51 protein-coding genes are annotated in these 42,726 nt (G+C 65.5%); 29 read left to right on the forward strand and 22 right to left on the reverse strand.

Annotated features, from left to right (window positions below; genetic code table 11):
- From moaC to E2I15_RS06075, 4 genes are all read right to left on the reverse strand, one after another.
- Positions 1 to 464: cyclic pyranopterin monophosphate synthase MoaC (gene moaC / locus E2I15_RS06060; RefSeq protein ID WP_155262238.1), on the reverse strand; the 464-nt coding region annotated here is incomplete at its 3' end.
- 4 nt (positions 465 to 468) lie between these two features.
- A complete protein-coding gene (gene trpC / locus E2I15_RS06065) occupies positions 469 to 1,290 on the reverse strand; it encodes an indole-3-glycerol phosphate synthase TrpC (RefSeq protein ID WP_137482055.1) in 822 nt (273 codons plus the stop codon).
- A 65-nt stretch (positions 1,291 to 1,355) separates the two neighbouring features.
- Positions 1,356 to 2,369 (reverse strand): anthranilate phosphoribosyltransferase, encoded by a 1,014-nt coding sequence (trpD, locus tag E2I15_RS06070; RefSeq protein WP_137482053.1) that lies wholly within the window; start codon positions 2,367 to 2,369, stop codon positions 1,356 to 1,358.
- Between the two features lie 70 nt (positions 2,370 to 2,439).
- On the reverse strand, positions 2,440 to 4,341 hold the full coding sequence (locus E2I15_RS06075; protein WP_170991688.1) for a peptidylprolyl isomerase: 1,902 nt from the start codon (positions 4,339 to 4,341) through the stop codon (positions 2,440 to 2,442).
- Positions 4,342 to 4,582: 241 nt separating this feature from the next.
- Between E2I15_RS06075 and tpiA the strand changes: the two genes are divergently transcribed.
- On the forward strand, positions 4,583 to 5,335 hold the full coding sequence (gene tpiA / locus E2I15_RS06080) for a triose-phosphate isomerase (protein WP_137482050.1): 753 nt from the start codon (positions 4,583 to 4,585) through the stop codon (positions 5,333 to 5,335).
- A gap of 253 nt (positions 5,336 to 5,588) precedes the next feature.
- Here the strand turns inward: tpiA and E2I15_RS06085 are convergent, their stop codons facing one another.
- Entirely contained in the window at positions 5,589 to 6,116 is a 528-nt protein-coding gene (locus tag E2I15_RS06085) for a GNAT family N-acetyltransferase (RefSeq protein ID WP_137482048.1), read from the reverse strand.
- 3 nt (positions 6,117 to 6,119) lie between these two features.
- Positions 6,120 to 6,686 (reverse strand): helix-turn-helix domain-containing protein, encoded by a 567-nt coding sequence (locus E2I15_RS06090; RefSeq protein ID WP_137482046.1) that lies wholly within the window; start codon positions 6,684 to 6,686, stop codon positions 6,120 to 6,122.
- Positions 6,687 to 6,890: 204 nt separating this feature from the next.
- Between E2I15_RS06090 and secG the strand changes: the two genes are divergently transcribed.
- Positions 6,891 to 7,280, forward strand: a complete 390-nt coding sequence (gene secG / locus E2I15_RS06095; RefSeq protein WP_026192805.1) for a preprotein translocase subunit SecG — start codon at positions 6,891 to 6,893, stop codon at positions 7,278 to 7,280.
- Positions 7,281 to 7,447: 167 nt separating this feature from the next.
- Positions 7,448 to 9,079, forward strand: coding sequence for a CTP synthase (gene pyrG / locus E2I15_RS06100; protein WP_018271822.1), 1,632 nt, complete (start codon positions 7,448 to 7,450; stop codon positions 9,077 to 9,079).
- 24 nt (positions 9,080 to 9,103) lie between these two features.
- Here pyrG and E2I15_RS06105 read toward each other — a convergent pair whose 3' ends face one another.
- The 3 genes from E2I15_RS06105 to E2I15_RS06115 form a co-directional block, all read right to left on the reverse strand.
- A complete protein-coding gene (locus E2I15_RS06105) occupies positions 9,104 to 9,766 on the reverse strand; it encodes a class I SAM-dependent methyltransferase (protein WP_137482045.1) in 663 nt (220 codons plus the stop codon).
- Between the two features lie 211 nt (positions 9,767 to 9,977).
- Positions 9,978 to 11,357 carry a sensor histidine kinase gene (locus tag E2I15_RS06110; protein ID WP_137482043.1) on the reverse strand — a complete coding sequence of 460 codons (1,380 nt, stop codon included), beginning with the start codon at positions 11,355 to 11,357 and terminating at the stop codon, positions 9,978 to 9,980.
- Complete coding sequence (locus tag E2I15_RS06115) at positions 11,354 to 12,028, reverse strand: response regulator (RefSeq protein WP_137482041.1); 675 nt, start codon at positions 12,026 to 12,028, stop codon at positions 11,354 to 11,356. Before E2I15_RS06115 ends, E2I15_RS06110 begins: the two co-directional genes overlap by 4 nt.
- Positions 12,029 to 12,195: 167 nt before the next feature.
- Between E2I15_RS06115 and E2I15_RS06120 the strand changes: the two genes are divergently transcribed.
- Positions 12,196 to 12,522: an NIPSNAP family protein gene (locus tag E2I15_RS06120; protein WP_018271819.1), complete on the forward strand. Its 327-nt coding sequence runs from the start codon at positions 12,196 to 12,198 to the stop codon at positions 12,520 to 12,522.
- Between the two features lie 58 nt (positions 12,523 to 12,580).
- Here E2I15_RS06120 and E2I15_RS06125 read toward each other — a convergent pair whose 3' ends face one another.
- The gene (locus E2I15_RS06125) at positions 12,581 to 12,916 is read right to left on the reverse strand and encodes a PAAR domain-containing protein (protein ID WP_137482039.1); all 336 of its coding nucleotides are present in this window, start codon (positions 12,914 to 12,916) and stop codon (positions 12,581 to 12,583) included.
- 165 nt (positions 12,917 to 13,081) lie between these two features.
- Between E2I15_RS06125 and kdsA the strand changes: the two genes are divergently transcribed.
- Positions 13,082 to 13,939, forward strand: a complete 858-nt coding sequence (gene kdsA / locus E2I15_RS06130; protein ID WP_137482037.1) for a 3-deoxy-8-phosphooctulonate synthase — start codon at positions 13,082 to 13,084, stop codon at positions 13,937 to 13,939.
- A 15-nt stretch (positions 13,940 to 13,954) separates the two neighbouring features.
- Positions 13,955 to 15,163 carry an MFS transporter gene (locus E2I15_RS06135; RefSeq protein WP_137482035.1) on the forward strand — a complete coding sequence of 403 codons (1,209 nt, stop codon included), beginning with the start codon at positions 13,955 to 13,957 and terminating at the stop codon, positions 15,161 to 15,163.
- Position 15,164: 1 nt separating this feature from the next.
- Here the strand turns inward: E2I15_RS06135 and E2I15_RS06140 are convergent, their stop codons facing one another.
- Positions 15,165 to 15,959, reverse strand: a complete 795-nt coding sequence (locus E2I15_RS06140) for a hypothetical protein (RefSeq protein ID WP_137482033.1) — start codon at positions 15,957 to 15,959, stop codon at positions 15,165 to 15,167.
- A gap of 51 nt (positions 15,960 to 16,010) precedes the next feature.
- The gene (queF, locus tag E2I15_RS06145) at positions 16,011 to 16,487 is read right to left on the reverse strand and encodes a preQ(1) synthase (RefSeq protein ID WP_137482031.1); all 477 of its coding nucleotides are present in this window, start codon (positions 16,485 to 16,487) and stop codon (positions 16,011 to 16,013) included.
- Positions 16,488 to 16,608: 121 nt separating this feature from the next.
- Here queF and eno point away from each other — a divergent pair, with 121 nt between their 5' ends.
- The 13 genes from eno (at position 16,609) to E2I15_RS06205 (ending at position 28,893) form a co-directional block, all read left to right on the forward strand.
- Positions 16,609 to 17,892, forward strand: coding sequence for a phosphopyruvate hydratase (gene eno / locus E2I15_RS06150; RefSeq protein WP_137482029.1), 1,284 nt, complete (start codon positions 16,609 to 16,611; stop codon positions 17,890 to 17,892).
- Between the two features lie 47 nt (positions 17,893 to 17,939).
- The gene (locus tag E2I15_RS06155; protein ID WP_137482027.1) at positions 17,940 to 19,076 is read left to right on the forward strand and encodes a zinc-binding dehydrogenase; all 1,137 of its coding nucleotides are present in this window, start codon (positions 17,940 to 17,942) and stop codon (positions 19,074 to 19,076) included.
- Positions 19,077 to 19,246: 170 nt separating this feature from the next.
- Positions 19,247 to 19,798 carry an NADPH-dependent FMN reductase gene (locus E2I15_RS06160; protein ID WP_137482026.1) on the forward strand — a complete coding sequence of 184 codons (552 nt, stop codon included), beginning with the start codon at positions 19,247 to 19,249 and terminating at the stop codon, positions 19,796 to 19,798.
- A gap of 163 nt (positions 19,799 to 19,961) precedes the next feature.
- Entirely contained in the window at positions 19,962 to 20,276 is a 315-nt protein-coding gene (locus tag E2I15_RS06165) for an FtsB family cell division protein (protein ID WP_028339710.1), read from the forward strand.
- A 159-nt stretch (positions 20,277 to 20,435) separates the two neighbouring features.
- Positions 20,436 to 21,455, forward strand: coding sequence for a pyruvate dehydrogenase (acetyl-transferring) E1 component subunit alpha (gene pdhA / locus E2I15_RS06170; protein WP_137482024.1), 1,020 nt, complete (start codon positions 20,436 to 20,438; stop codon positions 21,453 to 21,455).
- 44 nt (positions 21,456 to 21,499) lie between these two features.
- Complete coding sequence (locus tag E2I15_RS06175) at positions 21,500 to 22,906, forward strand: pyruvate dehydrogenase complex E1 component subunit beta (RefSeq protein ID WP_137482022.1); 1,407 nt, start codon at positions 21,500 to 21,502, stop codon at positions 22,904 to 22,906.
- A gap of 5 nt (positions 22,907 to 22,911) precedes the next feature.
- Positions 22,912 to 23,217, forward strand: a complete 306-nt coding sequence (locus E2I15_RS06180) for a DUF5076 domain-containing protein (RefSeq protein WP_018271806.1) — start codon at positions 22,912 to 22,914, stop codon at positions 23,215 to 23,217.
- 2 nt (positions 23,218 to 23,219) lie between these two features.
- Positions 23,220 to 24,587 carry a pyruvate dehydrogenase complex dihydrolipoamide acetyltransferase gene (locus tag E2I15_RS06185; protein WP_137482021.1) on the forward strand — a complete coding sequence of 456 codons (1,368 nt, stop codon included), beginning with the start codon at positions 23,220 to 23,222 and terminating at the stop codon, positions 24,585 to 24,587.
- Between the two features lie 12 nt (positions 24,588 to 24,599).
- Entirely contained in the window at positions 24,600 to 24,776 is a 177-nt protein-coding gene (locus tag E2I15_RS38645) for a hypothetical protein (protein ID WP_162832423.1), read from the forward strand.
- Positions 24,777 to 25,019 (forward strand): hypothetical protein, encoded by a 243-nt coding sequence (locus E2I15_RS06190; RefSeq protein ID WP_137482019.1) that lies wholly within the window; start codon positions 24,777 to 24,779, stop codon positions 25,017 to 25,019.
- A 17-nt stretch (positions 25,020 to 25,036) separates the two neighbouring features.
- Positions 25,037 to 26,458: a dihydrolipoyl dehydrogenase gene (gene lpdA, locus E2I15_RS06195; protein WP_137482017.1), complete on the forward strand. Its 1,422-nt coding sequence runs from the start codon at positions 25,037 to 25,039 to the stop codon at positions 26,456 to 26,458.
- Positions 26,459 to 26,603: 145 nt separating this feature from the next.
- Positions 26,604 to 27,845: a threonine synthase gene (locus E2I15_RS06200; protein ID WP_137482015.1), complete on the forward strand. Its 1,242-nt coding sequence runs from the start codon at positions 26,604 to 26,606 to the stop codon at positions 27,843 to 27,845.
- A 79-nt stretch (positions 27,846 to 27,924) separates the two neighbouring features.
- Positions 27,925 to 28,893, forward strand: a complete 969-nt coding sequence (locus E2I15_RS06205) for a tripartite tricarboxylate transporter substrate binding protein BugD (RefSeq protein ID WP_137482013.1) — start codon at positions 27,925 to 27,927, stop codon at positions 28,891 to 28,893.
- A gap of 93 nt (positions 28,894 to 28,986) precedes the next feature.
- On the opposite strand, the gene E2I15_RS06210 is transcribed toward E2I15_RS06205, so the two are convergent.
- On the reverse strand, positions 28,987 to 31,191 hold the full coding sequence (locus E2I15_RS06210) for a lytic transglycosylase domain-containing protein (RefSeq protein WP_137482011.1): 2,205 nt from the start codon (positions 31,189 to 31,191) through the stop codon (positions 28,987 to 28,989).
- A gap of 300 nt (positions 31,192 to 31,491) precedes the next feature.
- On the opposite strand from E2I15_RS06210, the gene E2I15_RS06215 reads away from it, so the two are divergent.
- Positions 31,492 to 32,340, forward strand: a complete 849-nt coding sequence (locus E2I15_RS06215; protein ID WP_137482009.1) for an SMP-30/gluconolactonase/LRE family protein — start codon at positions 31,492 to 31,494, stop codon at positions 32,338 to 32,340.
- A gap of 20 nt (positions 32,341 to 32,360) precedes the next feature.
- On the opposite strand, the gene E2I15_RS06220 is transcribed toward E2I15_RS06215, so the two are convergent.
- The gene (locus E2I15_RS06220; RefSeq protein ID WP_155262239.1) at positions 32,361 to 32,522 is read right to left on the reverse strand and encodes a hypothetical protein; all 162 of its coding nucleotides are present in this window, start codon (positions 32,520 to 32,522) and stop codon (positions 32,361 to 32,363) included.
- 123 nt (positions 32,523 to 32,645) lie between these two features.
- Here E2I15_RS06220 and E2I15_RS06225 point away from each other — a divergent pair, with 123 nt between their 5' ends.
- Positions 32,646 to 32,783, forward strand: a complete 138-nt coding sequence (locus tag E2I15_RS06225; RefSeq protein ID WP_155262240.1) for a hypothetical protein — start codon at positions 32,646 to 32,648, stop codon at positions 32,781 to 32,783.
- 39 nt (positions 32,784 to 32,822) lie between these two features.
- Here E2I15_RS06225 and E2I15_RS06230 read toward each other — a convergent pair whose 3' ends face one another.
- Genes E2I15_RS06230 through dctP form a run of 3 tightly spaced genes read right to left on the reverse strand, consistent with a single transcriptional unit; the run spans position 32,823 to position 35,751 of the window.
- A complete protein-coding gene (locus E2I15_RS06230; RefSeq protein ID WP_137482007.1) occupies positions 32,823 to 34,181 on the reverse strand; it encodes a TRAP transporter large permease in 1,359 nt (452 codons plus the stop codon).
- The gene (locus E2I15_RS06235; protein WP_016842495.1) at positions 34,178 to 34,732 is read right to left on the reverse strand and encodes a TRAP transporter small permease; all 555 of its coding nucleotides are present in this window, start codon (positions 34,730 to 34,732) and stop codon (positions 34,178 to 34,180) included. Before E2I15_RS06235 ends, E2I15_RS06230 begins: the two co-directional genes overlap by 4 nt.
- Entirely contained in the window at positions 34,729 to 35,751 is a 1,023-nt protein-coding gene (gene dctP, locus E2I15_RS06240; protein WP_026192802.1) for a TRAP transporter substrate-binding protein DctP, read from the reverse strand. The genes E2I15_RS06235 and dctP overlap by 4 nt, the downstream gene beginning before the upstream one ends.
- A gap of 375 nt (positions 35,752 to 36,126) precedes the next feature.
- On the opposite strand from dctP, the gene E2I15_RS06245 reads away from it, so the two are divergent.
- Positions 36,127 to 36,360, forward strand: a complete 234-nt coding sequence (locus tag E2I15_RS06245; RefSeq protein WP_016842498.1) for a pentapeptide MXKDX repeat protein — start codon at positions 36,127 to 36,129, stop codon at positions 36,358 to 36,360.
- A gap of 56 nt (positions 36,361 to 36,416) precedes the next feature.
- Here E2I15_RS06245 and E2I15_RS06250 read toward each other — a convergent pair whose 3' ends face one another.
- Both E2I15_RS06250 and E2I15_RS06255 read right to left on the reverse strand, forming a co-directional pair.
- Positions 36,417 to 36,773 carry a DUF6481 family protein gene (locus E2I15_RS06250; protein WP_137482005.1) on the reverse strand — a complete coding sequence of 119 codons (357 nt, stop codon included), beginning with the start codon at positions 36,771 to 36,773 and terminating at the stop codon, positions 36,417 to 36,419.
- 189 nt (positions 36,774 to 36,962) lie between these two features.
- Positions 36,963 to 37,187 carry a hypothetical protein gene (locus E2I15_RS06255; RefSeq protein ID WP_137482003.1) on the reverse strand — a complete coding sequence of 75 codons (225 nt, stop codon included), beginning with the start codon at positions 37,185 to 37,187 and terminating at the stop codon, positions 36,963 to 36,965.
- Positions 37,188 to 37,375: 188 nt separating this feature from the next.
- Here E2I15_RS06255 and E2I15_RS38650 point away from each other — a divergent pair, with 188 nt between their 5' ends.
- Positions 37,376 to 37,552, forward strand: a complete 177-nt coding sequence (locus E2I15_RS38650; protein ID WP_016842502.1) for a hypothetical protein — start codon at positions 37,376 to 37,378, stop codon at positions 37,550 to 37,552.
- A 140-nt stretch (positions 37,553 to 37,692) separates the two neighbouring features.
- Positions 37,693 to 37,962: a hypothetical protein gene (locus E2I15_RS06260; RefSeq protein ID WP_137482001.1), complete on the forward strand. Its 270-nt coding sequence runs from the start codon at positions 37,693 to 37,695 to the stop codon at positions 37,960 to 37,962.
- Positions 37,963 to 38,053: 91 nt separating this feature from the next.
- Here the strand turns inward: E2I15_RS06260 and E2I15_RS06265 are convergent, their stop codons facing one another.
- The gene (locus E2I15_RS06265) at positions 38,054 to 38,230 is read right to left on the reverse strand and encodes a hypothetical protein (protein WP_167350394.1); all 177 of its coding nucleotides are present in this window, start codon (positions 38,228 to 38,230) and stop codon (positions 38,054 to 38,056) included.
- Positions 38,231 to 38,427: 197 nt separating this feature from the next.
- Here E2I15_RS06265 and E2I15_RS06270 point away from each other — a divergent pair, with 197 nt between their 5' ends.
- From E2I15_RS06270 to E2I15_RS06280, 3 genes are all read left to right on the forward strand, one after another.
- Positions 38,428 to 38,643, forward strand: coding sequence for a hypothetical protein (locus tag E2I15_RS06270; protein ID WP_026192800.1), 216 nt, complete (start codon positions 38,428 to 38,430; stop codon positions 38,641 to 38,643).
- Between the two features lie 142 nt (positions 38,644 to 38,785).
- Entirely contained in the window at positions 38,786 to 39,700 is a 915-nt protein-coding gene (locus E2I15_RS06275; RefSeq protein ID WP_137481999.1) for a 2-dehydro-3-deoxygalactonokinase, read from the forward strand.
- Between the two features lie 11 nt (positions 39,701 to 39,711).
- Positions 39,712 to 40,347: a 2-dehydro-3-deoxy-6-phosphogalactonate aldolase gene (locus E2I15_RS06280; RefSeq protein ID WP_137481997.1), complete on the forward strand. Its 636-nt coding sequence runs from the start codon at positions 39,712 to 39,714 to the stop codon at positions 40,345 to 40,347.
- 16 nt (positions 40,348 to 40,363) lie between these two features.
- Here the strand turns inward: E2I15_RS06280 and E2I15_RS06285 are convergent, their stop codons facing one another.
- The gene (locus E2I15_RS06285) at positions 40,364 to 40,669 is read right to left on the reverse strand and encodes a hypothetical protein (protein WP_026192799.1); all 306 of its coding nucleotides are present in this window, start codon (positions 40,667 to 40,669) and stop codon (positions 40,364 to 40,366) included.
- A gap of 233 nt (positions 40,670 to 40,902) precedes the next feature.
- Here E2I15_RS06285 and E2I15_RS06290 point away from each other — a divergent pair, with 233 nt between their 5' ends.
- Positions 40,903 to 41,316, forward strand: a complete 414-nt coding sequence (locus E2I15_RS06290; protein WP_137481995.1) for an SRPBCC family protein — start codon at positions 40,903 to 40,905, stop codon at positions 41,314 to 41,316.
- Between the two features lie 20 nt (positions 41,317 to 41,336).
- The gene (locus E2I15_RS06295; protein ID WP_137481993.1) at positions 41,337 to 41,576 is read left to right on the forward strand and encodes a YdeI/OmpD-associated family protein; all 240 of its coding nucleotides are present in this window, start codon (positions 41,337 to 41,339) and stop codon (positions 41,574 to 41,576) included.
- Positions 41,577 to 42,235: 659 nt separating this feature from the next.
- On the opposite strand, the gene E2I15_RS06300 is transcribed toward E2I15_RS06295, so the two are convergent.
- On the reverse strand, positions 42,236 to 42,694 hold the full coding sequence (locus tag E2I15_RS06300; protein WP_246729365.1) for a DUF992 domain-containing protein: 459 nt from the start codon (positions 42,692 to 42,694) through the stop codon (positions 42,236 to 42,238).
- Positions 42,695 to 42,726 lie beyond the last annotated feature (32 nt).

Raw genomic sequence — 42,726 nt, forward strand, 5'->3', positions numbered from 1 at the left:
ATGCGCACGCCGCGCTCGACCGCCTTGATCATGTCGTAGATCGTCAGGCATGCGACCGAGACCGCGGTCAGCGCCTCCATCTCGACGCCGGTCGGGCCCGTCACCTTGACGCTGGCGCGGACGATGCAGCCGGGCAGCTTGCGGTCGGGTGTGATGTCGATCGTGACCTTGGTCAGCGCCAGCGGATGGCAGAGCGGGATCAATTCCGAGGTCCGCTTCGCCGCCATGATGCCGGCGATCCGCGCCGTCGCCAGCACGTCGCCCTTCTTGGCCCGGCCGGTTTCGATCAGCGCCAGCGTCGCCTTGCTCATCACGACGCGGCCTTCGGCAACGGCGGTCCGTTCGGTGGCGGGCTTGGCCGAGACGTCGACCATGCGCGCGTCGCCCTTGGCGTCGATGTGGGTGAGGGCGGTGCCCGAGCCGGACGGCTCGGCCTTGGTCTTGCCCTTGCTGTTCCGCGCCATTGCGTCAGCGCGTTGCGGTGGCGCGCGGGGCGGCCTGCCGCGTCAGCAAGGCGCGGGTCGCCGCGGTGACGTCCTGCTGCCGCATCAGGCTTTCACCGACCAGGAAGGTCGACATCCCGACCCGTTCGAGCCGGGCGAGATCGTCAGGCGTGAAGATGCCGCTCTCGCCGACCATCAGGCGGTCGCGCGGGATCAGCGGCGCCAGCGCCTCGCTGGTCGCCAACGTGGTCTCGAAGGTGCGCAGATTGCGGTTGTTGACGCCGATCATCGGCGAGCGAAGTTTCAAGGCACGGTCAAGCTCGGCGCGATCATGGATCTCGACCAGCACGTCCATGCCATAGCCGAGCGCGGCGTCCTCGATCTCCCCGGCCGCCGCGTCGTCGAGCGCGGCCATGATGATCAGGATGCAGTCGGCGCCATGGGCGCGCGCTTCCGCCACCTGGTAGGTGTCGAACATGAAATCCTTGCGCAGCACCGGCAGGCTGGTCGCGGCGCGGGCCGCGACCATGAAGTCGAGATGGCCCTGGAACGAAGGCGCATCGGTCAGCACCGACAGGCAGGCCGCGCCGCCGGCCTCATAGGCTTTCGCGAGCACGGGCGGATCGAAATCGGCCCGGATCAAGCCCTTCGAGGGCGAGGCCTTCTTCACTTCCGCGATCAGCGCGTAGTCGCCGCGCGCATGCTTGTCCTTGAGGGCGCGGACGAAGCCGCGCGGGGCCGAGGCCGATCTGGCCTGCGCCTCGACCTCGGCGAGCGGATGCGCGCGCTTCGCGGCGGCGATCTCCTCGCGCTTGTAGGCCTCGATCTTGGTCAGGATGTCGGACATGTTTCAACGCCTTGCTTGCGCATGATCTGATTCGAAAAACCGGTTCCCACTTTTTCGGATCATACTCAACCGTTCGAAACCGCGACCAGATGCTTCAGCCGCGCGGCGGCAGCGCCGCTGTCGAGCGACTGCGCTCCGATCGCGACGCCTTCCTTGAGGTCCTTGGCGCGGCCGGCCACGATCAGCGCGGCGGCGGCGTTGAGCAGGGCGACGTCGCGATAGGCGCTCGGCTTGCCCTGCAGCACGCTGGAGAGCGCGATCGCATTGGCATCGGCGTCACCGCCCTTCAGCGACTCGCCGCCGACGCGGCCAAGGCCGGCGTCCTCGGGCGTCACCTCAGATGTCCTGATCTCGCCGTTCTCGAGCGTCGCAACGAAGGTCGGGCCGGTGAGGGTGATCTCGTCGAGGCCATCGGAGCCATGCACGACCCAGACCTTGTCGGAGCCGAGGTTCTTCAGCACCTGCGCCAGCGGCTGCACCCATTGCCGCGAGAACACGCCGACCATCTGCCGCTTGACGCCGGCCGGGTTCGACAGCGGCCCGAGCAGGTTGAAGATGGTGCGGGTGGCGAGCTCGACCCGGGTCGGACCGACATTCTTCATCGCCGGATGATGCGCGGGCGCGAACATGAAGCCGATGCCGGCTTCCTTGACGCAGCGCCCGACTTGTTCGGGCGTCAAATCGAGCTTGACGCCGAGCGAGGCCAGCACGTCGGCGGCGCCCGAGCGCGACGACAATGCGCGATTGCCGTGCTTCGCCACGGGCACGCCGGCGCCGGCCACGATGAAGGCCGCGCAGGTCGAGACGTTGACCGAGCCGGAGCCATCGCCCCCGGTGCCGACGATGTCGACGGCCTCCGCCGGCGCCGTGACCGGCAGCATCTTGCCGCGCATCGCGGTGACGGCGCCGGTGATCTCCTCGACGGTCTCGCCGCGCACCCGCAGCGCCATCAACAGCCCGCCCATCTGCGAGGGCGTGGCTTCGCCCGACATCATGCTGTCGAAGGCGGACGCCGCCTCTTCACGCGTCAGCGTGGCGCCGGTGGCGACTTTTCCGATGATCGATTTCAGGTCGTCCATTCGCTGGCTCAGGGTCTGTTGTTGGAGCTTGATCGCGGCGCAGCGCGTCGTCGCGCTGTCCCGATCATGCTCAATTATTTGCGCCTGTCACCTGTGCGAAGGCTGCTTGGTTGATGGTCACGCCGATATCGGACTCGATCTTCGTGACATATTGCGCGACCTGCTCGTCGCTCAACGACCGCCGCAGCGCCTCGGTGAGCTGCTTGGCCGCATCTGACGCGAAGTCGACCGGCGGCACCGTCACGTTGGTGACGCGGAAGACCACCCACTGGCTGCCGCCGGCGACGGAGGTCTGTCCATCGCCGTCCTTGGCGGCCCGGAATGCGGCCGCAATCACGCCTGCCGGCACTGCAGGCAGCGAGGCCTCGCGGTTGAAATTCGCCGCCGTTTCGACCTTGACGCCGGCAGCGGCGGCTTCGTCGGCGAGCTTGGCGCCGCTATCGAGCTTCTGGACGATCTCGCTCGCCTTGGCGCGCAGCTTGGTGGAGATCTGGTCTTCGCGCCACTTGGCCTCGACCTGGTCGCGAACCTCGTCGAGGCTGCGCTCGCGCGACGGCGTGATGCCGAGCACGTCGTACCAGACATAACCGCCGTTGAACTGGATCGGGTCGTTGTCGACGCCGACGTCGCTGTTGAAGGCTTGCGACACCACGTCGAGACCGCGCGGGATGTTGGTCGCGACCTGGCCGTTCGGCAGCCGCCCGGAGCGATCGACCGCGTCGATGGTGACGGGGGTCAGCTTCAGCTTCTGTGCGGCTTCGACGACGCTGGCGCCGCCGCCGCGCTCGTCTTCCATCTTGTCGCGCAGCTCGGCGACCTTGGTGCGGGCGCGCTCGGAGGCGATCTCGTTCTTCACCTGCTGGGCGAGGCTCTCATAGCTCGGGGTCACGCCGGGCTCGACCTTGCCGACCTTGACCAGCGCGACGCCGAAGCGGCCCTGCACCGGCTGGCTGACTTCGCCTGCGGCCAGGGAGAAGGCGGCATCGGCGACGGCCGGATCGAGGATCGCCGACTTCGCGACCAGGCCGAGATTGACGTCGGCCAGATTGAGGTTGCGCTCCTTGGCGATGTCGTCGAACGACGCGCCCGACGCAATCCGCCCGCGCGCGGCCTGCGCCTCGCCGGCGTCCGGAAACACGATCTGCGAGACCTCGCGCTTCTCCGGCGTGCTGAGCCGGTCCTTGCGCTCCTCGAAGATCTTCCTGGCGTCCTCGTCCGACACCGTTTCCCACTTGCCGATCTCCTCGGGCGTGATGGCGACGAAGGAGATCTTGCGGTATTCGGGCGCGCGGAACTGCGCCTTGTGGTCCTCGAAATAGGCGGCGAGCGCCTCGGGCGAGGGTGGATCGATGGTGCCGGCCTGCGCGGCGCCGAGCGTGATGTAGTCGATCGAACGCTGCTCGTTCTGGAATCGGGTCAGCGCCTCGACCAGCGATTTCGGCGGCTCGATCCCGGACGAGATGGTGCCGGCGATCTGGCGCCGCAGGCCAACGCGGCGCTGCTCGGCGATGTAGCGGCCTTCGGTATAGCCATAGTTGCGGATCACGGCCTGGAAGCGCTGCGGGTCGAACTGGTTGTTGAGGCCCTTGAAATTCGGGTCGTTGTAGATCGCGCGCAGCACCTCGGCGTCGGACACATTGAGGCCCATGCGGCGCGCCTCCTCGTCCAGCGCGGCTTCCGCAAGCGTCTGCTGCAGCACCTGGCGGTCAATGCCGAAGGCGCGCGCCTGGTCCGGCGTCAGCGGACGGCCGAACTGGCGGCCAAGCTGCTGCAGGCGGTCGGTATAGATCTGGCGGAACTGCTCGGCCGAAATCTCGGTCCCGCCCACCTTGGCGAAGGTCGACTGGCCAAATCCCTTGAAAATGTCGGCAATGCCCCAAATTCCGAAACTGACGATCAAAACGCCCATCACCACGGCCATAATCGTCTTGCCGAGCCAGTTTGATGAGGCTTTCCGCATTCCTCGAAGCATGGGTCCAACTTGTTTTACAGGAGGGGAACCGGGTCGTGCCCAATGGGGAGCCGAAAGTCGAGGCTTTTGTCCCGCAGCAGGGCGTCACCGGATTGAAAACCCATCATAAAGTGGCCGAAGCGCCCCCGCAACCTTGGCCGCGCGGGCGGAAGCGTCGCACGGTATGCGCGAAGCCGCGCTCTGGAAGTCGCCGCCCGGCTCTGGTAGCGCAGGGACACGCTTGAACGATGGGACATCCGACATGACCGACGCCATTCGGCCGCTGATCGCCGGCAACTGGAAAATGAACGGCCTGAAATCCTCTTTTGTCGAGTTCGACGCGATGCTGGCGGGCGCCGGCGATGTCGCCGGAAAGGCCGATCTCCTGGTCTGTCCGCCGGCGACGCTGGTCGGGGCCTTTGCCGACAAGGCGCGCGGCTCGAAGGTCGCCGTCGGCGCCCAGGATTGCCATCCCAAGGCATCCGGTGCCCACACCGGCGATCTCTCGGCGGAGATGTTCAAGGACCTCGGCGCGGTCGCGATCATCGTCGGCCATTCCGAGCGGCGCGCCGACCACGGCGAGACCGACGTGCTGATTCGGCAGAAGGCGGAGGCCGTGTGGCGTGCCGGGTTGACCGCGATCGTCTGCATCGGCGAGACGCGCGAGCAGCGCGACGTCGGCAAGACGCTCGATATCTGCGGCACCCAGCTTGCGGGCTCGCTGCCCGACGGTTCGACCGCTGCCAACCTGGTGGTGGCCTATGAGCCGGTCTGGGCGATCGGCACCGGCCTGACCCCGACGGCCAAGGATGTCGAGGAAGTTCACAGGTTTATGCGAGGTCAGCTCACCGATCGCTTCAAGGGCGAGGGAAACAGGATCAGGATCCTCTATGGCGGCTCGGTCAAGCCGTCGAACGCGGCCGAGCTGATGGCGGTGGCCAATGTCAACGGCGCACTGGTCGGCGGCGCCAGCCTGAAAGCGTCGGACTTTCTCGCGATCGCCGCGGGGTGCTAGGCGGCGGCCGAATTGCTGCTCTGTCGCCCATTACCCTGAGAGGATGTGAAGCCTTGTCCTCATCCACTGTTGTCGTCGCCCGGCTTGACCGGGCGACCCAGTACGCAGCGGCCTATCGGCTCAAGCACGACCGTCTCTGGAATACTGCATCACCCGCGTGCGCATGCGCGGGCGATGACGCTGAGCAAGCTGAGTAAACCAATCCCGTCACCCTGACAGCATGAGGCGACCGGCAACAGCTGGCGCGACAAATTTAGAGAGCCGCCCCGATCCGCTTCCAGTAGACCATCGTCCCGGTGAGGCCGCCATGCGGCTTCAGCGCGTAGTCCGGGATGATCCCGGTGAGCTGGAATCCCAGTCGTTCATAGAGTGGCGCGGCGCCATCCTCTTCGGCGGTGTCGAGCACCAGCAGCGTGCGTCCGTGCGCGATCGCAAGCTGCTCGGCCGCGCGCATCAATTCCGTCGCCACGCCGCGATGGCGATGGGCGACGCGTGTCATCATCTTCGCAATTTCCGCCCGATGCGGCTGGTTCGGCGGCAGTTTGAGCAGAAGCGTCACGGTGCCGATCAGATCGTTGCCGGTGAAGGCGCCGAGCACGATACGCTCGCCGCGCGCGGCGGCGCCGAGCGAGTCCTGCCAGAATGCATCGGCGTCATCTGGCGACAGCGGGTGCATGAAGCTCACCGAGCCGCCGCTGGCGACGGTCTCGATCAACAGCTCGCGAAGGGCACTGCGAATCCCTGGCGCATCCGCGAGCGGCTTGATGGTAAATTGCGGCATGCGTCAGCTCCGGGCCAGGGTGACCACATAGGTGCACCCGGCGTTGGTCTCGTTGGCGAGTGTCGTCTCTGCCGGCGGGCCAAAACCGAGGCAATCGCCGGCGGCGAGCACGTGGCGTGCGCCGCCTTCGGTGATGACGAGGCTGCCGCTGAGCACCCAGACCAGTTGGCGGATATGCACGTAGGAGGAGGCGGGCAGGGTCACGGTCTGCTTCGGCGGCAGCTCGACCCGCACCAGCTCGACCGGATGGTCGGGACGGCTGAACACCTGGCGGCGCAGATATCCGGTTTCCGGATCGCGCCAGATTGGTTGCGCGGCGGCGCGCGACAGCCGTTCGCCCTGGCCTTCGGCACGCAGCATCAGCCCGGCCAGGGTGAGATCGAAAGCCGAGGCGAGGCGCACCAGCACGACCGCGGTGGGGCTGACCTCGGCGCGCTCGATCTTGCTGATCGTGGCCTTGGAGACGCCGGCGCGTTCGGCGAGGTCGGCCAGCGACCAGCCGCGGCCATCGCGTTCGAGCCTGATGCGCTGTGCGAGGCGTTGGCTCAGGTCGTCCACCAAAGTATCCATATGTCCATTATAGTAGAAGTCGCCGGTTCCCGGCAAGGCCCGGTCGGGCCATGATCGGCGCTGCTTGTGATCGTCGACAGTGCGACTATCTCGGGGGTGACAATGCCCGGTGCAATCGTGTAACAGGGCGCGACTTCACGAAAACCGTAAAGCCGATAGCGCCGTTTGTCTGGCCGCTTGGCGGCTTGTGACGGAAGGCTTGCGATGCAGACTGTCGTTATCATTGTCCACCTCATGATTGTCGCCGTCATGATCGGCGCCGTGCTGTTGCAGAAATCCGAAGGCGGCGGCCTTGGCATGGGTGGCGGCGCCGGCTTCATGTCGAGCCGCGGCACCGCCAATTTGCTGACGCGAACCACGGCGATCCTCGCGGTGGGCTTCTTCATCACCAGCCTGTTCCTGTCCTGGTACGCAGGCTATGACCGCAAGCCGAGCTCGATCATCGGCACCGGCGCACCGGCGCAGACGCAGCCGGCCGGCGGCACGCCGATGAACGCGCCGACCTCGGGCGGCATCCTCGATTCGCTGAAGAAGGCCGACGAGCAGCAGGGGCAGCAGGCCCCGAGCGGCCCGCAGGCGCCACGGTCGCAATAAAGCAGGGTGGCCATGCAGGATGCCCGGCTGGCATCCTGCATCAGAAACCCCCATCAATGCTCTGAAATCGCTTCCAGTTTGATGTCACCCACAACCCGGCGAATTGTTTGCCGGGAACAGCCGATTCGTTTTGCGAATCGCCGGAGTCGGATTAAAGGTAAAGTCCCATGGCGCGGTACATATTCATCACCGGCGGCGTGGTCTCCTCGCTCGGCAAGGGTCTGGCTTCAGCGGCGCTCGGCGCTTTGCTGCAGGCCAGAGGCTACAAAGTCCGCCTTCGCAAGCTCGATCCCTATCTCAACCTCGATCCCGGAACGATGTCGCCGTATCAGCACGGCGAAGTGTTCGTGACCGACGACGGCGCCGAGACCGATCTCGATCTCGGCCACTACGAGCGCTTCACCGGTCGTCCGGCCACCAAGGCCGACAACATCACGACCGGTCGGATCTATCAGGACATCATCTCCAAGGAGCGCCGCGGCGACTATCTCGGCGCCACCATCCAGGTGGTCCCGCACGTCACCAACGCGATCAAGGAATTCGTGCTCGATGGCAACGACGAGTACGATTTCGTGCTGGTCGAGATCGGCGGCACCGTCGGCGACATCGAGGGCCTGCCGTTCTTCGAGGCGATCCGCCAGCTCAAGAACGAGCTGCCGCGCGATCACGCGGTCTACATTCACCTGACGCTTCTGCCGTACATTCCAAGTGCCGGCGAACTCAAGACAAAGCCGACGCAGCACTCGGTGAAGGAGCTGCGCTCGATCGGCATCCAGCCGGATATCCTGCTGTGCCGCACCGACCGCGAAATCCCGAAGGAAGAGCGGCGCAAGCTCGGCCTGTTCTGCAACGTGCGCGAGAGCGCCGTGATCGAGGCGCGCGACGTCGACAACATCTACGCCGTGCCGGAGGCCTATCACGCCGCCGGCCTCGACGACGAGGTGCTGGCCGCGTTCGGCATCACCGCGAAGATTCCGCCGGCGCTGCAGAGCTGGCACGTCATCAACGAGCGCGTCCGCAATCCGGAAGGTGCGGTGACGATCGCCATCGTCGGCAAATACACCGGCATGAAGGACGCCTACAAATCGCTGATCGAGGCGCTCTCGCACGGTGGCATCGCCAACAAGGTGAAGGTCAATCTCGACTGGATCGAGAGCGAGGTGTTCGAGAACGAGGACCCGGCGCCGTTCCTCGAGCACGTCAACGGCATCCTGGTGCCCGGCGGCTTCGGCCAGCGCGGCGCCGAGGGCAAGATCCGCGCGGCGCAGTTCGCGCGCGAGCGTGACGTGCCGTATTTCGGCATCTGCTTCGGCATGCAGATGGCGGTGATCGAGGCGGCGCGCAATCTGGTCGGCATCGAGGACGCCAACTCGACGGAGTTCGGCCCGACCAAGGAGCCGCTGGTCGGCCTGATGACGGAATGGCTGCGCGGCAACGAGCTCGAGAAGCGCTCGCAGAGCGGCGATCTCGGCGGCACGATGCGGCTCGGGGCCTATCCTGCGGCGCTCAACCGCGGCAGCCGCGTCTCGCAGGTCTATGGCGGCGCGACCGAGATCTCCGAGCGGCACCGCCACCGCTACGAGGTCAACACCGCCTACAAGGATCGCCTCGAGCAGCACGGCCTGCGTTTCTCCGGCATGTCGCCCGACGGCGTGCTGCCGGAGATCGTGGAGTACGAGGACCATCCCTGGTTCATCGGCGTCCAGTTCCATCCCGAGCTGAAGTCGCGGCCGTTCGAGCCGCATCCGCTGTTTGCCTCGTTCATCGAGGCCGCAGCGAAGCAGAGCCGGCTGGTCTAGCCAAGCGGCCGTCAAGCTGCGCCGCTACACGGCGCAGTCCTCGCTGGCCCGGCGTCCTTTCTTGATCGGCGAAATATCGGTGCCGGCCGCCGCTGCGACATCGCGCGTCATCAGCTTGTATTGCGGGCGTCGCGTCAGCCGGTAGACCGCGGCCGGCGGCACGTTGAGGATGGCGCGATCGACCAGCGTGGCGCGCAGGCCGAGCCGGTCGAGGATCGGCCGCGGCACCGGGCAGCGCATGCCGTAGGTGAATTGATAGAACGCGCCGCCGGGACGCAGGTAGCTGAACGCGCCGCCGACGATCGAGATGACCTTGCGCGGCGACATGTTGAGCAGCGGCAGTCCGCTGACGACGGCGCCGACCGGCGCGCCATCGTAGAGCCGCTCCGAGGCGAGGCGCGCCGCGTCCATCCACAGCACGCGCGCGCCGGGAAAGCGCAGCTGCAACAGCCGCATGAAATCCGAGCCGTACTCGACCAGCGTGAGATCCTGCTGGCGCACGCCGCGCTTCAACAGCTGATAGGTGAATGCGCCCGTGCCCGGACCGAGCTCGAGCACCGGGCCGGTGTCGGCGCTGATGTCGCGCGTAATGAGTTCGGCGAGCGCTGCGCCCGACGGCGCGATGGCGCCGACGCGGCCGGGGGCCGCCATCCACGCCGTGAAGAAAGACAGCAGATCATGTGACATTGGGATTCCCAGCAACGTGTCGCGGCGCTTCGACTCAGATGCGAAGCGTGACGCCCTGTTTGCGGGAGCTGCATTGCGACAACATTGCGCGAGAGCCGTTCCGATTGAATCGGAACGGCTCTCGACTCTGGTTTTGACGCATTTTCTTCATGCGAACCGGTGCCCATCCCGGATCAAGTCCGGGACAGGCTTCGCTCGAAAACGCTTGGCATCACGACGCGAACGGCGCCGGCGGTAATGTGAGGCGGAAGCACGCGCCGCCCTTCGGACCATCGAGCACGGAGACGTGACCGCCGTGCAGCCTTGCGATCTCGCGCACCATGTTGAGGCCGAGGCCGGCGCCGCGATCGAGCGGCGCAAGCCGATAGAACGGATCGAAGATCCGCGTGCGCTGATCCTGGGGAATGCCGTCGCCTTCATCCGATACGTCGATCGTCGCGGCGCTGCCGACATGGATGGTGATGGTGCCGCGACGGCCGCCATGCTGGATGGCGTTCTGCACCAGGTTGGTGAGCGCGCGCTCCAGCGCGGCGCGATCGCCGGATGTTTCCACACGGTCGACCGAAGTATCGAGCGACAGCTCATAGCCGGCCGCGATCGCCAGCGGCGCAAGGTCGGCCGCGACATTGCGTGCGACCGCGACGAGATCGACGCGGACGAACGGATTGCGGCACTGGTCAAAGCGCTGGATGTCGAGCAGTTGCTCGGCCAATGTCGCAAGCCGTGCCGAATCCTCGAGCAGGCGGGTTTTCTCCGGGCCCGGCGGCAGCGACTCCAGCCGGGTGTTGAGGATCGCGATCGGCGTGCGCAATTCATGGGCCGCGTCGGCGACGAAGCGCTGGTGCCGGGTATAGCCGTCGTCGAGCCGCTTCAGCGCATCGTTGATGGCGGTCACCAGCGGCGCCACCTCGAGCGGCAGATGATCCGCCGACAGCCGGCTGCCGCGCTGGCGGAAATCGATCCGGCGCGCTTCGTCGGCGGTGGTGTCGAGACCGGCGAAGGCGCGCCTCACAACCATCGGCGTCGCGATGAAGGTGGCGCATGCCATCAGGAAAAGGCCGGGCAGGGCAATGGCGAGGAATGCCAGCGTGGTGGCGAGCGCGGTCTTGACGCTCGACATCGGCCCTTGCGTCGCCGTGAGCACCTGCACGGGGCCGGCGTCCGAATTGACGCGCTTCAGCCGCGCCGGCGGCTTGCGCGGATCATCCTCGAACATCTGCCAGCCGAGCCGCGCCTGGCTGATCTGGTCGAGTGCGCCACCGATCCTGGCGAATTCCGGCGGCACCGCGCCTTCCGTCAGCGAACGGCCTTGCCGGTCGCGCACCAGGAACCAGAGGTCGGGCGTGTCGTCACGGAGCTTTTGCAGTTCGGCGGTCGGGCGCAAAATCAGCTCGCCCTTGCCGTCGCGTGCGACCGCGCCCTGCACGATGGAAATCACATGATCCTCATCGCGCGGAACGATCAGGAAGCCGGTGGCGCACAACGCGCTGATCAGGCAAACGATCAGCATCGCAAGCAGCAGCGCCTGCAGCGTCACCAGCCGCCAGCTCAGTTGCGAGCGCAGGCAATAGTGCTCGGCCTGTTCGCTCATGACGTTTGCTTCAACAGATAGCCGACGCCGCGGATGCTGTGGATCTCGACGCCGGCGTTGGCGTCCGCAAGTTTGCGGCGCAGCCGCGAGACGTGGGCGTCGAGCGCGTTGGACTGGATCTCGTCCTCGAAATTGTAGACGGCTTCCTCAAGCGTCGCGCGCAGCACGGTGCGGCCCATGCGGCGCAGCAGCGTCTCCAGCACCAGCAGCTCGCGCCGCGGCAGCTCGAGCGGACGGCCGTCGACGCTGGCCTCGCGATGGCTGCAATCGAACGCCACCCGGCCGGACCTGATGATCTCGAGCTGCAGTCCGGCGGGGCGGCGCAGCACGGCGCGCAGCCGCGCCAGCAGCTCTTCCACGGCGAACGGCTTGGCCAGATAGTCGTCGGCGCCACTGTCGAGGCCGGTGATGCGGTCGGTGAGCTCGCCGCGCGCGGTCAGCACGATGATCGGGACGCCGTCGGCCTTGGCGCGCAGCTTCGGGATCAGCGTGAGGCCGTCGCCGTCCGGAAGCTGGCGGTCGAGCAGGACCGCGCCATGCACTTCGGCGGAGATCGCTTCCTCGGCCTCGGCAAGGTTCGGCACGTGGTCGACCACCATGTCGTAGCCCTTCAGCGCCTGCGACAGCGCCGCCGCCATTTCGGCTTCGTCCTCAACCAGCAGTATCCGCATGTCCTTTGGGTCCGGCTCCTGAACGGCAGGTTTAGGGCAAGTAACATTGCAACAACATTGCGGAAATGGCCGCCTGTCGCGAGCAGGGGTGCCATGTTGTCACCCCTCAAGACAGTCCGGAAGGCGCTGGCTATAACCGCCCGCACACAAATCTGGGAGGACCGCCAATGATCTACGAGACCCGCGTCTATCGCTGCCTGCCGGGACGGCTGCCGGCGCTGCTCAAGCGCTTCGAGACCATCACGCTGAAGCTCTGGGACAAGCACGGCATCAGGCAGGCCGGCTTCTTCACGACGCTGGTCGGGGAATCCAACCAGGAGCTGACCTATCTGCTGGCCTGGGAATCGCTCGCCGAGCGCGAGAAGAAGTGGACCGCGTTCCAAACCGATCCGGAGTGGATCACCGCGCGCGCCAAGACCGAGGAGGACGGCCAGATCGTTCTCAACATCGTCAACCAGCTTCTGGTGCCGACGGCGTTTTCATCGGTCAAGTGACGCGGTGGCCGCAGGGGGCGCGATGACGAGACTTCGTCGCGCCCAGTGACCGGCGCGGCTATTGCGGGCAGCCGGACGTCTGATCGCCCCGGGTCACCATCGGCTTGCCGTTGATGAAGACGCCGTGGCTGCCGGAGGTCGTCTTGCCGCCGCAATGCGTGCGATCGCCCATGACCACCGCCGGCTTGCCGTTGATCAGCACATTGGGCACGCCCTCGACGAGTGGGCCGCCATTGCTGGTGGTGTCGCCGCTGCGCGCCGCCGGCTTGCCATTGACGGTGACGCCGGTGGCGCCGCTGGTGACGACCCCGGGCTGGCTGCTGGTCTGGCCGTAGGCGAGGCCCGACGTCGCCGACAGGGCGGCGACGGCTCTGATCATCAGCGGGATGCGCATGTCTTCCTCGTGGGAATCCGTTCCGCGCCAGTTTATAGGCGCTGTTTGGGCGGGATTGTGTTAGCACGGCGCACCCACGGCGTCAGCGCAACCCCCGCATGGTGCGGGATGGCTTGATCCGTCCCGCGCGGGACTGCATGGTCGCCGGCAAAAGGATGCAGCATTTTGACCAATCAGGTTTCCGCGCAAGCCGCCGCGCCGATCGTTGCCGTCGGATCGGCCAAGTTCGGCAATGCCTTGCCCATTTCGATCATCGCCGGTCCCTGCCAGCTCGAGAGCCGCGCGCACGCGCTTGAAGTGGCGTCCGCGCTGAAGGAGATCGCGGCCGGGCTCAAGATCGGTCTGGTGTACAAGACCTCGTTCGACAAGGCGAACCGCACCAGCGCGACGGCGGCGCGCGGCATCGGATTGGCGCAGGCGCTGCCGATCTTCGCCGAGATCCGGTCTTCGCTCGGGCTGCCGGTGCTGACCGACGTGCATGAGGCGACCCAGTGCGCCGAAGTGGCGCAGGCGGTCGATGTGCTGCAGATCCCGGCCTTCCTGTGCCGGCAGACCGATCTCTTGCTGGCCGCGGCCGCGACCGGCAAGGTCGTCAACGTCAAGAAGGGGCAGTTCCTGGCGCCGTGGGACATGACCAATGTGGTCAGCAAGATCACCGGCGCCGGCAACGCCAATGTGCTGGTCACCGAGCGCGGTGCGTCGTTCGGCTACAATACGCTGGTGTCGGACATGCGCGCGCTGCCGATCCTGGCTCGCACGACAGGCGCGCCCGTGATCTTCGATGCCACCCATTCGGTGCAGCAGCCGGGCGGCAAGGGGACCTCGTCGGGCGGCGAGCGTGAATTCGTGCCGGTGCTGGCGCGTGCCGCGGTCGCGGTCGGCGTCGCCGGCGTGTTCATCGAGACCCATCCCGATCCGGATCACGCGCCGTCCGACGGCCCCAACATGGTGCCGCTCCGTGACTTCGAGGCGCTCGTCAGGCGGCTGATGCAGTTCGACGCGCTGGCGAAGACGGCGGCCTGACCGGCGGACAACGACATGACCGCAACCAGCGGCATGCCGCCGGCCCTCAACGTCATCACGCTGGCGACGTTCGCGGCGAGCCTGTCGGTGCGTGCGCTCGATCCGGTGCTGCCGCATGTCGCCGACGATTTCGGCGTCAGCATCGCGACCGCGGCGAGCTTTGCCGCGGTGTTCGCCTTCACCTTTGCCGCGGTCCAGCCGGCGATCGGCGCCGCCGCCGACCTGTTCGGCAAGGCGCGGCTGATGACGATCTGCCTCGGACTGCTCGGCGTCGCCAACATCCTCGGCGCGCTGTCGACCTCGTTCCCGATGCTGTTCGTGACCCGCATCCTCGCCGGCATCGGCTCGGGCGGCGTATTTCCGGTGGCGCTGTCGCTGACCAGCGATCTCGTCGGCCCGGACAAGCGGCAGCTCGCGATCGGGCGAACCCTCGCGGGGTCGATGACCGGCAATCTGCTCGGCGCGACGGCCTCGGGCCTGATCGGCGATTTCCTCGGCTGGCGCGGCGTTCTCGCGGTGCTCGGCGGCCTCGTGATCATCGTTGCGCTGGCGGTTGCGGCCGGCTTCCGCGGCGCCGCGCTGAACCGTCCGCCGCGCACCAGCCTGAAGGCGCTGCGCCACGGCTATCGCACCATCTTCACCAATCCGAACGCGCGGATCTGCTATTCGGCGGTCTTCATCGAAGGCTGCTGCGTGCTCGGGCTGTTTCCCTTCATCGCCTCGTTCCTGTTCGAGCTCGGCGAGACCTCGCTGTCGATCGCCGGCATCGTGATCGCCGGCTTTGCGATCGGCGGATTGCTCTACACGCTGACGGTGTCGCGCCTGCTGCCGTGGATCGGGGTGAGGGGCATGATGGTCGTCGGCGCGACGCTGGTTGCGATTCAACTGGTCGGCGTTGCGTTCGGGCCGCACTGGAAGCTGCAGATGGCGGGCCTCCTGGTGATGGGCCTCGGCTTCTACATGATCCACGGCTGCCTGCAGGTGTTTGCCAGCGAGCTATCGGTCGAGGCACGCGCCACCGCGCTGTCGCTGCACTCGTTCTTCTTTTTCATGGGCCAGACCGTCGGCCCGATCGCCTACGGCTTCGGCCTGCAACACGCCGGCAAGACCGCAACGCTGGTCTCGGCCGCCGCCGTGATGGTCGTGCTCGGTTTCATCTGCGCGAGATTCCTGAAGCAGACGCGGCCGGCGGATGCGGCGGGAAGGCCGGACGTTGAGGCTTAGCTCAGGACGGCGCCGAGCTGTCGGATTGCTTAGTGCGTATCTCGGCTGCCCATTCGGTCAGACACTTCTCAGCATAACGCAGGCCTGCAGTGCTTCGCTCCAGTCGGTCTCGGCCGACCTCGCTGTCGTGACCAACCGCAAGGGCCTCCATGATATACTGCCCCGCCATACGAACGCCTTTGCTGATCTCGTCCAGGGCGAGGATGCAATCATGCTGCCGGGCTCGACCTTCGTCGGTTGCGGGTGTCTCCTTCTTCGTGATCGCGAGTTGAGCCGCTGTTCGAAGGGTCAGCCGGCTGAAGACGCGGCAGAGCTGTCGCACGTGCTCCGGCGACTCGAAGTCCTTGAATAACGCCAAGATCTCGGCATTCCAGGAGGCGAGTTCAGCAATCGCCTTGGTCACGGCTTGCGCGCCCAGCTCCGTGAAAGCGTAGGTACCCGCCACGCCCGCGATCGTGGGATCATCCCCCGCGATCTGTTGCGCCCAACCTGCCCGTTCCATCTGCGACCACAATGCATCATTGGGGCTTCCGATGCTGGTGATCATCAAGCTTCCGGGGTGGGCTGCCGCGCTTTCATTTACAGACAGATCGCCGGGCGAAAGGGTTGCTAGCCAGAAGCGAAGTTGACGGGCGTCAAAGGGCGCCAAGTTGGAATCTTCATTCAAATGCAGCCTGCGTCGCTTGTACCATAGGTGACGCATGACCTTAGCGAAGCGGTCAAGAAGCCAAAGTAAAAGGTCAAATCGTGGTTTATCCATTTTTCGCGCATAGGTGGAGAGAACGACCGACGTCACCTCGGTTCCTGCATCGCCGGTCGAGGACAGGGTAGGATTAGCAAGTCTGCTCTACCCCCGCCCGCGATACGTCGCGACGCCCTGATCGGGAACCCAGATGCCCTTCGGCAACCGACCGGTCTGGAAGAACACGTCGATCGGGATGCCGCCGCGGGGATACCAGTAGCCGCCGATGCGCAGCCATTTCGGCTTGATCTCTTCTGATATCCGCCGGCCGATCATGATCGTGCAATCCTCATGGAATGCGCCGTGGTTGCGGAAGCTCGCGGCGAACAGTTTCAGTGATTTGGATTCCAGCAGCCAGCGGCCCGGCACATAGTCGATCACCAGATGTGCGAAATCCGGATGGCCCGTCACCGGGCAGATCGAGGTGAATTCCGGCACCGTGAAGCGCACCAGATAATCGGTACCAGCTTGCGGATTGGGCACGCGGTCGAGCTGCGCCTTTTCCGGCGCGTCGGGCCATTCCACCGCACGGCCGAGTTGCAGGCCGGGGGAGGTCGTTGATTTGCTGGATTTCTTCGCCATTCGGGGTCTCCGTGGGGTCTCCTAGCCTATGATCGGGCGCCCGTCACCCGGCCTTTTCCCCCTCGATGCATTGCGCTAGAAGCACCGCCATCCGACCCCCTCACTGCCATAAGAGGTTCTCATGACTGACATCGTCGACATCATCGGCCGCGAAATCCTGGATAGCCGCGGCAACCCCACGGTCGAGGTCGATGTGGTGCTGGAGGATGGGTCAATCGGTCGCGCGGCGGTGCCGTCGGGCGCGTCCACCGGCGCGCATGAGGCGGTGGAACTGCGTGATGGCGACAAGTCGCGTTATCTCGGCAAGGGCGTCGAGAAGGCGGTCGCCGCCATCAACGGGGAGATCTTCGAGGCGCTCAGCGACCAGGCCGTCGAGGAGCAGGTCGCGATCGACCAGATCATGATCGATCTCGACGGTACACCGAACAAGAGCCGGCTCGGCGCCAACGCCATCCTCGGCGTCTCGCTCGCCTGCGCCAAGGCCGCCGCCGAATCCTTCGACATGCCGCTGTATCGTTATGTCGGCGGCACCTCGGCGCGGACGCTGCCGGTGCCGATGATGAACATCATCAATGGCGGCGTGCATGCCGACAACCCGATCGACTTCCAGGAGTTCATGATCCTGCCGGTCGGCGCCACGTCGTTCGCCGAGGCGCTGCGTTGCGGCTCGGAGATCTTCCACACGCTGCGCGGCGAACTGAAGAAGGCCGGCCACAACACCAATGTCGGTGACGAGGGCGGCTTTGCGCCGAACCTGCCGTCGGCCGACGCCGCGCTCGAGTTCGTCATGAACGCGATCGGCAAGGCCGGCTACAAGGCAGGCGACGACGTCGCGCTCGGCCTCGACTGCGCCTCGACCGAATTCTTCAAGGAAGGCTCCTATGTCTATGGCGGCGAGAACAAGACCCGCTCGCGCTCCGAGCAGGTGAAGTATCTCGCCGATCTCGTCGGCCGCTATCCGATCGTCACCATCGAGGACGGCATGTCGGAGGACGACATGGACGGCTGGAAGGAGCTGACGGATGCGATCGGCAAGAAGTGCCAGCTGGTCGGCGACGATTTGTTCGTCACCAACGTCACCCGGCTTGCCGACGGCATCAAGCACGGCCGCGCCAATTCGATCCTGGTCAAGGTCAACCAGATCGGCACGCTGACCGAGACGCTTGCGGCGATCGAGATGGCCTACAAGGCCGGCTACACCGCCGTGATGTCGCACCGCTCCGGCGAGACCGAGGACTCCACGATCGCCGATCTCGCGGTCGCCACCAATTGCGGGCAGATCAAGACCGGCTCGCTGGCGCGCTCCGACCGCACCGCCAAATACAACCAGCTGCTGCGCATCGAGCAGCAGCTCGGTACCCAGGCGAGATACGCGGGCAGGGCGGCCTTGAAGGCGCTGGCGTAGCGCCCCAACTTGATCGGGATCCAACAAACGCAAAAAGGGAGGTCGGGATGAGCGACGGCAAAAGCGGTCTGCAACTGCGTTCGCTGCTCAAGAAGAATGGCGAGCTCGAGATATCGCTGGTCAATGTCCCGACCCCCGAGCCCGGCCCCGACGAGGTCGTGGTCCGGGTCGAGGCGACCCCGATCAATCCGTCCGATCTCGGTCTTCTGATCGGCCCGGCCGACATGTCGGCCGCCAAGGTCTCCGGCAGCAAGGAATTGCCCGTGGTAATCGCGCGCGTGCCGGAAGCGGCATTGCCGGGACTCGCCGCGCGGCTCGACGAGTCCATGCCGGTCGGCAATGAAGGTGCCGGCGTCGTGATCCGGACCGGCTCGTCGGACGCGGCGAAGGCGCTGATGGGCCGCACGGTCGCGATGATTGGTGGCGCGATGTATGCGCAATACCGCACGCTGCGCGTCAACGAATGCCTGCCGCTGCCCGACGGCATCACGCCGGCGGAAGGCGCGTCCTGCTTCGTCAATCCGCTGACCGCGCTCGGCATGACCGAGACGATGCGGCGCGAGGGTCACAAGGCGCTGGTGCACACCGCCGCAGCGTCCAACCTCGGCCAGATGCTCAACAAGATCTGCCTCAAGGACGGCATCGGCCTCGTCAACATCGTGCGCAACAAGGAGCAGGCCGACATCCTGCACAAGATCGGCGCCGAACATGTCGTCGATTCCTCCGCACCCGATTTCATGGACAAGCTCACCGGCGCGCTGGTCGAGACCGGCGCCACCATCGCCTTCGATGCGATCGGCGGCGGCAAGCTCGCGGGCCAGATCCTGGTCGCGATGGAGACCGCGATCAACAAGACCGCCAAGGCCTATAGCCGCTACGGCTCGAATGTGCACAAGCAGGTCTATGTCTACGGCAGCCTCGACACGCGCTCGATCGAATTGCCGCGCGGCTTCGGCATGGCCTGGGGTGTCGGCGGCTGGCTGCTGTTCCCGTTCCTGATGAAGATCGGTCCGGAGGCCGGCAACAAGCTGCGCCAACGCGTAGTGGCCGAGTTGAAGACGACTTTCGCCAGTCACTACACCAAGGTGGTCTCGTTGCAGGAGACCCTGCAGCTCGACAACATCGCCGTCTACAACAAGCGCGCGACCGGCGAGAAATTCCTGATCAACCCGAACAAGGGCTGAGGATCGAAACGCAAAGGGCCGTCCCGACAGGGGCGGCCTTTTGCATTGTATAGACCAATTCCGCGAAACGCTGCGTTTCCGGAATTGGACGATCCATGCACTTGCATCTTTCCTGGTGCGCCGGTAGGTGAGGGCCACCAGCTTCACGCGCAACCCGAGGGGAATTTGCTATGGCCTATAACATCGTCACCATCGTCGGCAGCATCCGCAAGCAGAGCTTCTCGCTCAAGATCGCCAATGCGCTGGCCAAGCTTGCACCGGCATCGCTGAAGCTCGATGTGACGACGCTTCAGGAAATTTCCTTCTTCAACCAGGACCTCGAGGCCGCGCCGCCGGCGGACTGGCTGGCCTTCCGCGAGAAGCTGCAGAAGTCGAACGGCGTGCTGTTCGTGACCCCCGAATACAACCGCTCGATCCCGGGCGTATTGAAGAACGCCATCGACGTCGCCTCGCGGCCCTACGGCAAGAGCTCGTTCATCGGCAAGCCGATCGGCATCATCGGCAATTCGCCCGGACCGCTCGGCGGCGTCAACGCGGTGAAGCACCTGCAGAACATCCTGCCGGGCATTTCCGGCCCGATCCTCGGTCAGCCGGAAACCTATCTCAACGGCGTCGGCGATGCCTTCGACGACAACGGCGAACTGACCAAGGAGTCGCTCAAGGGCGTGCTGCAGCAGTATCTCGACGCCTTCGCGGCCTTTATCGAAAAGCAGAACCGCTGAGCAAGAGTCCCGTTCCGATTGAATCGGAACGGGACGCTGAACTTGTCTTGACGTGTTTTCTTCACGCGAACCGGTATCCATCCCGGATCAAGTCCGGGACAGGCTTCGCTCGAAAACGCCCTGGTTCAGCCTTCATTAACCCCATGGCCGCATGCTCGCGGCCATGGTTTCCCGCACACGCCTCAAATCGATTCTGACCGGGCTCGCCCTCTATACGCTGGCGGCGCTGATGGTCGGCTATTTCGGCGTCAACGCCTACACCGGCAAATACGGCTTGAACGCGCGGCAGGAGCTCGATCAGGAGATCATCGCGCTGACCTCCGAGCTGGCGCGGCTGAAGAAGGAGCGGGCCGAGGGCGAGCAGCGGGTGTCGCTGTTGCGGTCGGACCGGGTCGATCCCGACATGCTGGACGAGCGTGCGCGCTTTCAGCTCGACTACGCCAATCCCCGTGATCTCGTTCGGATCAACAAGAACTGACGCGTTCTCAAATTTCAAAATCACTCGCGCGCTATCACAAAAATGTCGCGCTGCGCTGCAGTGCGGCATAGCAAAATTCCATCGGGCGAACGCAATCCTTCCAAGGCGATTTGAGTTGGGTTAGAGAGGGTTCTCCGACTTCTCTCACCCGGAATTGCCATGGCCGCACCCAAGAAAAGCGTCGCAAAAGAATCAGGGCAGGAGAAGGCCGGCTCTCCCCCCGAATTCACCAAGGAGCAGGAGCTCAAGGCACTGCGGGACATGCTCCTGATCCGGCGCTTCGAGGAGAAGGCCGGTCAACTCTACGGCATGGGTGCGATCGGCGGGTTCTGCCATCTCTATATCGGCCAGGAAGCGGTCGTGGTCGGCATGCAGATGGCGCTGAAGCCGGGCGACGAGGTCATAACCGGCTACCGGGACCACGGTCACATGCTGGCCTGCGACATGGAAGCCAAGGGCGTGATGGCCGAGTTGACCGGACGCCGCGGCGGCTATTCCCGCGGCAAGGGCGGCTCCATGCACATGTTCAGCAAGGAGAAGCACTTTTACGGCGGTCACGGAATCGTGGGCGCGCAGGTCTCGCTCGGCACCGGCCTTGCGTTCGCCAACCGCTATCGCGGCAACGATAACGTCAGCGTGACCTATTTCGGCGACGGCGCGGCCAACCAGGGCCAGGTCTACGAAAGCTTCAACATGGCGGAGCTGTGGAAGCTGCCGGTGATCTACGTGATCGAGAACAACCGCTATGCGATGGGCACCTCGGTGTCGCGCGCATCGGCCCAGCAGGATTTCTCCAAGCGCGGCGCCTCCTTCAACATTCCGGGCAAGCAGGTCGACGGCATGGACGTGCGCGCGGTCAAGGCCGCCGCCGATGAGGCCGTGGCCTGGTGCCGCGGCGGCAACGGTCCGATGATTCTGGAGATGCAGACCTACCGCTACCGCGGCCACTCGATGTCCGATCCGGCCAAGTACCGCACGCGCGAGGAGGTCGAGAAGGTGCGTCACGACCAGGACCCGATCGAGCAGGTGCGCAACCGCTTGCTGGCCTCGGGCGTCAGCGAGCAGGAGCTGAAGGCGATCGACGCCGAGGTGCGCGAGATCGTCAACGCGGCCGCCGACTTCGCGCAGCACGATCCGGAGCCGGATCCGGCCGAGCTCTACACCGACATCTACCGCTGACCCCACCGCGCAGACGAATTTCAAGACCGATTTCGGGAGCCGATATGCCCATTCAAGTGCTGATGCCTGCGCTGTCGCCCACCATGGAGAAGGGCAACCTCGCCAAATGGCTGAAAAAGGAAGGCGAGACCATCAAGTCCGGTGACGTCATCGCCGAGATCGAAACCGACAAGGCGACGATGGAGGTCGAGGCAACCGACGAGGGCACGCTCGGCAAGATCCTGATCCCGGAAGGCACCGCCGACGTCGCGGTGAACACGCCGATCGCAACCATTCTGGTCGACGGCGAGAGCGCCGCCGACCTTGCCAAGGCGCCGGCGGCGCCCGTGCCGCAGCCGAAGGCTGCCGAGGCCGCGCCCGCCGAAGCCAAGGCCGAAGTCAAGGCGGAAGCGCCGCAGCCCGTGGCGAAGGCGCCGGCCGCGCCCGCGACCGAACCGCTGCCTGATCCGGAAATCCCTGCGGGGACCGAGATGGTCACGCAGACCATTCGCGAGGCGCTGCGCGATGCGATGGCCGAGGAGATGCGCCGCGACGGCGACGTCTTCATCATGGGCGAGGAGGTCGCGGAATATCAGGGCGCCTACAAGGTGACGCAGGGCCTGCTGCAGGAATTCGGCGCCCGCCGCGTGATCGATACGCCGATCACCGAGCACGGCTTTGCCGGCGTCGGCGTCGGCGCGGCGATGGCGGGCCTGAAGCCGATCGTCGAGTTCATGACCTTCAACTTCGCCATGCAGGCGATCGACCAGATCATCAACTCCGCCGCCAAGACGCTCTATATGTCCGGCGGCCAGATGGGATGCTCGATCGTGTTCCGCGGCCCGAACGGCGCCGCCGCGCGCGTCGCCGCGCAGCACAGCCAGGACTACGCGGCGTGGTACGCGCAGATCCCGGGCCTCAAGGTGATCGCGCCGTATTCGGCCGCCGATTACAAGGGCCTGCTCAAGGCCGCGATCCGCGATCCCAATCCGGTGATCTTCCTCGAGAACGAGGTGCTGTACGGCCACACCGGCGAAGTGCCGAAGCTGGCTGATTTCGTGGTGCCGATCGGCAAGGCGCGGATTGCCCGCGTCGGCAAGGACGTCACCATCGTCTCCTGGGCGATGGGCATGTCCTATGCACTGAAGGCCGCCGACGAACTCGCCAAGGAAGGCATCGAGGCCGAGGTCGTCGATCTGCGCACCATCCGTCCGATGGACACCGAGACCATCATCAACTCGGTGAAGAAGACCGGCCGCGCGGTGACGGTCGAGGAGGGCTGGCAGCAGAGCGGCGTCGGCTCCGAGGTTGCCGCGCGCATCATGGAGCACGCCTTCGACTATCTCGATGCGCCGGTGGCGCGCGTCTCCGGCAAGGACGTACCGATGCCTTATGCCGCCAACCTCGAAAAGCTCGCTCTGCCCTCCGTCGCCGAGGTGGTCGCCGCCGCCAAGGCCGTATCCTACCGGTAACGCCGATGGCCGGTCCCAAGGAGCAGCCGCTGCCGCCTGACGTGATGGGCCGCGACGACGCCATCGAGGTGCTGCGCGCCTTCGTCGTCGATGGCGGCCTGTCGATCGCGTTCCAGCGCGCGTTCGAGGAGCCGGACATGTGGGGTCTGATGCTGGTCGACATCGCCCGCCATGCCGCGCGCGCCTATGCGCGCGAGAGCGAATACACCGAGGACGAGGCGCTCGCGCGCATCGTCGAGATGTTCGAAGCCGAAATCGCCCGGCCGACTGACATGGGCCAAACCAAACCGCGGTCGCAACAAGGTCACTGACAATGCCGATCAATATTCTCATGCCCGCGCTGTCGCCGACGATGGAAAAGGGCAACCTCGCCAAGTGGCTCAAGAAAGAGGGCGACAAGGTCAAGTCCGGCGACGTGATCGCGGAGATCGAGACCGACAAGGCGACGATGGAAGTCGAGGCGGTCGATGAAGGCACGATCGCCAAGATCCTGGTGCCGGAAGGCACGCAGGACGTGCCGGTCAACGACATCATTGCGGTCATGGCCGGCGACGGCGAGGATGTGAAGGCGGCGGCCAGCGCCGGAGCGGGCGCAGCACCGGCGGCCAAGCCCGCCGAGGCGCCGAAGCCCGCTGTCCAGGCCGCGGCGCCTGCGGCGGCTCCCGCACCGGCGGCGGCGCCTGCGCCAAAGCCGGCCGCAGCGGCGCCTGCGGCCCCTCCGGCCCCTGCACCGGCCGCGCAGGCCAACGGGCATGCCCGGGTGTTCTCATCGCCACTGGCGCGCCGGTTGGCAAAGGAAGCCGGCATCGATCTCGCCCGCATCACCGGCACCGGCCCGCATGGCCGGGTCATCGCGCGCGACGTCGACGAGGCCAAGTCCGGCAAGGGCCTGAAGGCCCCGGCGGCTGCGCCCGCCGCGGGACCGAGCATCGCGCCGTCGATGTCAGACAAGCAGATCCTCGCGCTGTTCGAGCCGGGCTCCTACGAGGTGGTGCCGCATGACGGCATGCGTCGCACCATCGCGCAGCGTCTCACCGCCTCGGTGCAAAACGTCCCGCACTTCTACCTCACCATCGACTGCGACATCGGCAAGCTGCTCGCCGCGCGCGAGGAGATCAACGCCTCGGCGCCGAAGGACAAGGAGAAGAAGCCGCTCTACAAGATCTCGGTCAACGACTTCGTCATCAAGGCGATGGCGGTCGCGCTGCAGAAGATTCCGAACTGCAACGTCAGCTGGACCGAAGGCGGCATGCTCAAGCACAAGCATTCCGACGTCGGCGTTGCGGTGGCGATGCCGGGCGGCCTGATCACGCCGATCATCCGCAAGGCCGAGACCAAGACGCTCTCGACCATCTCCAACGAGATGAAGGATTTCGCCGCGCGCGCCCGCGCCCGCAAGCTGAAGCCGGAGGAATATCAGGGCGGCACCACCGCGGTCTCCAACCTCGGCATGTACGGCATCAACCACTTCACCGCCGTGATCAATCCGCCGCATGCCTCGATCCTCGCGGTCGGCACCTCGGAGGAACGTCCGGTGGTGCGCGGCGGCAAGATCGAGATCGCGCACATGATGAGCGTGACCCTGTCGTGCGATCACCGCGCGATCGACGGCGCGCTCGGCGCGGAACTGATCGGCGCCTTCAAGCAGCTGATCGAAAACCCCGTGATGATGATGGTGTGACGGGCATCCGCCATGTACGCGATCTACGGTCCGTACGTCCTGCTCGCCGCCGTCGCTGTCGCGCTGCTCGTCGCGGTCAACCGCGACCTGATATCGACGATCCAGTTCAGGATCATGATGATCGGCGCCGCGGTGCTGGCGCTGGCGTGGTCGGTGTTCCTCGGTGCGGTATGGCGGGAGTACGGATGAATGGCCGGCACGGCTCGCACGCGCTGGCCCTGGATCTCGCTGTTGCTGTCGGCCGCCCTGGTGCTCAATCCGGTCGGATTCGATTTTCTGCACTCCGCGTTCTTCGCCGGCGAACAGCTGGCGCGGAACATCGCCCAGCCGATCGTGCTGACGGCCCTGGCCATCATGGCCGTGGTGATCGGGCTCGAATGGCTGGTCAGGTCATTGATCGCAAGAAGCCGCGCCCGCGGCGTCACACGTTGAGTTGAACGGGAGCCGCCATGGCCGATACATCTTTCGACGTCATCATCATCGGCTCCGGCCCCGGCGGCTACGTGACCGCGATCCGCGCTGCGCAGCTCGGTTTCAAGACCGCGATCGTCGAGAAATCCTATCTCGGCGGCATCTGCCTGAACTGGGGCTGCATCCCGACCAAAGCGCTGCTGCGCTCCGCCGAGATCTACCACTACATGCAGCACGCCAAGGATTACGGGCTGTCGGCCGACAACGTCTCGTTCGATCCGAAGGCCGTGGTGCAGCGCTCGCGCGGCGTCTCGAAGCGCCTCAATGACGGGGTCGGCTTCCTGATGAAGAAGAACAAGGTCACGGTGATCTGGGGCGAAGCTGCGATCGAAGCGCCCGGCAAGATCACGGTGAAGAAGTCGGCGGTCGAGGCGCCGAAGGGCGCCAGCGGCGAGGGCACCTATCAGGCCAAGCATATCATCGTGGCGACCGGCGCGCGGCCGCGCGTGCTGCCCGGGCTCGAGCCCGACAAGAAGCTGGTCTGGACCTATTTCGAGGCGATGGTGCCGGAGCGGATGCCGAAGTCGCTGCTGGTGGTCGGCTCCGGCGCGATCGGGATCGAGTTCGCGTCGTTCTTCCACACTATGGGCGCCGACGTCACCCTGGTCGAGGTGCTGCCGCAGATCCTCCCGGTTGAGGATGCGGAGATCGCGGGGTTGGCGCGCAAGCGGTTCGAGAAGCAGGGGATCAAGATCCTCACCTCGACCAAGGTCACGAAGCTTGAGAAGAAGGCAGATAGCGTGGTCGCGACCATCGATGACGGCAAGGAGAAGCCGCAAGCGGTAGAGTTCGAGCGCGTGATCTCGGCGGTCGGCGTGGTCGGTAACATCGAGAACCTCGGACTGGAGAAGCTCGGCGTCAAAACCGACCGCGGCTGCATCGTGATCGACGGCCTCGGCAAGACCAACGTTCCCGGCATCTATGCGATCGGCGACGTTGCGGGACCGCCGATGCTCGCGCACAAGGCCGAGCATGAAGGCGTGATCTGCATCGAGGCGATCAAGGGCCTGCATCCGCATCCGATGGACAAGCTGATGATCCCGGGCTGCACCTACTGCAACCCGCAGGTCGCCTCCGTCGGCCTCACCGAGGCCATGGCCAAGGAAGGCGGCCGCGAGATCCGCGTCGGCCGCTTCCCGTTCGTCGGCAACGGCAAGGCGATCGCGCTCGGCGAGGACCAGGGCCTCGTCAAGGTGATCTTCGACAAGAAGACCGGCCAGCTGCTCGGCGCGCACATGATCGGTGCCGAGGTCACCGAGCTGATCCAGGGCTATGTCGTCGCAATGAATCTGGAGACCACGGAAGAGGAACTGATGCACACCGTGTTCCCGCATCCGACCCTGTCGGAAATGATGAAGGAAGCCGTGCTCGACGCCTATGGGCGGGTGCTGAATATCTGAGTGGCCGATTCAGTTCGTCATGCGCGGGCTTGACCCGCGCATCCATCAAGCGAAAGCGTTTTTGCAGATGGATCGCCGGGTCAAGCCCGGCGATGACAAGCGGGAAGAGCCGTTGATGCAAGAAGCCTGAGAAAGAACAGAGCCAGTGAAAGACAACGACAACCTCACCATCGAACGCCCGACTTTCGTCACCCATCTCGAATGCGCGATCGAGGGCGATCACTATCCCGCTGACCAGGTGCACAACCTCTCCAAGGCCGGCAAGCCGCTGCTGGTGCGCTACGACCTTGCCGGGGTGAAGAAGGCGCTGACGAAGGATGCGCTGGCCCAGCGTCCCGCCGATCTGTGGCGCTACCGCGAGCTGCTGCCGGTGCGCAAATGCCAGGACATCGTCAGCCTCGGCGAGATCACGACGCCGCTGATCCGGCTGCCGCGGCTCGGCGCCAGGCTTGGCGGCGGCGAGATCATCGTGAAAGATGAAGGCCGGCTGCCGACCGGCTCGTTCAAGGCGCGCGGCCTCGTGATGGCGGTGTCGATGGGCAAGGCGCTCGGCATCAAGCACATGGCGATGCCGACCAACGGCAATGCCGGCGCGGCGCTCGCGGCCTATGCCACCTCCTGCGGCATCAAGACCACGATCTTCTGCCCGGCGGACACGCCGGAGGTGAATGTCAGCGAGATCGAGCTGCAGGGCGCCACCGTTTACCGCGTCAACGGCTATATCGACGACTGCGGCAAGATCGTCGGCGAGGGGAAAGCGAAAGTCGGCTGGTTCGACACCTCGACCCTGAAGGAGCCGTACCGGATCGAGGGCAAGAAGACGATGGGGCTCGAGCTCGCCGAGCAGCTCGGCTGGGACGTGCCCGACGTGATCTTCTATCCGACCGGCGGCGGCACCGGCCTGATCGGGATGTGGAAGGCGTTCGACGAGCTCGAGAAGATCGGCTTCATCGGTTCGAAGCGGCCGCGCATGGTCGCGGTGCAGGCCTCCGGCTGCGCGCCGATGGTGCGGGCCTATGAGGCCGGCACCGAGCACGCCGCGCGTTGGGAGGACGCCCACACCATCGCCTCCGGCATCCGCGTGCCGCAGGCGATCGGCGACTTCCTCATTTTGCGCGCGGTGCGCGAGAGCAAGGGCTTTGCGATCGCGGTCGATGACGACAAGATCAGCGCCGCCCTCAACGAGGTCGCGCGCGAGGAGGGGCTGTTGCTGTGCCCCGAGGGCGCCGCGACCTATGCCGCCTACAAGGAGAGCCTCGCCGACGGCCGTGTCAGCAAGACCGACCGTGTGATGCTGTTCAATTGCGCCAGCGGCCTGAAATACCCGCTGCCGCCGATCACCCGCACGCTCGACCGGCACAAGCCGATCGACTTCTCGCAGTTCTGACGCCTCGTCCGAAGGGGCCATCTTGTCGAAAGGTGGCCCTTCAAAAATGATACGACAAAGAGCACTGAGGGAGAGCGTGATGCGGAGGCTGGTTCTGGCCGTGTTGGCCATGTTGGCGTTGACGGGGACCGTTTCCGCGGAAACCTATCCCGCGCACCCGATCACCATCGTGGTGCCGTTTGCCGCCGGCGGCCCCTCGGATGCGATGGCGCGCATCCTCGGCGAGCGCATGAAGCAGTCGCTGGGCGAGGTGCTACTGATCGAGAACGTGACCGGGGCGGGCGGCTCGATCGGCGTCGGCCGTGCGGTGCGCTCGGCGCCCGACGGCTACACCATCTCATTCGGCCATCTCGGTACCCATGTCGCCAACGGCGCGATCTACAAGCTCGGCTACGACCTCGTTACCGATCTCGAGCCGGTGGTGCTGCTGCCGAGCAACCCGATGATCATCGTCAGCAAGAACGCCGTGCCGGCGAAATCGCTGAAGGAATTGCTGGAGTGGCTGAAGTCGCGGCCGGCGCCGCCGACCGCGGGCACCGCCGGCGCGGGCAGCGGCAGCCATATCGCCGGGCTCTATTTCGAGAACGTCTCCGGCGTCAAGCTGCAATATGTGCCGTATCGCGGCACCGGTCCGGCGCTGAACGACCTCGTCGCCGGCCAGATCGACATCATCGTCGATCAGACCTCGAACTCGATCAACCAGGTCCGCGCCGGCAATATCCGCGCCTATGCGGTCACCGATTCCAAGCGGGTGGCGAACGCGCCCGACGTCCCGACGGTGGACGAGGCCGGCCTGCCGGGCTTCCACATGACGCTGTGGTCCGGCCTCTGGGTGCCGAAGGGTACCCCGAAGGAGATCGTGGCCAAGCTCAACGCCGCTGCAGTCGAGGCGATGGCCGATCCGGCCGTGCAGAAGCAGCTCGAGAATTTGGGCTTGCAGATGCCGCCGAAGGACCAGCTCACGCCGGAAGCGCTCGGCGCCTGGCAGAAGGCGGAGATTGCAAAATGGTGGCCGATGATCAAGGCGGCGAACGTGAAGGTGGATTGAGGCTCGTCCCTTCACGTCCTCCCGGCGAAGGCCGGGACCCAACCGATAGCGGTGGTTATGGGTCCCGGCCTTCTTCGCCGGGACGACAGTGTGTTACTGCGCCGGCGCCGCGTTGCTCTCCTGCGTCACGACGCGCTCGCCGTTCTTGGCCACCGCCGTGCCGGCGTCCTCGAACCGCGCCTGATAGACCGCGAAATTCTCCATCACGCGCTGGACGTAGTTGCGCGTCTCCGAGATCGGGATCCGCTCCACCCAGTCGACCGGATCGACCTTGGGATCGCGCGGGTCGCCATAGGCCTTGATCCAGTCGCGAACGCGGCCGCGGCCGGCGTTGTAGCCGGCAAAGGTCATGATGTGGCAGTTGCGGTATTCCGACAGCAACGCGCTGAGCTCGGCTGCGCCCATCTGGGTGTTGTAGACGGGATCGGACACCATCCGGCTCCAGTCATAGCTGACTCCGAAGCGCTTGGCGGTGTCGCGGCCGGCTTCGGGGGTCACCTGCATCAGGCCGACGGCGTTGGCCGCCGACTTGTCGCGCTGGTCGAACGCGCTTTCGGTACGCGCGATCGAGTAGGTCATGCTGCGGCCGATATCGGGCGCGATCGGCGTGTGCTTGGGAATGCCGATCACCGGGAAGGCGTAGTGGTCGAAGGCAAAGCCACGCGCGAGTGCGATCTTGCCGATCTGCAGCATGGCGCGGGCATCGTTGCGGCGGCCGGTCAGCTCGCCGAGCGCTTCGAGCATGCCGACATCGGTGCTTTCCTCGGCGAGGTCGGCGGCAAAATAGAGCACGACGTCCGGCTCGCCGATCGCATAGAGCATGTCGGCGGCGCGGACCCGCTCATCCGCTGCCATGCTGTCGGCGCTGGCGGCCGGCGAGGGCGCGCGCAGCTCGACGCCACCATCACGGCCGAGCCTGGCCAGCGCGAGCTGACCGTAATAGGCCGTCGGGTAGCGCGCCGCGGCCTGGTAGTCGGCCCGCATCGCCGCGGAATTGCCGAGAGCCTCGGCGGCGCGGCCGCGCCAATAGGCGGCGCGCGCCAGCACGGTCGGGTTGGTCTGGCCCTCGTCGATATGCGCGAAGTGCGCCGCGGCGGTCTTGGCGTCGTTGAGATAGCGCAGTGCGATCCAGCCGCGCATGAAGTGCATGTCGGAGCGGTAATAGGGATTGTCCGGCGCCGCCGCGGGCCGGATCACGTCATAGGCCGCCTGGTACTCGCCCTGGTCGAGCAACTTGCGGGAGAGGATGCGGCGCTCGCGCCACCACTGGTCGGTGTCCTGCTGCGCCATCGTCTCCGGGGCGGCCGCGATCGTCACGCGTGCCGCTTCGTCGACCTTGTTCTTCGCAAGCAGCCACTGAATTCGGCACAGCGTGTAGCCGAGATCGCGGCGGGCATCGGCCGGCACATCGTTGAGTGTATCCTCTGCCTTGCTGGATTGTCCGCGGACCGCGCCGCAGGCTTTCACGATCGCCAGATCGTCGCTGCCGAGCCGCTGCGCCGCGCGCCTTGCGCCGGCGAGATCCTTGGCGCCGATCCGCTTGTCCATGCGCGCGCGATGGTCGTCACGCGTCAGCAGGTCCTTGAACGCATCATAGGCGTCGCTCTCGGTGCGATCGGACAGCTCCTCCGAGCGCCAGGCTTCGCCCACCAGCCGGGTGGCGCCGTCGCGGTCGCCTTCGGCCAGCAGCGTGCGGGCGAGCGCGAACTTGCCCTTGGCGCTGATCGGCTGATCGAGGGTGAAGCCGTGCACCGTGGCCGGATCGCTGCGCTCCTGCCACATCCGCGCTTCGGCGCGCTTGCGCAACAGCGTGACGCTTGGCCAGTCCGGGTTGGCGGTGACGAATGCCGCATAGCGGCTGAACGGTGCGCTCGATTCCGAGTGGCGCAGCAGATACCACTCGACGAGTTTGCGCCCGACCGGGTCGGTGATCCTGGCCTGGATCTCGGTCGCGTCGCTGGTCTTGCCTCTGCGCGCGGCGAGGATCGCGTCCCTGACCGTGGCGAGATCGCCCGACAATTGCGGCCCGGCGGGCTTCTCCGGCTCGGGCGCCTTCTCAGCGGATTTGGAAGGAGCGGATCTGGCCTTCGCGGATTTCCGTTTATCGGCGCCATGTCTGGCGTGCCGCCGTTTGCCGGAGGCAGTCTCGCGCGCGGCCTTGCCGCCATGCGCCTTCTTGTCCCCGTGGCCGCTCTTGGCCTGGTGCTGGTGATGCGGCTTGGCGGTCGCCTGGACCGGAAGCAGCGCGAGCGCGGCGGCGGTGGCGAAGCACGCCAGCGGACGTAGGCAACGGTTCATTCCCTGGTCCCCCCTGAGAAACCATGAGGCACAACAGAACGCGTTATACGGCGGCACAACCGCCGCAGATTATCACTACCCTCGATTCTCGAGTGTTAATGCTCCTGCAACTCAACAGGGAAAACGCGGCGAAATATGGAATATGGCGTGTGGAACCCGCGGGAACCGGGGTTTTTGCGGGTGATAACGGACGGGCAGCACCGTGCATTGACCGGTTCCTCGTGAGTTGTATCGTCGTTACGCGCGCGCATGGGGGCTCCCGATGTCATTGACAGATCACTTTTCGCCAGCCGGTGCGCCATGACGGCCCGCCTCAGAACCATCCTCGACGGCGGCCGCTATTTCGAAGGCCCGCGCTGGCATCGCGGGCGGCTCTGGTTCGTCGATTGCATGGCGCGGACGCTTCTGAGCATCAGCCCGTCGGGCGAGTTGCAGGAGCATGCTGCGCTGACCGACGACACGCCGTGTGGGCTCGGCGTATTGCCTGATGGCGACATCGTCGTGCTGACGATGTTCAGGAAGCGGCTGCTGCGGTTTTCCGATGGAGCGCTGTCGCTCTATGCCGATCTCTCCGAGGTCGCGACCGGCACCATCGACGACATGATCATCGACGGGCAGGGACGCGCCTATGTCGGCGATCTCGGCTTCGACCTGCCGCCGCCGGAGCACCGCGGTGGCGTCGGCCGGATCATCCTCGTGACGCCCGACGGCAGTGCGCGTGTCGTCGCGGAAGGCTTGAGGTTTCCCAACGGCATTGCGGTCTCCTCCGACCATCGCCGGCTCGTCGTTGCTGAAATGGATGGTGCAGGTCTCGCCGATTACGACATCGCGCCGGACGGCGGCCTGAGCCTGCGCGGGCGGTTCGGCAGCATCAACGATCCCGACGGCATCTGCCTCGATGCCGACGAGGCGACCTGGGCCGCGTCATTCACGGAAGATGCTTTTGTCCAGATCGATCGCACTGGTGTGGAGCGCGAGCGCATCACGGTGTCCGGCCGCCGCGCGCTTGCCTGCGCGCTCGGAGGCGCGGACCGCAGGACGCTGTTCTGCCTGAGCGCGCAGACGTCGTACGAGGAGCTACGCAAGGGCAGATCCACGTCGCGGATCGATGCGGTCGAGGTCGACAAACCGGGTGATGGCTATCCCTGAGGCGCGGCCGCAGGCGCGTATCACTTCTTCTTTTTCTTCTCTTTCTTCTTCAGGATATCGGCCTGGCTCCTGAAGGTGCGGGCGAGGGAGCGCATCTTGTTGGCGCCGATTGCGTCGGCCGTCGTCGATGCGACCGGCTCCGCGGTCTGCGCCTGCTTGCGAATTGCCTTGGCCATTTTCATGAAGGAACCAATCGGGCCGCGTCGCTTCGGTTCCTGCGCGAGCGACCGCGTCTTGACGGCATTTCGGGGCCTTGAGTTTCGTTCTCGTTTCGTTCATATTGGCACGCTCCGGGGAGTGCCGCCATGGACGCCGAGCGAGACCGCGAAATCATCAGGCTGTGGAACGAGCTCCGCCGGCTGCAGCGCGAGGGGCGTCCGACGGCGCTGCTGGTCCGCCGCATCGAGAAGGCGCTCGCGGCTCGCGAGCAGGAGGCCGCCTGAAACGCCGGTCTTGCCGCGTCCCCTCTGCGGCAAAACGGTCTAGCGTCCGCCGTCCGGCCCCATGATCAGATTCGGCAGCCAGGTCGAGATCTGCGGAAAGAAGCAGAGCAACAGCACTGCGAACATCATCAGCAGCACGAACGGCAGCGTGCCCCAGATCACCTCGCTCAAGGGGATGTCGGGCGCGACGTTGCGGATCACGAAGATGTTGAGCCCGACCGGCGGATGGATCAGGCCCATCTCCATCACGATGGTCATGACGACGCCGAACCAGATGATGTCGAACTCGGCCGCGCGCAGCGGCGGCAGGATGATCGGCGCGGTCATCAGGATGATCGAGACCGGCGGCAGGAAGAAGCCGAGCACGATCACCATCACGAGGATCGAAAACAAGAGCTCCCAGCGCGGCAGGTGCATTGCGACGATCGCTTCCGCCGCCGACTGCGAGATGTGCAGGTAGCTCATCACATAGGAATAGAGCAGTGACATGCCGATGATCAGCATCAGCATGGTGGACTCGCGGATGGTCGATTTCAGGATCGGGGACAGGTCGCTGGGCGTCCACACACTGTAGATCACGGCGATCAGCCCGAGCGCCAGGAGGCCGCCGAGGCCGGCGGTTTCCGATGGCGTGGCATAGCCGCCATAGAGCGCGATCATCACGCCGGTCAGCAGCAGCACGAACGGGATCACGCGCGGCAGAGCGCTGAAGCGCTCGGCCATGGTGAATTCGTCATGCTGCAGGATCGCCGCGTCCTTGCCGGTCGCGTCATAGACGGCGCGAGCCATGGCGTATTCCTTGCGGAAGCGGAACACGGCGTAGAGGCCGAACAGCGTCACCAGCAGCAGGCCGGGGCCGATGCCGGCAAGAAACAGCCGTCCCAGCGATTTCTCGGCCGCGACGGCGAACAGGATCATCGTGATCGAGGGCGGCAGCAGGATGCCGAGCGTGCCGCCGGCGGCGATGATCCCCGCGGCAAAGCCGCCGGAATAGCCGCGCTTGCGCATCTCCGGAATGCCGGCCGAACCGATCGCCGAGCAGGTCGCTGGCGAGGAGCCGGCCATCGCCGCGAACAGGGCGCAGGCGAACACGTTGGCGACGCCGAGGCCGCCGGGCACGCGGTGCAGCCAAGCATGCAGCGCCGAATAGAGATCCTGGCCGGCGCGCGATTTGCCGATCGCCGCGCCCTTCAGGATGAACAGCGGGATCGACAGCAGCGTGATCGAGGCCATCTCCTCGTAGACGTTCTGCGTCACCGTATCGAGCGAGGCCGCCGGCATGTAGATCGCCATGAACACGACCGCGACGGCACCGAGCGCGAATGCGATCGGCATGCCGGAGAACATCGCAAACAGGGTGGCAAGTCCGTAGGAGATACCAATACCAAACACGGTCATCGGCGCGCGCCACCCGTCAGCGGAATGATGATTTGCAGGAGGATCTGCACGCAGAGCAGCGTCATGCCCAGCGCCATCAGCACGTAGGGGATGGCGAGCGGCGGCGACCACATCGAGTTGGACACCTGGCCGTCGACATAGGCTTCATGCGCCAGGGTCCAGGACTTCCAGGCGAAGAAGGCGCAGAACGCGAAGCTCGCGACGTCGACCAGCCACAGCCTGATGGCGTTGGCGCGCGCCGAGAGCAGCCCGACGAACGCCTCGATGCTGACATGGCCGCGCTGGCTCTGCACATAGGCCGAGGTCATGAAGGTGGCGCCGACCAGGAGGAACACGGCCGCCTCGTCCTGCCAGTAGTTCGGGCTGTGGAACAGGGCGCGGCCGAGCACGCTGTAGCTCAGGATCACGCAGGCCGCGACCAGGGCGAGGGCTGCGAACACCACGATGATGTTGTTGCAGATGGACAGCGCGCGCCCAAGCAAGGCCACGGGCGTGTTGCCCGCGGCGATGCTTGCGGTTTCGGCCTGATCCGCGACCGGACCATGCATCATGCGGCGACGTCGCTTGCGAGCTTCAACAGGTTGGCGGCGGTGGCGGTCTTGGCGCCATAGTCCTTCCACGCGGTATCGCGCGCGATGTCGCGCCACTTGCCGACAATGGTCGCATCGAGCGCACTGACCTTGGCGCCGGCCTTCTCGTAGACCTTGGCGACTTCGGTATCATCGTCCTGCGCGCCCTTGCGGCCGAACGCCTCGAGCTCGGTGCCGACGGCGAGGATGATGTCCTGCTGGTTTTTCGGCAGCTTGTCGAAGATCGCCTTCGACATCATCAATGGCTCCAGCATGAACCAGTAGGAGGCGCCGGCGCCCGAGGTCAGCGATTTCGCGACCTCCTCGAGGCGGAACGAGATCAGGCTGGTGGAGGAGGTGATGCCGGCGTCGCAGGCGCCGGTTTGCATCGCGGCGTAGAGCTCGTTGGACGGCACCGACAGCACGGCGGCGCCGGCGGTCTGCAGCACCATGTCCATCTCGCGCGAGCCGCCGCGCACCTTGAGGCCCTTGGCATCTTCAGGCGCCACGATCGCCCTGGAGCGGCTGGCGACGCCGCCGGCCTGCCAGACCCAGGAGATCAGCAGAATGCCCTTGTCGGCGAGGAAGTCGGTGAGCGCCTTGCCGACTGGCTCCTTCTTCCAGCGCAGACCCTGATCGTAGGTGGTGACGAGGCCCGGCATCAGGCCGATATTGGTCTCCGGCAATTCGCCGCCGGCATAAGGCATCGGATACAGGCTGAGATCGAGCGCGCCCTTGCGCATCGCCGAGAACTGCGCGTTGGTCTTGATCAGCGACGAGTTCGGGTAGACCTCGGCGGTCAGCTCGCCGCCGGAGCGCTTGGCGACTTCCGCCGCGAACATCCTGCATAGCCGGTCGCGGAAGTCGCCCTTGTCGATCGTGCCGCCGGGAAACTGGTGGGAGATCTTCAGCGTGGTCGCGGCATGCGCGGTCCCGATGCCCATCCGCAGGACGGCGGGTGCGGCGAGGGCGGAAGCGAGGACGTGGCGGCGTGTGAGCATGGTTCTCCCCTGAGAGCTTCTTGAGTGGCTGTTAGGCCGGCGCGGAGCTTTAGCTTAGCCGGTCTTCGCGTGAATATTCTCTAGTCTGATAGTTCGAGGCGCCCTGATAGTGCGAGCCGATACGCCGCTGCAAGGCCTGACATTCAAGGCCTGACATTCAAGTCCCGACGTTCGAGCCTTGTCGTTGTTGCGGCGCACACTGCTGCGCTGCGACGCCGGGTCGTCACGCAACCATCGCGCCACCAGACGCCGGGCGACCGCAACCGCGCTGCTTCAAGAATTTGTTATTGGAGGTAACGACGGCCGGCGCAAGTGCGTCGAGTAGAGAGCGGCAAGTCGTCGCGCTCACATTCGACCACACAAGGGATCATCACCATGACCACCAAGACCCGCCTCGGCCTTTCCGCCGCGCTGCTCTCGTTCAGCCTGGCGCTGGCGCCCGCCGCCTTCGCTCAGGACAAGATGGGCAAGGATGACGCGATGAAGAAGGAAGACACGATGTCCAAGGATGCCATGAAGAAGGACGGTGGCATGATGAAGAAGGACGACGCGATGAAGAAGGACGGCGGCGCGATGATGAAGAAAGACGACGGCATGAAGAAGAACTGACTGCCGTCATCGCCTGCTGTCCGCAGGCCCGCCGCTTTGGCGGGCCTGGTTGCGGCTTAGCGCTTCTTCTTGCCGCGCTCCTTGCGTGCCGCGTAGCGGGCATCGCGCTTGGCCTTTTGCTCGGCGAGCAGCGCCTCCTCGCGGGCGGCTTCCTCTTCCTTCTCGCGCGCAATGCGGGCGGCCTCGGCGGCTGCGGCCTCTTCCTCGCGACGCTTCTGCTCGGCCTTTTCGGCCTCACGGGCTTCCTTGGCCTTGGCGCGGCGGTCGGCGATCGCCGCGCGCTCCTCGGCACGTGCCTTCACAGCGGGATCGTCAGCTCCCGGCTGGGCCCGAAACTTGTTGAGGAGGTTTTGCCGCGCCTGCAGGGCCGCTTTCTGGCGGTCGGCAAAACCCGGTTCCTTGAAGCCACTCATAGAGGAAGCCTTGCTGCTTTCTGTTCGGGTGATGGATGGGGTTGGTTCGGCGTTTCAATAAGTGAATGGCGGCGAAATTGCCAGTGGCGAACGGAGGACTGTGGAGCAAGGGAGATATGAGCCAGCGTCGGCCATCGTTCGCCCCGCGGACGCGTGGTGAGTGGCTGGTCACCAGGGCTGTTGAAAAGTTCAGCCGCGCTGGAGGTGCTCGCGTCGTCCGTTACCCAGGACCTTGGCGACCGTCTCGGCGGTCATCGCGCTCCGATCCGAGGCGCGCTGGGCTTCCAGCCTGTCGCGCGCCTTTTCGGTGATCAACAGGCTGATCAGCCGTAGCCTGCTGCTCTCATCGACAGCCTCCGAGAGCAACTGCCTGTAACGCTGATAGTCGTACGTCGCTGCTTCTTGTTCGCTCATCGGCACGCCCCGCACACGCGCTCCACTTCAGCGAGTAGTCTTTCGCGAGTCGCCCTTGGATCGCAACGGAATTGCGGTGCCGACGGCCGCGGCCGTGCATTTCGTTGCGCGACTGTTGCAGAATTGATCGCACGCAACCGTGCAAACCGTCATGATGCGGACCGTGGCAATCGGGAACCGAAGCCGGCATGAGCGAATCCGACGACGGAGGCAGCAGAAGGGGCGCGCTGATCGGACTGCTGGTCGCAGTGGTCATGCTCGCGGTCGGCCTCTGGCTCGCGCATGACCTGACGGCGGCGAGCAAGATGCAGGATTGCCTGATGTCGGGCCGGACCAACTGTAATGTGATCGAGCCGGCGCGCTGACCCGGTCTTGCGGCAGTGCAATATCGATCCCACATCAAGCCCAAAGACTCGGGCTGAACTGTTTGATCCCGGTTGTGATTCCGATCACACGCGGACAGGCGGACTGCCTCGACTCCTGGAAATCGGCGGGAACCAAGGCCATGATGTCCAAGCTGTGGTCCGGAAAGGGCGCGGCGCTGGCTGCCGCAGGCGCGGCGGGTGCCGTTTTGGTGGCGTATCTATCGCTGACGGTGGCCTCGCCCGAGCCGGTGTCCAATGCCGCGCTCGGGCCGGAATGGCAATGCAGCCGGGTCGCTTTCGTGCTGACCACCTGCTCCCGGGCGACCGAGGTGGAGGCCGAGGCCAAACCGCAGGGCGAGGTCAAGGCGATCCCGGTGCGGGCGAAGGACGATTGTCCGCCGGAGCTCTAGATCTTTTTCTGGCGCGTTGTCTGCACGCGAGGCGCTGCCGATTTCGCTGGAAGGCGCGCCGGCCGGGCCGTCGCAGCGGCTGCATTTCAAGTTATTTCTTGGTGGTACCGCGCGGCTTGATCGACAGGCCGAGGCGCATGGCCATCTTCTTGATCCGCTCCGGCGAGCGGCCGGTCGCCTTCACGACCTCCTCCAGCGACTTTGAGGAGCGTGCCAGTTCCATCAGTCGTCGGTCCTCCTTGAACGACCACCGCGGCTTTCGGGCCATCTTGTTGGTATCCTTGTGCATTGCTGGGCAACAAAGCCGCCAGGCGGGGTCGCCTGACGGCCTTGCCGGTGTGGGCCCGGACCTTGGGGAAATGTCCGGTGGATAAGCAATACTGCTTCCGAATAAGGTCGCAATTGAAACCAGAATTTAACCTAACCGATCAAGGTTATTCGGATTAGAGCGTGGCAGGAGGCCTTATGCGCAAGGTCGCCATTTTGAGTGCCGCAGCATTTTTACTGTCCGGTTGCTGGTCCGACCCGGAGGTTACGGGATCGACCAACAGCTGTGCGGCCAATCTTTACAGTCAGTACAATCCCAAGGTCATGGATCAGTGCGTCAACGCCTGCATCAAATGTGACCGCGGCAACGTCACGACCTGCACGACCTCCTGCACGCTGAAGGGCGCGCGGTAATCGATCCCGCGCATCTGATGCCAGCGAGGCCTCGTGGCGTCACGCCAACGGACCGCCTTGCGTGGCGCGAGGATCGCCTTTATCGCGTCCGGGCAGCGGCGCCGTCGGCGCGCCGGACACTGAGAGCGTGGAACAGGGCGCGATGAGCGGGATTTCCTATGTCGCGGTCGACTGGGGCACCAGCAGCTTGCGGCTCTGGCTGATGGGCGCCGGTGGCAAGGTGTTCGGTGAGCGGCGCAGCGATGAAGGCATGACCGCGGCCGCCAGGACCGGCTTTGCAGCCGTGCTGCAATCGCATCTCGACGCGCTGGGTGTGCCGGCCGACCTGCCGGTCGTGATCTGCGGCATGGCGGGCGCGCGCCAAGGCTGGGTCGAGGCCGGCTATATCGATACGCCGGCGCATCTCTCGGACATCCTCAACGGCGCCGTCGGGGTCGGCGGGCAGGCGCGCGATATCCGTATCCTGCCTGGGATCGCGCAGCGCGCTACCGCCGCGCCCGACGTCATGCGGGGCGAGGAGACCCAGCTGCTGGGTGCGCTCGGCTTGAACGCGCCGGGCGAGGCGCTCGTCTGCATGCCGGGAACGCATTCCAAATGGGTGAGGGTCCGCGGCGGAACGGTCGAGCGTTTTGCGACCTTCATGACCGGAGAGTTGTTCAGCGCGGTCGCGCGCGGCACCATCCTGTCGCACGCCGTCGCCGGCGCCGAGGAGGCGGTTGACGGCGATGCGTTCCGCGCGGCTGTCGCGGCGGCGTTCGCGGCGCCGGCGCTATCGGCCAACCTGCTGTTTCGCGTGCGGTCGCGGCAGCTGCTGTTCGGCGGCAGCGCCGAGGCCGCGCGTGAGACGATCTCGGGCACGCTGATCGGCGTCGAGCTCGCGGCCGGCCTTGCGGAGCGGGAGCAGGGAGCGTCGGTTACGCTGATTGCCTCGGGCCGGTTGCAGCGGCTCTATCAGATGGCGCTCGAATGCCTTTCGATTCCGCTCGATGCCGTGGATGCGGAGGAGGCGGTTCGCCGTGGCCTCGCCGGCGCGGCGGCGGCAATCTGGAAGAACTGAGGGATCACCGCATGAGCATTCCGTTTCCGCCGATGAAGCGACCGCTGGTCGCGATCCTGCGCGGCGTCAAGCCGGACGAGGTGCTGGGCATCGTTAGCGCGCTGCTCGACGCCGGCATGACCGCGATCGAGATTCCGCTGAACTCGCCCGAGCCGTTCCGCTCGATCGAGATCGCGGCGAAGCGCGCGCCGGCCGATGTTCTGATCGGCGCCGGCACGGTGCTGACTGCAGCAGACGTCGATCGCCTGCACGACGTCGGCGGCCGCCTCATGGTGTCGCCGAATGTCGATGTCGAGGTGCTGGCGCGGGCCCGGGACCATGCGATGATCACGATGCCCGGCGTGTTCTCGCCGACGGAAGCGCTGCTCGCTGCGCGCGCGGGGGCGTCGAGCCTGAAATTCTTCCCGGCCAGCGTGCTCGGCGCCGCCGGCATCACCGCAATCCGCGCTGTGTTGCCGCCGGATGTGATGATCGCCGCGGTCGGCGGCGTCTCGGACCAGAATTTCGCCGAGTATGTGAAGGCGGGCATTCGCGCCTTTGGTCTCGGCAGCAGCCTCTACAAGCCGGGCACGACGGCCGCGGATGTGGCTGTCAGGGCAAAGGTGACGATCGAGGCGTATGACCGGGCCGTGCAGGGCGCCGGCTAGACTCGGTGCAAGCGCGTTAATCGTCCCGCCTGCCGCCGTCGATCACCCTGAACAATGGGGCCGCTTCACGGGGATTCTCGAGCAGTTCTTCGACCATGGCGATCGCGGCCGCGACGTATTTTCCGGTCGCGGCGTCCAGCGGCCGTTCGGCTTCGTCTGACAGCGCGAGCTTGGCGCCTTCGAGCAGCTTGCGGGTGCGGACGGCGGACTCGTCGCCGGCGGTGAGGGCGGCGCGCGCGATCGATCGCAGCACGAACAATTCGCCCTCCAGCCGCAGCAGGCGGTCGTTCAGCTTGCTCAGGACTGTGTTCAGGTTCCGCATGACGCGCTCTCCGGGCATTGCACCCGTCTTCCATACACGGTCATTCCTGACGAAATTCTTGTGGCGGCCGCGCACCAGTTGGTTGGTTGAATGGCGTCTCGGATCTCCTCATGTTCCCGATGGTCCGGGCGTTGTCATTTGACGAAGGCGTCCATGGCCCTAATAGAATGGCCGCGGTCCGGCGCTGCCCGGAAAGCGCGTCAGTTTCACCCCATCGCGACGAGGGAACAGATATGAGGATTGCCGTCGAAACGACCGTTGCCGCGCCGATCGCGGATGTCTGGCGCGCCTACACGACACCTGACGACATCAAGCAGTGGAACGCGGCGTCCGACGATTGGCACACGACCGCCGCGACCGTCGACCTGCGCACTGGCGGCGCCTTCTCGTCGCGGATGGAAGCCAAGGACGGCAGCATGGGATTCGATTTCGCCGGCACCTACACCAGGGTCGAGGAGTTCCGGCTGCTCGAATATTCGTTCGGCGATCGCAGCGCGCAGGTCGCATTCACGCCGGAGGCCGGCGGCGTCAAGGTGCAGGTCAGCTTCGACAGCGAGGATACCCATTCGGTCGAGCAGCAGCGCGGCGGTTGGCAGGCGATCCTCGATAACTTCAAGCGTTACGTCGAAGCCAAGCGGCGGTCCTGATCCCGCGATCGGAGGGCGGCGTGACGCTGAAGCGACCGCGCGCGGCGATGCCGACGAGCATCCGTCGCGAACTCGATGCGACCGGACTGATGCAGGCGTTCAAGGCGCGGCCGCCGTATCAGCGCAACGACTATCTGCACTGGATCGGCCGCAGCGTGCGAGCTGCAACACGGCGCAAGCGGATCGGCCAGATGCTGGCGGAATTGAAGGCCGGCGGGGTGTATATGGGAATGGCGCACCGACCGAGCAAACCAAAGTGAGACTCTCGCGGCGTGATCGCTGCGCGCCGTGCGTTCGCATCGCTCGCGTGATGTTTGAGTCGTGCGAATCCTCATCGACAAAGGGGACGATTTCAGAATCGTCCATCGCGGTCCTGAAAATATCGACGACCGACGCGGGCACAATCTCCTAAAGAAGCAATCTTGGATTAAGAAATTGCGAAGCGCGCTGCCTGCACTCACGGCAAGTGTTGGAACCTGCAACGCACGAACAGAAAGCGATCGGTCTCTCAATCGCCGCCGGAACTTTGTTCACGCACGGAGAACTACGGAATCGTTTCGTGCGCTGAATGATAAAGACGGCGAGTGATTTCACGGCACACGGCGAACATCAAAAAGAAAGGCCTCAGCGCGTGGGCCACGCTGAGGCCAAGTAGACACTTTGGTCGTGAGGCACCGTCGCCGGCGCCTCGGTGCTTAGCCTATCTTCGTTTCTGCGTTTCCAAATGGCCCATTTGGGCCATGCCGCGTGATAGCCAATTTGGGACATGCGCCGTTGGCACAAAGTGTGCAGACTTGCAGCTGTCAGGATTTTGCATCACCTTCCTGGGGCTAGGGCCAGCGCCGTCCGCATATATTTCAAGCGGACGGCGTTGTGCATTCTGGCGACCGCGCGGGCCATCGCCCGGCTGCGCTCAGGGTCAGCGTTCCACCGGTCGAATCTCGAGGTTCTCGATTTTCAGGGGCGGCGTTGAGGGGACGTTCTGCTCGTTCAATGGATGCAGCGTGATCGGCGTATTCGAGCCGCCGGCGAGCACATTGACACCGGCGCCGTCGGCATGGGCGTAACCGCCGGCGAGATCGTCGCTCCCGAGCCACGGCACCGGCGCCATCACCTTCCAGGTCACGGCGACTTCCTGATCTCCGATCAGAACACCGAAATTGCGGATGGCCGCGACATAACGACTGTCCGGCGCGCTATCGATGTGCAGCACGCAATTGAGATTGGTCACCGGACCCACGACGAACCCGGTATCGGGTCCGCCGCGACACTCAAGCGTTCCGGCCTGCACCTGCTGCGCATTGGCGGCTGCGAGCGGCGCGGCGAGAACCGCCGCACCACACAGCGCAGAGGCGATCGAACGGCGTGTCATACGCATGGTGCTGGACAACGCGGATCGGCGCGCAATCG

It is taken from the genome of Bradyrhizobium sp. BR2003 (genome assembly GCF_009720285.1).
Classification (GTDB): domain Bacteria; phylum Pseudomonadota; class Alphaproteobacteria; order Rhizobiales; family Xanthobacteraceae; genus Bradyrhizobium; species Bradyrhizobium elkanii.

Bases quoted from the DNA above. Each gene is read 5' to 3' on its own strand.
- eno (WP_137482029.1), top strand. From the start codon at position 16,609: ATGACTGACATCGTCGACATCATCGGCCGCGAAATCCTGGATAGCCGC.
- E2I15_RS38645 (WP_162832423.1), top strand. From the start codon at position 24,600: ATGTACGCGATCTACGGTCCGTACGTCCTGCTCGCCGCCGTCGCTGTC.
- E2I15_RS06135 (WP_137482035.1), top strand. From the start codon at position 13,955: ATGACCGCAACCAGCGGCATGCCGCCGGCCCTCAACGTCATCACGCTG.
- lpdA (WP_137482017.1), top strand. From the start codon at position 25,037: ATGGCCGATACATCTTTCGACGTCATCATCATCGGCTCCGGCCCCGGC.
- E2I15_RS06090 (WP_137482046.1), bottom strand. From the start codon at position 6,686: ATGGATACTTTGGTGGACGACCTGAGCCAACGCCTCGCACAGCGCATC.
- E2I15_RS06245 (WP_016842498.1), top strand. From the start codon at position 36,127: ATGACCACCAAGACCCGCCTCGGCCTTTCCGCCGCGCTGCTCTCGTTC.
- E2I15_RS06160 (WP_137482026.1), top strand. From the start codon at position 19,247: ATGGCCTATAACATCGTCACCATCGTCGGCAGCATCCGCAAGCAGAGC.
- E2I15_RS06110 (WP_137482043.1), bottom strand. From the start codon at position 11,357: ATGAGCGAACAGGCCGAGCACTATTGCCTGCGCTCGCAACTGAGCTGG.
- E2I15_RS06180 (WP_018271806.1), top strand. From the start codon at position 22,912: ATGGCCGGTCCCAAGGAGCAGCCGCTGCCGCCTGACGTGATGGGCCGC.
- trpD (WP_137482053.1), bottom strand. From the start codon at position 2,369: ATGGACGACCTGAAATCGATCATCGGAAAAGTCGCCACCGGCGCCACG.
- E2I15_RS06300 (WP_246729365.1), bottom strand. From the start codon at position 42,694: ATGCGTATGACACGCCGTTCGATCGCCTCTGCGCTGTGTGGTGCGGCG.
- secG (WP_026192805.1), top strand. From the start codon at position 6,891: ATGCAGACTGTCGTTATCATTGTCCACCTCATGATTGTCGCCGTCATG.
- E2I15_RS06235 (WP_016842495.1), bottom strand. From the start codon at position 34,732: ATGATGCATGGTCCGGTCGCGGATCAGGCCGAAACCGCAAGCATCGCC.
- E2I15_RS06275 (WP_137481999.1), top strand. From the start codon at position 38,786: ATGAGCGGGATTTCCTATGTCGCGGTCGACTGGGGCACCAGCAGCTTG.
- E2I15_RS06215 (WP_137482009.1), top strand. From the start codon at position 31,492: ATGACGGCCCGCCTCAGAACCATCCTCGACGGCGGCCGCTATTTCGAA.
- E2I15_RS06270 (WP_026192800.1), top strand. From the start codon at position 38,428: ATGCGCAAGGTCGCCATTTTGAGTGCCGCAGCATTTTTACTGTCCGGT.
- E2I15_RS06230 (WP_137482007.1), bottom strand. From the start codon at position 34,181: ATGACCGTGTTTGGTATTGGTATCTCCTACGGACTTGCCACCCTGTTT.
- E2I15_RS06120 (WP_018271819.1), top strand. From the start codon at position 12,196: ATGATCTACGAGACCCGCGTCTATCGCTGCCTGCCGGGACGGCTGCCG.
- E2I15_RS06255 (WP_137482003.1), bottom strand. From the start codon at position 37,187: ATGAGCGAACAAGAAGCAGCGACGTACGACTATCAGCGTTACAGGCAG.
- E2I15_RS06280 (WP_137481997.1), top strand. From the start codon at position 39,712: ATGAGCATTCCGTTTCCGCCGATGAAGCGACCGCTGGTCGCGATCCTG.
- E2I15_RS06175 (WP_137482022.1), top strand. From the start codon at position 21,500: ATGCCCATTCAAGTGCTGATGCCTGCGCTGTCGCCCACCATGGAGAAG.
- E2I15_RS06205 (WP_137482013.1), top strand. From the start codon at position 27,925: ATGCGGAGGCTGGTTCTGGCCGTGTTGGCCATGTTGGCGTTGACGGGG.
- tpiA (WP_137482050.1), top strand. From the start codon at position 4,583: ATGACCGACGCCATTCGGCCGCTGATCGCCGGCAACTGGAAAATGAAC.
- E2I15_RS06210 (WP_137482011.1), bottom strand. From the start codon at position 31,191: ATGAACCGTTGCCTACGTCCGCTGGCGTGCTTCGCCACCGCCGCCGCG.
- dctP (WP_026192802.1), bottom strand. From the start codon at position 35,751: ATGCTCACACGCCGCCACGTCCTCGCTTCCGCCCTCGCCGCACCCGCC.
- E2I15_RS06185 (WP_137482021.1), top strand. From the start codon at position 23,220: ATGCCGATCAATATTCTCATGCCCGCGCTGTCGCCGACGATGGAAAAG.
- E2I15_RS06220 (WP_155262239.1), bottom strand. From the start codon at position 32,522: ATGAAAATGGCCAAGGCAATTCGCAAGCAGGCGCAGACCGCGGAGCCG.
- E2I15_RS06105 (WP_137482045.1), bottom strand. From the start codon at position 9,766: ATGTCACATGATCTGCTGTCTTTCTTCACGGCGTGGATGGCGGCCCCC.
- E2I15_RS06265 (WP_167350394.1), bottom strand. From the start codon at position 38,230: ATGGCCCGAAAGCCGCGGTGGTCGTTCAAGGAGGACCGACGACTGATG.
- E2I15_RS06075 (WP_170991688.1), bottom strand. From the start codon at position 4,341: ATGCTTCGAGGAATGCGGAAAGCCTCATCAAACTGGCTCGGCAAGACG.
- trpC (WP_137482055.1), bottom strand. From the start codon at position 1,290: ATGTCCGACATCCTGACCAAGATCGAGGCCTACAAGCGCGAGGAGATC.
- E2I15_RS06260 (WP_137482001.1), top strand. From the start codon at position 37,693: ATGATGTCCAAGCTGTGGTCCGGAAAGGGCGCGGCGCTGGCTGCCGCA.
- E2I15_RS06165 (WP_028339710.1), top strand. From the start codon at position 19,962: ATGGTTTCCCGCACACGCCTCAAATCGATTCTGACCGGGCTCGCCCTC.
- E2I15_RS06085 (WP_137482048.1), bottom strand. From the start codon at position 6,116: ATGCCGCAATTTACCATCAAGCCGCTCGCGGATGCGCCAGGGATTCGC.
- E2I15_RS06250 (WP_137482005.1), bottom strand. From the start codon at position 36,773: ATGAGTGGCTTCAAGGAACCGGGTTTTGCCGACCGCCAGAAAGCGGCC.
- pyrG (WP_018271822.1), top strand. From the start codon at position 7,448: ATGGCGCGGTACATATTCATCACCGGCGGCGTGGTCTCCTCGCTCGGC.
- pdhA (WP_137482024.1), top strand. From the start codon at position 20,436: ATGGCCGCACCCAAGAAAAGCGTCGCAAAAGAATCAGGGCAGGAGAAG.
- E2I15_RS06155 (WP_137482027.1), top strand. From the start codon at position 17,940: ATGAGCGACGGCAAAAGCGGTCTGCAACTGCGTTCGCTGCTCAAGAAG.
- E2I15_RS06115 (WP_137482041.1), bottom strand. From the start codon at position 12,028: ATGCGGATACTGCTGGTTGAGGACGAAGCCGAAATGGCGGCGGCGCTG.
- E2I15_RS06225 (WP_155262240.1), top strand. From the start codon at position 32,646: ATGGACGCCGAGCGAGACCGCGAAATCATCAGGCTGTGGAACGAGCTC.
- E2I15_RS38650 (WP_016842502.1), top strand. From the start codon at position 37,376: ATGAGCGAATCCGACGACGGAGGCAGCAGAAGGGGCGCGCTGATCGGA.
- E2I15_RS06125 (WP_137482039.1), bottom strand. From the start codon at position 12,916: ATGCGCATCCCGCTGATGATCAGAGCCGTCGCCGCCCTGTCGGCGACG.
- E2I15_RS06290 (WP_137481995.1), top strand. From the start codon at position 40,903: ATGAGGATTGCCGTCGAAACGACCGTTGCCGCGCCGATCGCGGATGTC.
- E2I15_RS06285 (WP_026192799.1), bottom strand. From the start codon at position 40,669: ATGCGGAACCTGAACACAGTCCTGAGCAAGCTGAACGACCGCCTGCTG.
- E2I15_RS06190 (WP_137482019.1), top strand. From the start codon at position 24,777: ATGGCCGGCACGGCTCGCACGCGCTGGCCCTGGATCTCGCTGTTGCTG.
- queF (WP_137482031.1), bottom strand. From the start codon at position 16,487: ATGGCGAAGAAATCCAGCAAATCAACGACCTCCCCCGGCCTGCAACTC.